Genomic DNA, 42,533 nt, shown 5'->3' on the forward strand with positions numbered 1-42,533 from the left:
CGCGGGAGGCGTTGGTGACTCAGGGGCGACGGTGGACGACCACGCCGGCCAGGCCGGGGCCCACGTGGGCGGCCACGACCGCGCCTATCTCCGTGATGTAGCAGTCCCGCAGGCGGTCGGAGAGGCGCAACGAGACGGCATCGGCCAGAGCGGCCGCTCGCTCGGGCGCCTCCAAGTGGTGGACGGCGATGTCCACCTCGCCGTCGCCGGAGGCCTCGACCGCCAGGTCGACCAGCTTGGCCAATGCCCGGCCCGCGGTGCGGACCTTGTCGCGGACCACGATCGCGCCGTCCGCCACGTGGAGGATGGGCTTCACCGCGAGAGCCGTCCCCAGCAGGGCCGAGGCGGCGCCGATGCGGCCTCCGCGACGCAGGAACTCCAGGGTGTCCACGTAGAAGAGGGTGCTCACGCGCGAAGCATGGTCGGCCGCCTCCGCGCGTACGGAATCAAGGTCTTTGCCGTCGGCTGCCGCCGCCGCAGCGGCCAGCGCGGCGAAACCCAGGCCCATCCCGGTGGTCTTGCTGTCGACCACCTGGACGCGCTCGCCCACCTCGGTGGCGGCCAGGCACGCGGCCTCGTAGGTCCCGGAGAGCTTGGCCGACAGGTGCACCGACACGATGCCGTCGGCGCCGGCCTTCAAGAGCCGGCGATAGGCGTCGGCGAACTGGGACGGTGCGGGACGGGAAGTGCTGACGGCCCAACGGCGGGCGCTCAGCGCGCGGGCCACCTCGGCGGGCTGGACCTGCAAGCCCTCCAGGCCCTCGGCGCCGTTGATCACTACCGTGAGGGGGACGACGGTCAGGTCATACGAGCCGCTCAACTCGGCGGGCAGGTACGCGGTGGAGTCGGTGACGACCGCGACGGGCATGCGAGGCACGTTAACCGATCCGCGCCCGCACGGACGCATAGGAGCCGAACGAAACGATCAGGCGGGGCGGATCGCGGAGACGACGAAGGGGATGCCCTGCTGGCAGGTGGACATCATCTTGGGCTCGGAACGGCCGGTCACCGTCACCTTCTTGCCGACGGTCGCCTCGGCGCGCAGCGACGCGTAGTCGAAGAACAGCAGGTGGGACCCGGCGCTGTCCTTGATCAGGCGGCAGTTGGGCTCGACCCCGGCCTCGACCGTACCGGTGATCGTCTCGGCGTCGCTCGCGGTCGGGTTGTTCCCGCTGGGCTCGGTGGACGGCGAAAGCGGCGCGGAGGGCGAGGGGGAGGCCGAGGGCGAAGGGGATGCCGAGGGGGAGGCCGATGGCGTTGGGGAAGCCGAGGCGGAAGGCGCTGCCGACGGCTCCGGTCCGCCATTGGCACAACCGGCCAGGCAGAGCACGAGCGTCACCAGAACAGCGGCACGACGGGTCAGCATGATGGTTGGACGCTACCGGATCACCGCGAGTTCCTCAGACCGGAGGAGGAACCGGGCGGTCGGTGAACGGCCCCACGTTGTACGCCGCGACCTGCCACCCTCTTTCCCGGTCGTGGGTGAGCTCGACCCAATGGCAGTTCTGCAATGCCCGCAGCGTGCGTAGCTGCTCGAGCGGCCACCCGAGCAGATGCCCGATGCCTTGCCGGGCCGCCGCGCCGTGGGTGGCCACCACGACCGTGCCGCCGGGTGGCGACAGCTCGGCCGCCGCGCGGAGCGCCTCGGAGACGCGTTTGCCCAGGTCGGCCAGGGTCTCAACCTCGCCGCCGACCTCGTGGCCGTGCTTCCACCGGTCGTACTCGTCGCGGTGTAGCCCGGCCACCTCGGTCATCGTGAGGCCCTGCCAGTTGCCGAAGTACCGCTCCCGCAGGCGCTTGTCGTAGTTGATCGACAGGCCGGTCAGGGCGGCCAGCGCGGCCGCGGTGTCGGCGGCCCGGTGCAGGTCGCTGGAGACGATCGCGGCGGGCCGCATCTTGACCAGCAGCTCGGCGGCGTCGACGGCCTGCTGCCGGCCGACCGCGTTCAGCGGCACGTCGGTCTGGCCCTGGACGCGATGACTCGCATTCCAGTCGGTGTTGCCGTGCCGCCAGACGATCAGCCGGCTCACGCGGCCGGCGCCCACGAAATCACGATGCTTCAGCGTCGGCCAGGTCGCGGTCGACGAACGGGATCGTCGGGCAGTCCTTCCACAGCTTGTCGAGGGCGTAGAACTCGCGCTCCTCGGCGTGCTGGACGTGCACGACGATGTCGACGTAATCGAGAAGCACCCACCGGCCCTGACGCTCGCCCTCGCGGCGCACGGGTTTCGCCTTTTCCGGAAGGTTGACCAGGGCTTCCTCGATAGCGTCGACGATCGCGACGACCTGCCGCTCGTTGGACGCGGAGGCGATCACGAAGGCGTCGGTGATGTAGAGCTGCTCAGCGACGTCGATGACGACAATGTCCTGCGCCTTCTTGTCGGCGGCGGCCTGCGCGGCCGTCATCGCGAGTTCAAGCGCGCGCTCAGTGACGGGCAAGAGCGTCCCTTCGTTCGGTGTCCTGGAGATACAAGCGTCTCACACCCGTGTGACATTTCCCGACCCCCGATAGAGGCCGCGCTTGTTGATGTACTGCACAACACCGTCGGGGACCAGGTACCAGACCGGCTCGCCGCCGGCCACCCGCGCCCGGCAGGCCGATGAGGAGATCGCCATGGCGGGAACCTCGACGAGGGTGACCGAGTCGTCGGGAAGGTGGTCGTCGGAGAGCTCGAAGCCGGGCCGGGTGACGCCCACGAAGTGCGCCATGGTCAGCATCTCGAGCGCGTCCTTCCAGCTCAGGATGCGAGCGAGCGCGTCGGCCCCGGTGATGAAGTACAGCTGGGCGTCGCCACCGAAGATCGCCCGCATGTCACGCAGGGTGTCGACGGTGTAGGTGGGGCCGTCGCGGTCGATGTCGGCGCGGCTGACGTGGAAACGCGGGTTCGAGGCCGTCGCGATGACGGTCATGAGGTAGCGGTCCTCGGCCGGGGAGACCTTGCCCTTCTCGTACGGCTGACCGGTGGGCACGAAGACGACCTCGTCCAGGTCGAAACGGGCCTGCACCTCGCTGGCGGCCACCAGGTGCCCGTGGTGGATCGGGTCGAAGGTCCCACCCATGATCCCGATCCGGCGCATCAGAAAAATATAGGCGCTTTTCCGATCAAGGGTGGAGATCAATCGTCGAGGCGGCCGCGCACGGCGGCGAGCAGGTCATCGGCCGTGAACGGCTTCTCCAGCAGCGCCACCCCGGGGTCGAGCGTGCCCTGCGAGTGCAGGACCGGCTGGGCGTATCCGGACATGTAGAGCACCCGGGTCGCGGGGCGCACCCCGGTCAGCCGCTCGGCCAGCTCCTTGCCGAGCATCCCGGGCATCACCACGTCGCTCAGCAGCAGGTCGATCGGGCCGTCGTGCCCGGCCGCGATGTCCAGCGCCGCCGGTCCGCACGGGGCGCAGAGCACTCGGTAGCCGGCGCCCGAGAGGATCCGCCCGGCCACGTCCCGCAGCGCCTCCTCGTCCTCGACGACAAGCAGCGTCTCCCCTCGCCCGCGAGCGGGCGATCTATCAGAAACTGGGGATAAATCGGATTTGTCCGATGGGGTGGCGGCGGGCAGCAGCACCGTAGCGGTCGTCCCGAGCCCCACCGACGAGGCCAGACTGACCTCCCCGCCGGCCTGAGTGACGATCCCGTACACGGTGGCAAGCCCGAGCCCGCTACCCTCCCCGCTACCTTTTGTCGTGAAAAATGGTTCGAAGGCTCGTTCCATCACGTCGGCGGACATTCCCTGCCCCGAGTCGCTGACCCGGAGCCGCACCTGATCCCCGTGCCGCGACGTATCGATCACCAGATCGCCGCCGCCGGGCATGGCATCGCGGGCATTGACCGCCAGACACACCAAGAGCTGCTCGATCTGCCCCGGATCGCACACCACGGCCGGCGAGCCGGGCGCGGCCCGCACCAGCAGACTGATGTGCTCGCCCAGCGACCGCCGCAGCAACTCCTCCACCGACGAGATCACCGCGTTGAGGTCCAGCACCTGCGGCCGCACCACTTCCCGCCGCGCGAACGCCAGCAGCTGATGGGTCAGGTCGGTTCCCCGGTCCCCCGCCCGCACCACCTGCCGGGCATCCGCCGCGATCGCCTTCAGATCGGGCGCGGGAGATTCCGCCTCTTCGATGACGAAGTTCGCATAATTCACGATCACGCCGAGCATGTTGTTGAAGTCGTGCGCGATCCCTCCCGCGAGCTGCCCCAGGCTCTCCAGCCGCTGACTCCGATGCACATGCGCCTCGGCCCGCAGCCGCGCCTTCTCCTGCTCGGCCCGCGCTCGCTCGCTCAGATCCCGGATCACGCAGACGGCGAGACGACCCTGTGGCGTGTCCACGATCGCGACCGACGACTCGACCGGTATCTCGTCGCCGTCCCGCCGCCGGATCGTCGTGGTCACCGCGCCGATCGGCCCGGGCCGTCCCTCGTCCAGCCGGCGCCGACGGGACTCCGGCATCATCCGGGCGTCGTCGGTGATCAGGGACTCGATGCGGGTGCCGAGCAGCTCGTCACGGCGCCGGCCGTACAGCTCCTCGGCCCGGTCGTTGACCAGCACGATCCGGCCGTCGCTCGCCATGACCAGGATCGCGTCGGGGGCGGCCTGCAGCAGACCGCCGGCGAGCTCCTCCGACCACTCCACGCGCACCCCCAAGGCCCTGTTTCGTAACCCGGCCAAGTGCGAGGCGAGGTCCAGGGGTCGGCTGGCGTCGCCCTGCGGGCGCCGTCAGGCGGCGCCTGGGCCACGCCGCAGCCCTGGTCGGGTTACGAAACAGGGCCTACGGGCGAGGGTAGCTGCTAGGAGCGTTTAGCAAAGTTGGGTTCGCAAAGGTCAGAAGCGCGCGGCGAGCGCCTTCCGCATGTCGTCGTCCGTGTCCTGCACGACGCGCCGCAGGATCGGATCGAGATCTTCGCGGGCCAACAGCTCAGCGGCGAGCCGCCGGGTCTCCGGGTCGACGACCACATCCGGGTACGCGAGCCCGACCGTCCGCTCCGCGCTCATCCCGCTCCGGACCCGCATCATCGACGGCATGTCGGCGAAATACCGCGCCACGTACGGGGTGAGCCGGCCAAGCTGTTCCGGCTGCCAGAACCCGGAGGCGGTCATCTCGACGAGCCGGTTGGAGAGCGAGACGTCCTCGACGATCGCCGCCCAGGCCGCGGCCTTCGCGTCGGCGTCGGGCACCGCGGCCCGGCACCGCGCGGCCCACTGCTCGCCGGTGGCGCTGCGGTCCCGCTCGAACTCGGCATCGATCTCGGCCCGGCCGGCCGCCCCGAGCACGACCAGGCGGTAGAGGATCAGCCACCGCAGGTCGGCGTCGATCGGCAGCCCCTCCGGCACGCCGGTCCCGGCCAGCCAGTCCTGCAGCCGGCCCGTCTCGACCGTGGCCCCGATCAGCCCGCGGGCCGCCGCGAGCTGCCGGGACCCACCCGGCTCCGAGACGGCGAGCAGCCGATCGGCGGCCTGCGCGACCAGTTCGAGCGCCGCGGGCCGGGTCTCGGGAGTGGAGTAGCGGTCGACCAGGCTGCGGGTGGCCCGCAGCACGTCCTCGACGATCACGACCTCGGTCTCGACCGGCAGCGCCGCCAGCACGAGGGTGACCAGCTCGGCGACCGGCTGCTCGCCGTCCACCACGGCGTCGAGGGTCGAGGCCCAGAGCACGGCCCGGGCCAGCGAGTCCCCGATCAGCGGCAGCATGCTGGGCACGGCCGCGGTCGACGCGTCATCGAGCCGGATCTTGGCGTACGTCAGATCGCCGTCGTTGAGCAGCACCAAGCCCGACTTATCGGAAAAGTCGGGTACTTCGGTGTGGCCGGACGCGGCAACCTCGACCGAGACCAGCGATCCCCGAACCACGGTCCCATCGGCAGCCCGGTCGTAGAGCCCGATCCCGAGCCGGTGAGGACGCAGCGTCGGGTAGTCCGCGGGAGCGGTCTGGAGCACCGCCATCGATCCGTTGGAATCCCGAGTCGTACGCAAGGTATTGACCTGCGCCCGCCGCAGCCATACCTCGGCCCACGCCGACAGATCCCGCCCGCTGGCCGCGGCCAGCGCCGCCAGCAGGTCCGCGAGCGTCGCGTTCCCGTACGCGTGCGCCGCGAAATGCGCGTTGAGCCCGGTCAGGAAGGCTTCGTCGCCCACCCACGCCACGAGCTGCTTGAGGGTCGCGGCTCCCTTCGCGTACGAGATGCCGTCGAAGTTGAGCAGCGCCTCGTCGGTGTTCGTGACCGACTCGGGCGCGACCGGATGCGTCGAAGGATGCTGGTCGGCCCGCAGGCCCCAGGCCTTCCGCTGCATGGCGAAGGTCGTCCACGTCCCCTTGAACCGGGTCGCCTCGGCGGTGACACGCGTGCCCAGGTACTCGGCGAACGACTCGTTCAGCCACAGGTCGTCCCACCAGGCCATGGTCACCAGGTCGCCGAACCACATGTGCGCCATCTCGTGCGCGATGACGTTGGCCCGCGCCTCGCGCTGGCTCTCGGTGACCGCCGAACGATAGATCATCTCGTCGCGGAAGACCACGAGGCCCGGGTACTCCATGGCGCCGAAGTTGAACTCGGGCGCGAATGCCTGCTGGTAGTGCCCGAAGGGGAACCGGATGTCGAACATCTCGTGGTATCGGTCGAGGCACTGCTTGGTGACCGTGAACAGCTCCTCGGCCTGCGCGTCGAGGTGCTCGGCGAGCGCCGCCCGCACGTAGAGCGCCAGCGGAATGCCGTCGTGCGAGTCGGTCACCGCATGAAAGGGCCCGGCGAACAGCGTGGCCAGATAGGTGGAAATCGGCTTGGTGGGGGCAAATTCCCACACACCGCCCTGCGATGACAAGGGCAAGCCGTTGGCCGCGACCTTCCAGGAAGGCGGCGCGGTCACCGACACCTTGAAGACCGCCTTGAGATCCGGCTGGTCGAACGCCGGCAGCACGCGCCCCGCGTTGTTGATGAACAGGTGCTGGTAGAGGTAGACGTTCCCGTCGGCCGGGTCGACGTACTTGTGCAGACCCTCACCGGTGTTCGAGTACCGCATGGTGGCGGTCACCGCGAGCTCGTTCTCGGCGGCAAGGCCGTCCAGCAAAAGCCGTCCGGAAGAAACCGCCGACGATGGCACGGAAACGCCGTTCAGCATGATCGACGAAACTGAGACCGGCTCGAACTCCAGAAACGTCGCCGCACCCGGCGTGGCGGAGAAGCGCGCCACCGTACGCGATCCGAAGGTGTCCCCGTCGGCGGTGAGGTCGAGGTGGATCTCGTACTCGTGGACGTCGACGACGGCGGCGCGGGTAGCGGCCTCGGCACGGGTGAGCGGCATGACGACCATCATGCCTGTCCGGCCGAGACGGCACACCGTCGCCTCGCGGTAGGATGTGCGACGTGCGCGCGCTGAACCTGTGCTGGTGGCTGCCCTGACGGGCGGCTACCCACACGCGCATGACCTCATCCGCGGCCGCCCCTTCCGGGCGGCCGTTTTCGCATGTGAAGGCCGGTTCGGGCGGGGCTGCCACCCGCACCGGAAGGAACCGGCCATGAAACGACTCACCGGCTTTCAGCCCACCGGCGACCTGCACCTCGGCAACCTGCTGGGCGCCATGGGGCCCCTCGTGCAAGATCAACAAAACCGGGACTCGATCGCCATGATCGCCGATCTGCACGCGATGACCATGGAGCACGATCCGCAGGTCCTCCGCCGGAAAATCCTCGAGGTCGCCACGCTGCTGCTGGCCGCCGGCGTCGACCCGAAGCGCACCGCCCTGATCGCCCACTCCCAGGTCCCCGAGCACACCGAGCTGCACTACCTGCTGGAATGCGTCTGTCACTTCGGCGAGGCGGCTCGCATGATCCAATTCAAGGAGAAGTCGGCGGCGGGGGGCGCGGTGCGACTCAGCCTGCTCAGCTATCCCGTGCTCATGGCGGCCGACATCCTGGTGCACGACGTCCATGAGGTGCCGGTGGGCGACGATCAGAACCAGCATCTCGAGCTCGCCCGAACGCTCGCGACCAGGTTCAACTCGCGCTACGGCGAGACCTTCGTGGTGCCCGAGGGCGTCCGGCCCGAGTCGGCCGCGCGGATCATGGATCTGGCCGACCCGACCGCCAAGATGAGCAAGAGCGCGCGCTCGTCGGCCGGCCGGATCGGGCTGCTCGACCCGCCCGAGGTGATCCGCCGGACGATCTCGCGGGCGGTCACCGACACCGTGGGCATAGTGCAGCACGATCCGCAGAACCAGCCCGGCGTCACCAACCTGCTGGTGATCCTGGCCGAGTGCACGGGCGAGGCGCCGGGCGCGTACACGTCCTACGGCGCCCTCAAGCGCGACGTCACCGATGCGGTGGACGCGCTGCTCGCACCCATTCGCAAGCGTTACGCGGAGCTGGCCGACGACCCCGGCCACGTACGCCAGGTCTTGGCGGAGGGCAACACCTTGGTGCGTCCTGCGGCGCTTGCCACCGTACGCCGTACGCGCGCGGCCCTCGGGCTCAACCTTTAGTCCGGCTAAGGGCGGTGGACCAACGCCACCAGCCGCTTCTCGAAGCACACCGAGAACGGGTTGCCCACATAGGGGCCGTACGCGGGGATCTGGCGGTACCCCGCGGATTGGTAGAGCGCGATCGCCGCGGGCAGGTAGTCGCCGGTCTCGAGCCGGATGACGGGCCGGCCCGCGGCGAGCGCCTCCTCCTCGATCGCGACGATCATCTGGCGGGCGATGCCGCGGCCCCGGAACGCGGGGCGCACGTACATCCGCTTGAGCTCGACGACCCGGTCGTCGACCGCCTGCCAGGCCGCGCAGGCCACCGCGCGGTGCTCGACGACCGCCACCAGATACGCAGCGTCATCGTACGGAACGAACACCGCGGTGTTCATCCCCTTGTCGATCTCCCGTATCTCACGCAGCTGAGCCGTGACCAGGGCGGCAAGTTCCGGGTCCAGGGCGGGGCGGGATTCGATCAGCACGAAGGTGACTCTAAGCGAAGTCCCTTTCCGGATGGTTGCGCAAAGCTGGACTACGCCCTATTCGCCGGTGTCGTCCTCATCGTCCTCGTCGGTAACCAGCACCGGCCGATTGGCGTTGGCGACGGTCGTGACCGTGCCGTCCGCGGCCATGTGCAGCAGCTCGTCGTCGCCGCGGACCCGGCGGGCCTTGCGGGCCGCGAGGCGCTGCGCCGCGGTCAGCCGGTTGCTGTCGTCCTCGAGACGGGCGTCGGTGCCGCGCGGGCCGGCCACGAACTCGCCGCCGTTGGGCTGCCAGTCGAACTCGCGGTCGGCGATCCGCACCGGGTCGCCCGCCTGCGCGCCCCTCTTGCCCAGCTCGGCCTCGACGCCCAGCCGCTCGAGCCGGTCGGCGAGGTAACCGATCGCCTCGTCGTTGTCGAAGTTCGTCTGCCGGATCCAGCGCTCGACCTTGGCGCCGCGCACCACGTAGACGCCGTCCTCGTCCTGCTCGACCGTGAAGCCGCTCTCGTCGACCGCGCGGGGACGCACCACGACCCGGGTCGGCTCGGCGGGCGGGTGGGCGAGACGGTGCTCGGTGACGGTGGCGGCCAGCGCGAACACCAGGTCCTTGAGGCCTTCGCGGGTCACGGCGCTGACCTCGAAGACGCGGTAACCACGCGCCCCGAGGTCGGGGCGGACCATCTCGGCGAGGTCGCGGCCGTCCGGAATGTCGATCTTGTTGAGCACCACGAGCCGGGGCCGGTCCTCGAGACCGCCGTACGCGGCCAGCTCGGCCTCGATCGCGTCGAGGTCGGCCAGGGGATCGCGGTCGATCTCGGGCGCCGCCGCGTCGAGCACGTGCACCAGGACCGAGGTGCGCTCGATGTGCCGCAGGAACTGCATGCCCAGGCCCTTGCCGGTGGCCGCGCCCGGGATCAGGCCGGGCACGTCGGCCACGGTGAACGTCTGGTCGCCGGCCTGCACCACGCCGAGGTTGGGCACGAGCGTGGTGAACGGGTAATCGGCGATCTTGGGCTTGGCCGCGGACATCACCGAGATCAGCGACGATTTGCCGGCCGAGGGAAAGCCGACCAGGCCCACGTCGGCGACGCTCTTGAGCTCGAGCACCACGTCGAGCCGGTCGCCAGGCTCGCCCAGCTCGGCGAAGCCGGGGACCTTGCGCCGGGTGTTGGCCAGCGAGGCGTTGCCCCGGCCGCCACGGCCGCCACGCGCCACCTCGAACGTGGTGCCCTCGCCGATGAGGTCGGCAAGCACCTCGCCGTCGGCGGTCTGCACGACCGTGCCGTCCGGCACCTGGACCACGAGGTCCTTGCCGTTGGCGCCGTCGCGGTTCGCGCCCGCGCCGCCACCGCCGTTGGGGGCCTTGATGTGCGGGTGGAAATGGAAGTCGAGCAGCGTGTGCTGCTGCGGGTCGACGACCAGCGTGACGCTGCCGCCGTGCCCGCCGTTGCCGCCGTCGGGGCCGCCGAGCGGCTTGAACTTCTCCCGGCGCACCGAGACGCAGCCGTGCCCGCCGTCACCCGCCTGCAGGTGCAGCACGACCCGATCGACGAACGTGGTCACTGCTCAACTCTCCTCAACAAAACAGCGGGCCAAGAACCCCGGAGGGTCCTGGCCCGCTGTTGACAGAACCAGCTGAAAATCCGAACTTACTCCGAGACCGGAACGATGCTCACGGTCTTGCGACCGCGGATCGTGCCGAACAGCACGTTGCCCGTGGCCAATGCGAACAGCGTGTCATCGCCACCACGGCCGACCAGCTCGCCCGGGTGGAACTTCGTGCCACGCTGACGGATCAGGATCTCGCCGGCGTTGACCAGCTGGCCGCCGAACCGCTTGACGCCGAGCCGCTGCGCGGAGGAGTCGCGGCCGTTGCGCGAGCTGGAAGCACCCTTTTTGTGAGCCATGAGTGATCCGCCCCTTACTTCCCGCTCGTGATGCCGGTCACCTTGACGCGGGTCAGCGGCTGACGGTGCCCCTGGCGCTTGTGGTAGCCGGTCTTGTTCTTGAACTTGTGGATCCGGATCTTCGGACCCTTGGTGTGCTCGGCGATCTCGCCGGACACCGTAACGTTGGCAAGCTTGGCCGCGTCGGTCACCAGGTTGTCACCGTCGACGAGGAGGACAGCGGCGAGCGTGAGCGCATCGCCGGGCACGCCCGCGAGCTTCTCGACCTCGATCACGTCGCCCTCGGCAACCTTGTACTGCTTGCCGCCGGTCTTGACGATCGCGTACATCGGACGCGGACTCCCTGAGACTTACGCAGCGATAACCGCTGCTTGGCGGATGGTGCTGGCCCGGACGCAAATGAGAACGCCCCGGGGCACGACGCATGGAAAAGCGCCGTCGGCAAGCGTACTTCATTCGACGCGCCGATCCCAAACCGGGGTTCACCCCCGGCCGCACGCCTTGTCCAGGGTAGCCGTGAGCGCCGACATCTTCTCAGCGTTGATCTTCGTGACGTCGCCCTTGAACGCGTTGACCTGCTTGCTCATCTGGGTCAGGGCCGACTTGAGCGCCTCGTCGTCGGCGAGCTTGGCCATCCCCGCGAGCGCGGACGAGAAGCTCGACACGTCCCGGTCGATCTTCTGCTGGGCCTGTGCCTTCGCCGCCGCGCCCTGGCTCGCGGCGTCGATCTGCATCTGGAGGTCGGCGATGAAGGTCTGGCCGAAGCCGGTGCTGGTGCGCTCGGCCTGCTCGCAGATGGCCTTGGTGTTGCCGGACAGCGCCTTGTCGGCCGAGGCCGCCACGGAAGGGTCGACCGGCGCGGGGTCGACCGGCGCGGGCGCCACGGCGGAGCCTCCGGCGTTCGGGGTCTGGCCGGCGGTGGGTGTCGCGCCGCCGCCGGAGCAGCCGGCGGCCAGCAACGGAAGAAGTAGGAGTGGCGCGAAGCGTCGCACGGGGATGTCTCCTCGGGGGAAGGATCAATCCCCGGAGGGTAGCGGACGTCGACGGCGGTGAGCGGCTTGGCAGTTAAGTTTCTTTACCAAACCGCTCCCGCGTCTGCCCTTACGGGCGCGTCCGTCGCCTGGTTCCCCCGCGCCGCGAGCGCCGGCGGCCCGCGCCCGCGCCCACCGGCTCGTCGTCATCCTCGTCGTCGTCCTCGTCGGCCGCGTCCGGGTCGTCCGCGCCGGTCAACCGCAACGGCTCGGCCGGTTCCGCCGCCTCGACCGGCTCGGCCGACGGCATCTCGTAACGGGACAGGTCGTAGCCGCTGATGTCGTAGTCGTCCTGCGGGTCGTCGGAGGTGAGCGCCGGCACGGCCCGTGACACGATCCCCGATCCGTGCGCCTGAGCCGGTGGCAGGTCCGCGGCGATCGCCATCGGGTCCTCCCGCTCGGCCGGCTCTTCGGACGGCGCGGCAGCCACGGACGCTTCCGGGGCCGGCGCGGCCTCGGCCGCGCCGCGGCGCCGGCGCGAGCGCGACGACGTGGCGGCCGGCTGCTGCTGGGCCGGCGCCTGCTCGGTACGGGTGGCCGCCGCGACCGCCTTCACCTGGTTGCCGGCGCCGCCATTGGTCCGCTTCTCCGGCACCGGCTCGGTGTGAATCAGCACGCCTCGGCCCTTGCAGTGGTCACAGGTCTCGCTGAAGGCCTCGAGCAGGCCCGCCCCGATCCGCTTGCGGGTCATCTGCACCAGGCCGAGCGAGGTGATCTCGGTGACCTGGTGCTTGGTGCGGTCCCGGCCCAGGCACTCGGTGAGCCGCCGCAGCACCAGCTCGCGGTTGCTCTCGAGCACCATGTCGATGAAGTCGATGACCACGATGCCGCCGAGGTCGCGCAGCCGCAGCTGGCGCACGATCTCCTCGGCCGCCTCGAGGTTGTTGCGGGTGACCGTCTCCTCGAGGTTGCCGCCCGCGCCGGTGTACTTACCGGTGTTCACGTCGACGACCGTCATCGCCTCGGTGCGGTCGATCACCAGGTGCCCGCCCGAGGGCAGGAACACCTTGCGGTCGAGGCCCTTGAGGATCTGCTCGTCGATCCGCTTGTCGGCGAAGAGGTCCCCGACGCCGGTGTACCGGTGCAGGCGCTCGACCAGGTCGGGCGACACCGAGTTGAGGTAGTTCTCGACCTCGGCGTACGCCTGGTCGCCCTGCACCACCAGCTCGCGGAAGTCCTCGTTGAAGAGGTCCCGGACCACCCGGATGACCAGGTCGGGCTCCTCGGAGAGCGCGGCCGGCGCGTGCCCCTCGGCCGCCCGGCGCTGGATCTCCTCCCACTGCGCCTGCAGCCGCTTGACGTCGCGGGCCAGCTCGTCCTCGCTCGCGCCCTCGGCCGCGGTCCGCACGATCACCCCGGCGCCGTCCGGCACCAGCTTCTTCAGGACGTCACGCAGGCGCTTGCGCTCGGTGTCGGGCAGCTTGCGGCTGATCCCGGACGCGTTGCCGTTGGGCACGTAGACCAGGTGCCGGCCGGAAAGCGCGATGTGGCTGGAGAGCCGGGCGCCCTTGTGCCCGATCGGGTCCTTGGTGACCTGCACGAGCACCGAGTCGCCGGACTTGAGCGCCTGCTCGATCGAGCGGGCGCGACCCTCCAGGCCGGTGGCGTCCCAGTTGACCTCGCCGGCGTAGAGCACGGCGTTGCGGCCCCGGCCGACGTCGACGAACGCCGCCTCCATGCTCGGCAGCACGTTCTGCACCTTGCCGAGGTAGACGTTGCCGACCATGGTGCCGGAGGTCGCCCGGGCCACGTAGTGCTCGACCAGGATGCCGTCCTCGAGCACGGCGATCTGGGTGCGGTCGGACTTCTGCCGGACGACCATGACCCGGTCGACCGCCTCGCGGCGGGCCAGGAACTCGGACTCGCTGAGGATCGGCGGGCGGGTACGGCGCTGCTCGCGGCCGTCCCGGCGGCGCTGGCGCTTGGCCTCGAGCCGGGTCGAGCCGGAGACGCCCTGCACCTCGTCGGTGCGGCGCGGCTCGCGCACCCGCACGACGGTGTGCACGCCGTCCTCGATGCCGCCGGTCTCGGTGTCCCCACCCGAGCCCTTACGGCGACGACGACGCCGGCGGCGGGTCACACCGTCGCCCTCGTCGGACTCCTCGTCGCTCTCGTCGGACTCATCCTCGACGGAGGCCTCGGCGCCCTCCTCGGCCTCGGCGGCCTCGTCGTCCTCGGCCGGGCCCTTGCCCCGCCCGCGGCCACGACGGCCACGACGGCGGCGGCGGCGACCCGCGGCGAACTCGTCGTCGGTCTCGTCCTCGAGGCCTTCCTCGACGTCGTCGGCCGACTCGTCCACCTCGTCGACGGGCTCGGCGGCCTCCTCGGCGGCCTCGGCCGCGGCGGCGACCAGGGGCTCGGCCGGCTCCTCAGCGGCGCCACGACGGCGACGCCGGCTGCGGCGGGAGCCTTCGGCCGGGACCTCGGCCGGGACCTCGGCGACGGCGGCCTCGATCTCGGGGACCTGGGCCTCGGCGGCGACCGGCGCGGCAGCCGTGCCGCGACGTGAGCGCCGGCTGACCGGCGCGGCCTCGGCCTCGTTGGCCTCCGGCGGCATGAAGAGCACGGCGGGGGGCAGCGCGGCGCGGCGGGCACGACGCCCGGCGGGCTTCTCCTCCTCGATGAAGTCGTCGTCCAGCGGAAGGACGCCGACGATCGGGGCGGACCCAGCCGCCACAGCCGGCGCCTCCACGACCGGCTCGTCCTCGGCCGGGGCCTCGACGACCGGCTCCTCGCCGGTGATCAGCGGCTCGACCGGAACGACCGGCTCGGGATCGGGCGCGACCGCCGCGGGCACGGCCTTCTTCCGCCGGGCGCGGGTCGCCTTGACCGGCGGCGCGGTCTCGGCCGGCTCCCCGGAAGCGGCCGTCGCGGCGGCCCCTTCCGCGGCAGCCGGAGCAGTAGCGGACGACTCGCCCGCGGCAGCCGAAGCAGCAGCAGCCGGGGCGGTCGCCTTGCGGCGGCTGCGGGTGGCCTTCACGGGCTTCGCCGGCGGCTCGGCCTCGGTGGCCGCCGCCTCTATGGTCGCCCCCGGCTCGACGGATCCCATCGACGCCGGCCCCGCCTCGGCCGGACCGGCCTCGGTGGGCGCAGCCTCGGCGGCGGGCGCCGTGGCCTTGCGGCGTGTGGTCCTCGCGCGACGCGGAGGGGTGGCAGTGGTGCTATCGGCGGTTTCGGCGGGTGGCATAGCCACCTCGCTCGTCTCACCGCCCGGTAGCTCGTTTTCGAGCATGGGCGCTCTCCAGTTTCTGGCAGTCCCGGGCGCGTTTGAGCGCTGCCACGCAGGGCTGCCGCAAGTGTTTCGGTCCCGGCCGGGTTAGCGGACGGGCGGCCGAAGTCTGCCGTTCGGGCGCAGGCCGGTTCAGCTAGCGCCCTCCGATAGCCGCATTCTCGCGATCCGCGTCCAACGGATCGACGATCTCCCCCTGCGCGGTGAGCGTGCCCTGGGCCAGCCGGGTCACCCGCGAGGGCACCGGCGGCTCCAGGCCAGCCACGACACGCAGGCCGGAAAGGACGTCATCGGGTCGCACGGCGGGCGTTACCTGTCGTACGACAAGGTCGATTATCGCACACGGTGCTGCGAACTCCCCGGAAGGTACGTCGGACTGCTCGGTCACAGCGAAGTGGGTCACCGCGACCCGGGCGTCGAACGTGCGGCGGCCCTGCTTGGTCATGCGCTCGACCGGCACCTCGTCGGCGTCGAGGAAGGCCTTGATCGCCGCGGCCGCCACCGCCGGGTCGACCTCGGGCAGCTCGATCCGCCACCGCGAGGCGTCGATCCGGTCGGCCAGGCTGCCCTCGCCGGCCACCACAGCCTCGAGAATGTCCAGGCCAGGCGACAGAGCGGCGTCGAGGGCCAGCCGCAACTGCCCCGGGTCGATCTCGGCCTGCAGACCGATCTCGAGGTATTCCGCCTCGCTCCCGACACCGGTGGGCGCCGCGCTCGCGTACGAAATCTTGGGGTGTGGGGTGAAGCCCTGAGAGAAGGCGATCGGCGCCCCGGCCCGCCGCAACGCCCGTTCGAAGGCGCGCGCGAAGTCGCGGTGTGACGTAAAACGCAGTGGGCCGCGTTTCGCATACCGGATCCGGATCCGCTGGACGACCGGGGCCTGGCCGCCCACCGGCTGATTCTTGGGGGGAATGTCCTACTCCTAAACCGGGACCCGCAGGTTGTTCACCGGGGTCAGAGGAAGCAGCTTCTTACCGGTCGGGCCGATCTGGATCTCGGTGTCCATCGAGGGGCACACGCCGCAGTCGAAGCACGGGGTCCAGCGGCAGTCGTCCTGCTCGTACTCGCTGAGCGAGTCCTGCCAGTCCTGCCAGAGCCAGTCCTTGTCGAGGCCCGAGTCGAGGTGGTCCCAGGGGAGCACCTCGGACTGCTCGCGCTCGCGGGTCGTGAACCAGTCGAGGTCCACCCCGAAGCCCGGCAGCACCTCGGCGGCCGACTCGATCCAGCGGGCGTACGAGAAATGCTCGCTCCAGCCGTCGAAACGTCCGCCTTTTTCCCAGACGCGCCGGATCACTGCCCCGACGCGGCGATCGCCCCGGGAAAGCAGGCCCTCGATCAGCGACGGCTCGCCGTCGTGGTAGCGGTACCCGATCGCGCGGCCCAGCGACCGATCGCTGTTGATCACGTCTTTGAGCATCTTGAGGCGGCCGTCGATCACCTCGGGCCGTTCCATCGGCGCCCATTGGAACGGGGTGTGCGGCTTGGGCACGAACCCGCCGATCGACACCGTGCAGCGGATGTCCTTGGTGCCGGTGGCGGCGCGACCGGCCTTGATCACCTCGTGGGCCATGCGGCCGATCTGGGCGACGTCGTCGTCGGTCTCGGTGGGCAGGCCGCACATGAAGTACAGCTTCACCTGCCGCCAGCCGTTGCTGTAGGCAGTGACGACCGTCCGGATCAGGTCTTCCTCGGTCACCATCTTGTTGATGACCTTGCGGATGCGCTCGGAGCCGCCCTCGGGGGCGAAGGTCAGGCCGGTGCGGCGCCCGTTGCGGGACAGCTCCTGCGCGAGGTCGATGTTGAACGCGTCGACCCGGGTCGACGGCAGCGACAACGAGACGTTGGTGCCCTCGTACTGCTCGGCGAGGCCGGAGCACATGTCGCCGATCTCGGAGTGGTCGGCGGACGAGAGCGAGAGCAGGCCGACCTCGGAGAAGCCGGAGAACTCGAGGCCCTCCTTCACCATCTGCCCCACCGTGGTGATCGACCGCTCGCGTACGGGGCGGGTGATCATGCCGGCCTGGCAGAACCGGCAGCCGCGCGTGCAGCCCCGGAAGATCTCGACGGCGTACCGCTCATGGACGGTCTCGGCCAGCGGGACCAGGGGCTTCTTCGGGTACGGCCAGGCGTCGAGATCCATCGTCGTGCGCTTCGCGACCCGGAACGGAACGTCCGGGCGGTTCGGCACGACCCGCTGGATGCGGCCGTCGGGCAGGTAGTCGACGTCGTAGAAGCGCGGCACGTAGATGCTCTCGGTACGGGCCAGGCGCAGCAGCAACTCGTCGCGCCCGCCGGGCCGGCCCTCCGCCTTCCACTCGCGGATGATGCCGCTGATCTCGAGGACCGCCTCTTCCCCGTCGCCGAGCACTGCGGCGTCGAGGAAGTCGGCGATCGGCTCGGGGTTGAAGCTCGCGTGGCCGCCGGCCAGCACGATCGGGTCGTCGTCGGTGCGGTCGGCGCTGTTGATCGGGATGCCGGCCAGGTCGAGCGCGGTGAACATGTTGGTGTACCCGAGCTCGGTCGCGAACGACAGGCCGAGCACGTCGAAGTCGCGGACCGGGCGGTGCGCGTCGACGGTGAACTGCGGGACGCCGCGCTCGCGCATCAGCGCCTCGAGGTCGGGCCAGACCGCGTACGTGCGCTCGGCCAGGATGTCGTCCTGCTCGTTGAGCACCTCGTACAGGATCTGGACGCCCTGGTTGGGCAGGCCCACCTCGTACGCGTCGGGGTACATCAGGGCCCACCGAACATTGGCGGCGTCCCAGTCCTTGACGACGGCGCCGAGCTCGCCACCCACGTACTGGATCGGCTTGCTGACCAGGGGCAGCAACTGCTCGAGCTGCGGGAAGACGGAACGTGCGCTCATGGGACTTCAGCGTACGCGGGCTAACCGCCCAACTCCGCTGCGGCCCTGTCCAGATCTGTTGCCAGAATGTCGTCGCGGAACGCGCACAGCTGGAGGGTCGTCCGGGCCGGGCCGCGCTCGCCGACCACCAGCCGGGTCCGCTTGCCGGCCGCGAAGAGATCGCCGACGAGCGCGTCGAGCAGCCGCACCCCGGCGCTGTCCAGGAAAGAGACGGTGGTCAGGTCGATGAGCACCGTGCCCGACTCGCGGATCCGGGACACGATCGCCTTGCCGATGTCACCGGCGTTCGCCATGTCGATCTCGCCGCTGAGGTGGACGAGCTCGGCGTTGCCGATCTTGGAGAACCGGACCCATTGATCGGTCACTCCGCCTCCCTGGCCCGGCGCATGGTCACGGTCGTGCCATCGGTGCGGTCGAAGAGCACCTGGTCCATCGACTCGCGGATCAGCTGGAGGCCGCGCCCGCGGGCCACGTCGGTGACCGCGCCCCGCCACGTGCCGCGGTCGGTGACCTTGACCTCGACCGCGTCCTCGGTCACCGTGGCCACCACGTCGATCGTGCCGAACGGGTCGTCGCGGTACCCGTGCTCGATCGAGTTGGCCACCGCCTCCGAGCAGGCCAGCAGCACCGCGTCCCGGGTCTCCGGCTCGACGTCGTGCGAGACCAGCCAGGCGCGCAGGTCGGCACGCAGCAGCGCGATCTGCATGCGGTCGGCGCCGATCGACCGCTCGATCCTCTCCTCGGTGCCCAGCGTCAGGCAGAGCAGGCAGACGTCGTCGGCGTGGTCGCGGCCGACCAGGGTGTCGGCCAGCGCGGAGCTCAGGCCCTGCAGCGGCGCGTCCCGGCGGCGGGCGAACTCGCGGGCCAGCACCTCGAAGCCCTTGTCGATCGGCCGGGTACGCCGCTCGATCAGCCCGTCGGTGTAGAGCAGGAGGCGGCTGCCGGCCGCCAGCGTGCGCGAGTGCTCGGTGCGGCGCCGGTCGCCGGCCCGGGAACCCAGCGCGGCCGAACGCGCATCCAGGAGAAACTCCGGCGAGCCGACCGGCTCCTGCAGCAGCGGCGGCAGGTGGCCGGCGCACGCGTACGTGAGCTCGCCCGTCACCAGGTCGACCTCCGCGTACGCCACCGTGGCCATCCGGGCCGACTCGACCCGGTCGACGAACCGGTCGAGCCCCTCCAGCAGCCGGGCCGGGCCGACCCCGTCGCCGGCGAGCGCCCGGATCGCGCTGCGCAGCTGGCCCATCGTGGTGGCCGCGTCGATTCCCCGCCCGACCACGTCGCCGACCGCCATGGCCAGCTTGTCCTTGGTGATCAGGAACGCGTCGAACCAGTCGCCGCCGACCTCGAGATCCTGCGCGGCCGCGTGGTAGTAGGTCTCCACCGCGAACCGGGCGTCGCCGCCGGGCAGGTTGCCGGCGAGCAGGCTGCGCTGGAGCGTCCGGGCGATCTGCCTTTCCTGCTCGTAGAGCCGCGCGTTCTCGAGGGCGAGCCCGGCCCGGTCGGCGAGCTCGGTGAGGAACGCCCGCTCGCCCTCGCCGCCGCGGCGGTCGAGCACCATCTGCAGCGACAGCGTGCCGAGCACCCGGCCGCGCGCGGTCAACGGCAGCACCACGCAGCCGGCTGCCGCCTCCTGGTCCGGGAAGATCGGCTCGCTCGATGCGGTCACCCGGGCGATCGCGTGGGCCAGCCAGTCGGCGCCGGGGGCCGCGCCGCCCGCTTCCTCCAGCACGCCGGTCGGGCCGACCGAGAGCCGCACCGAGGCCCAGTCGGCGATCTCGGGCACCATCCGATCGACGAGGCGACGGGCCCGGGGCAGCAGGCGGTGCACTTCATCGAGCGAGCGGGTCGTCTCGGACAGGAACGTGGTCCGTTCCTCGCGACGACGCAGGTCGTCGTAGAGGCGGGCGCGGTCGAGGGCCTGGCCGGCGTGCTGGCCGAGCAGCCGCACGACGCGCAGCTCGTGGTCGGTGAGCCGGTGCTCGCCGGTGAAGCTGAACGCGAGCACGCCGAGCGTCTCGGCGCCTGGCTGGTCGTCGGCCGGCCCGGTGGTGAGCGGCAGGAGAACCACCGTGTTGCGCCCGGAACGACGCATGTTGTCGACCAGGTCGGGAAAGTGCTCCTTGGCCTCGGTGAGCGAGCCGACGACGTGCAGGTCGCCGCGCTCGGCCACGCGCGCCACCGCCCGCGGTGAGGAGCGCGGCATGTCGTCCCAGTTGCCGGTGGTCGGGTCGGTCGAGGCCACCGCGACGATCGTGTCGCGTTCCGCGTCGACCAGGTAGATGCTGCTGCTCGCGGCGCCGAAGGCCGGCTCGGGCGCGCGGACCACGGCCTCGGCGACCTCGGCCTCGGTGGGCGCCGCGGCCAGGTCGGCGACGACCCGCTGGAGCACCTGGATACGGCGCTCGGAGTCTTCGGCGCGCTTGCGGGCGAACAGCAGCTCCTTCTCGTAGCCGCGTCGCTCGGTGGCATCGAAGACCGTGGTGCGGATCGCCCGTGGCTCTCGTTCCGGGCCGCGGGCCAGCAGCGAGTTGACCAGGGTGGGCAGCGTCCGGCCGTCCGCGCACACCACGTCGAAGGCGAGCTCGTGCACCTCGTCCTGCATGCGTAGCAGCGGAGCGTAGTGGGTCTCGTGGTAGATCTGCCCGCCGGAGCTGAGCAGGTCCCGGAAGCGGCGATGACCGACCAGGTCACCGCGCTTGTATCCGGTCCAGGACAGGAAGGTCTGGTTGACCTTCACGATGGTCCCGTCCGGAAGCGTCGTCAGATACCCGCACGGCGCGTGCTCGTACAGGTCGTCCGGGTCTTCATCCCACGGCAGCCGTAACTCCTGCGTCACGTCCGGCCCACCAGAGTCACTCACGATCCGCTCTACAGCCAAGCCTTCATCGCGTCGACGGTCTCCTCCGGCGCACTGAGGTTGGGGCAGTGCCCGGTCGCATTCATATATACCAACGTGCTGCCCGCGGTGTGCTTATGAACGTAGTCCCCCACGACCCTCGGCGCGATCACATCGTCGGAGCATTGCATGATCAACGACGGTGTACGCAGTTTGAGCAGGTCGTCGCGGTTGTCGGAGAAGAACGTGACACGCGCGAACTTCTTGGCGATCTCGGGGTCGGTACGGCAGAAGCTGTTGGTCAGCTCTTCGCCGAGCTCGGGCCGGTCGGGATTGCCCATGATGACCGGGGCCATCTGGCTGGACCAGCCCAGATAGTTGCTGTCCAGGGAGTCGAGCAGGGACTCGATGTCCTCGCGCCCGAAACCGCCGACGTAGTTGTCGGCCGGCTCGTCGATGTAGCGCGGGGAGGGGCCGACCAGGACCAGCTTGGCGAAGCGCTCGGGCTCCTTGACCGCGGCGAGCACGCCCATCATCGCGCTGACCGAGTGGCCGACGAAGACCACGTCCCGCAGATCGTTCTCGTGCAGGATCTCGAGGATGTCGTCGGCGTAACCGTCGAGAGTGGAGTAGCGGGCGTCTTCGTACGCGGACAAGTCGGACTTGCCGTTGCCGACGTGGTCGAACAGAACGAGCCGATACGTGTCCGCGAAAGCGGGAGCGACCAGGCGCCACATGTTCTGGTCACAGCCGTACCCATGAGCGAACATCATCGGCTGGCCGAGATCGTTCCCGGTCAACGTGACGGCGTTTCTCTGTGTCGTTCTCATGTCTCGGTAACCATACGGCTCCGATCCGTTCGGCACACCGCCCACTCTGTCCGTCATTCGGGTCCGGAGTCCGGTCCGCGTGGTTCGGCGGGTTGGCACACCCGCTCTAGCCTCGGGGAAGACGCCGGTTCCCGGTAGCGAAGGAGATCGACGGATGACCGACCAGCAGCCGGGCGAGGTCGACCCGGCAGCCGAGCGTGATCCGGCCCGCGTCGAGGGCGGCGGCGAGCAGTCGACGGTGGGCGCGCCGGCGCGCTGGAGCGGATCGGCTGCCGTGCCGCCGCCGGCGCCGAAGAAGTCCTGGTGGCCGCGGCGGCAGCAGGAGCCGGAGGACGAGCGCACCGGGATCCCGGCGGTCGATCCGTGGGCCGGCCAGGACACCCCGATCGACCCGATCCCGATCGCGCTGGACCCCACCGCGGTCGAGCCGCCGCTGCCGCCCACCCGCGTCGAGCCGCCGGCCTCACCGGCAAGAGCCCCACAACCAGCGCCGGCCAATGGGGCGAAGCCGGCGAACGCCGGCCCGCCGCCGCAGAGCCCGCAACCGCCGCCGCAGGCCCCGCAACCGCCGCCGCCGGCGACGCAAGCCCCGCAACCGGCGCCGCGACAGCCCGTGCCGCTGCCGACCGCCCCGCCGAAGCTCTCCCGCCGCGAGCGCAGGCAACGCGAGCGAGCAGCCAGGATGCGCCCGCCCGTCAACCGCCTCCCGGTGCAGACCCGCCCGCCGTCGCCGCCCGCGCCACCCCCGTGGGCCACCCCGCGACAGCCGCAGCGCCCGCTACCGCCCCCGCGCCGCAAGCGCCGCCGCGGCCGCCTGTTCCTCTTCGCCCTGCTGGGCGTCCTCTGCTGCTGCGGCCTGCCGTTCGCGTACTTCCAGTTCCCCGCGGCCCGCCAGTACCCGGTGACGGCCGATCTTCCGGCCGACTTCTCCGACCTGAGCCTGCGCGACGACAGCGCCAGCAAGCGGGCCGCCGACCGCCTCGCCGCGCAGCTCGACGCGGCGGACGCCCAGGACGGCCGGCCGTTCGCCGGCGTCTACGGCGACAGCCGCGGCAAGCGGGTCACCGTGTTCGGCGTGACCGGCTGGCGATTCACCCCGAAGAGTGATGTCCGGGCGCAACTGGACCGCCTCGCCGACGACTTCGGCCTCTCGAACGTCCAGTCGTTCAGCCTCGGCGAGAGCGGCGCCCACGAGAGCTGCGGCGTCGGCCGCGCGGACGGCAACGCGGTGGTGGTGTGCGCCTGGGCCGACCACGGCAGCATGGCCACGGTTCTGCTGACCCGCCGCTCGATCGCCGACAGCGCCGACCTCGTCGGCCGGCTGCGCTCGGCGGTGCTGACCCCGGGCTAAGCAGGACAGGCCCTACTAGGACTCGGCCTTCTTGGCGGGGGCGTACCGCGGCACGTACTCCTGCCCGGTCAGCTTCTGGATCTCACCCATGACCTCGTCGGTGAGCGCTCGCAACGACGTACGGTCGTTGGCCCGCCCCTCGACCGAGATCGGCTTGCCGAACCTGACCGTGATCTTGCCGCGGAACGGCATCGGGTACGGCTGGCCGATCGGCTGCACCTTCTCGGTGCCCAGCATGCCAACCGGAATGATCGGCACACCCGCTCCGACCGCGAGCCGGGCCACGCCCGTACGCCCTCGATAGAGACGCCCGTCGGGCGAGCGCGTGCCCTCGGGGTACACCACCACCATGTCGCCGGCCTTGAGCACCGGGATCGCGCCGTCGAACGCGGCCAGGGCATCGCGCCCGCCGGCCCGTTGAACCCGGATGGCCCCGAGTCCGTTGAGCAGATTGCGGGTGAACCAGCCGCTGAGCCCGGTGCCGTCGAAGTAGTCGGACTTCGCCCAGAAGGCGAGGTGCCGCGGGACGACGGCGCCGATGAAGAGCTCGTCGGCGACCGAGAGGTGGTTGCCCGCGAAGATCGCGCCGCCGGTCTTGGGCACGTGCTCGAGGCCCTCGACGTGCGGCCGCCAGCCGAGCATCAGCAAGTTGCCGACGGTGAGTTTGCCGATCGAATAGAGCAGCGGCAACGCAGGTTCCTCCGGGGACGGTGTCGCGCAAAAAGTGGGGAGCAGGCTGAGGTTATCGGACCTGGACCCGGAAGTCCCCGTCGAGCTTGCGACGCTGCCCGGACATTCACCGCACAGGCGGCAAATATCCGGGCCGGGTTTACTGATTCACAGATTGGCGCGACCTACCGTCACCGTGATCTCCTCGCCGTCGCCCACTTCACCGGCGAAACCGGCCTCCCCGGCCGGCGCGAAACCGACCGAGGTCGCCAGCGTCTCGCCGGCCACGAAGTCCCGGTGCGCGACCACCGCGAGCTGCACCGCCTCGGTGGCCGAGACGGTCAGCGCGATCCGATCCGAGACGTCCAGGCCGGCGTCGCGGCGGGCCTGCTGGACCACCCGGATCACGTCGCGGGCCAGGCCCTCGGCGAGCAGCACCGGCGTGACCACGGTGTCGAGCACGACGACCCCGGCCCCGCCGGGCAGCGCCGCCGAGTTCGCCACGTCGCTGGCGACCAGCTTCAGCTCGTACTCGCCCTCCTGCAGGGTGACCCCGGCGGCCACCGGCGCGCCGTCGACGAGCTGCCACTCGCCCTTCTTGACCGCCTGGATGACCTGCTGCACCTGCTTGCCGACGCGGGGGCCGAGCGCCCGCGGCACGACGGTGAGCACCTGCTCGCAGTACGCGGCCACGTCGTCGGTGAACACCACGTCCTTGACGTTGACCTCGTCGGACAGCAGGTCGCCGAAGCTCGCCAGCGCGGTCGCGTCGGCGGTCGCCACGGTGAGCCGGGCCAGCGGCAGCCGGACCCGCAGCGCGCGGGCCTTGCGCAGCGAGAGCGCGGCCGAGGCCACGTCGCGGATCGCGTCCATCGAGGCGACCAGCTCGTGATCGGCCGGGAATTCGGCCGCGGACGGCCAGTCGGTGAGGTGCACCGACCGCTCGCCGGTCAGGCCACGCCAGATCTCCTCGACGGTCAGCGGCGCGAGCGGCGCAACAACCCGGCAGACCGTCTCGAGCACGGTGGCCAGGGTGTCGAACGCGTCGTGGTCGCCGGCCCAGAAGCGGTCCCGCGACCTTCTCACGTACCAGTTGGTCAGCGCGTCCAAGTACGACCGCACCGACGCGGCCGCGCCCGAGATGTCGTACTCGTCCATCTGGCGCTGCACGTCGGTGACCAGCTCGCCAGTCTTGGCGAGGATGTACCGATCAAGGAGATGCGAGGAATTAGCCTGAAAGGAAGCAGAATAGCCAGATGCATTTGCATAAAGGCTGAAGAAGTACCAGACGTTCCAGAGCGGAAGCAGCACCTGCCGTACGGAATCCCGGATCGCCACCTCGGTGACCGGCATGTCCCCGCCCCGCAGGACCGGCGACGACATCAGCATCCAGCGCATCGCGTCGGAGCCGTACGTGTCGAAGACCCGGTACACGTCCGGATAATTCCGCAAGGACTTCGACATCTTCCGGCCGTCCTCGCCCAGCAGGATGCCGTGGCTGAGGCAGTTGCGGAACGCCGGCCGGTCGAACAGCGCCGTGGCCAGCACGTGCATGGTGTAGAACCAGCCCCGCGTCTGCCCGATGTACTCGACGATGAAATCGCCCGGGTAGTGGTGCTCGAACCACTCCTTGTTCTCGAACGGGTAGTGCACCTGCGCGAACGGCATCGACCCCGACTCGAACCAGCAGTCGAGCACCTCCGGCACCCGGCGCATGGTCGACTGCCCGGTCGGGTCGTCCGGGTTGGGCCGGGTCAGCTCGTCGACGTAGGGCCGGTGCAGGTCGGTCACGGTTACGCCGAAGTCGCGCGACAGCTCCTCGAGCGACCCGTAGACGTCCACCCGCGGATAGTTCGGGTCGTCCGACTTCCAGACCGGGATCGGCGAGCCCCAGAACCGGTTCCGCGAGATCGACCAGTCCCGCGCGTTGGCCAGCCACTTGCCGAACGAGCCGTCCTTGATGTGCGCCGGCGTCCAGGTGATCTCCTGGTTGAGCTCGACCATCCGGTCGCGGAAGCTGGTCACGGCCACGAACCAGGACGACACCGCCTTGTAGACCAGCGGGGTGTCGCAGCGCCAGCAGTGCGGGTACGAGTGCGTGTAGCCCTCGTGCCGCAGCACCGCGCCCTTCTCCTTCAACGCGGCGATGACCGGCTTGTTGGCGTCGAAGACCTGCACGCCCTGCCACGGCGGGACGATCGAGGTGAACCGGGTGTGGTCGTCCACGGTCACGATCGTCGGGATGCCGGCCGCGTTGCAGACGTTCTGGTCGTCCTCGCCGAACGCCGGCGCCTGGTGCACCACGCCGGTGCCCTCCTCGTCGCTGACGTAGTCGGCCGCCAGGACCTGGAAGGCATTCGGCCCGGCCTGCTCGACGAGGAAGTCGAACAGTGGCGTGTACTTCCGCCCGGCCAGGTCACGGCCCAGCACCGAGCCGACCTTTGCAAAACCTTCAAGCTCTTTCGCGTACGCGGTGACGCGCGCATCGCCGATGATCAGCTTCTCGCCGTCCGCGTTCTGCAGGACCGCGTACTCGATCTCGGGGCCGACCGCGAGCGCCAGGTTCGACGGCAATGTCCACGGCGTGGTCGTCCACACCGCGACCTTCTCGCCGGTCTCCAGCTGGAACGTCACGGTCAGCGCCGGGTCGGTCCGGTCCCGGTACACGTCGTCCATCCGCGTCTCGGTGTTGGACAGCGGCGTCTCGCAGCGGAAGCAGTAGGCGAGAACCCGGAAGCCCTCGTACACCAGGCCCTTGTCGAAAAGGGTCTTGAACGCCCACATGACCGACTCCATGTAGCTGGGGTCGAGGGTCTTGTAGTCGTTACCGAAGTCGACCCAGCGGGCCTGCCGGGTGACGTACCGCTCCCAGTCCTTGGTGTAAGCGAGCACCGACGCGCGGCAGGCTTCGTTGAACTTGTCGATGCCCAGCTCGACGATCTGCGCCTTCGTGGTGATGCCGAGCTGCTTCTCGGCCTCCACCTCGGCCGGCAGCCCGTGGGTGTCCCAGCCGAAGCGCCGCTCGACGTGCTTGCCGCGCATCGCCTGGTACCGCGGCACCAGGTCTTTCACGTACCCCGTGAAGAGGTGCCCGTAGTGCGGCAGCCCGTTGGCGAACGGAGGGCCGTCGTAGAAGACGTACTCGTTGGTGCCGTTCTCCCCCGCCGGCCGCTGGTCGACAGACGCCTCGAACGTCTTGTCGGCCGTCCAGTGCTCGAGCACGGCCCGCTCCACGGCGGGCAGATCCGGGCTGGCCGGCACACCAGTGGCATCGGTGTGCTTGGGATAAGCCATCGATGGTCCCCTCAAACAGTTCACGTCTCGTGGACTGCGAGGACGAGCGTGTTCCGCCCGCGGTACCACCTCGCTTGGCAGGTCTGACCCTGCCCGCTCATTCGCCGGCTGACGCGCGTGCCGATCCGCCCGGTTCTACTGGGACCTCGTCGAGGCCCGTTCTTCCGGAGGCTCCCCGGTGATGGCCGGTTCAAACGCCTGCGCTCTGCCAACGATACCGGCCGCCTCCGGATTCCCTCATCCGCATTCCCCGTCAGCGCGGTGCCGTCAGCGGATGGCCCGCCACTGGGTGATCGCGATGTTGTGATCGTCCGGGTCGCGGAACGTGGCCGACCACAGCTCCAGCCGATCCCCCCGGTTCACCGGCTGAGGCGGATGCACGAACGGCACACCCTTCTCCACGAGCTCGGCGTACACGGCCTCGACGTCACCGACCTCGAGGTTCAGGAAGATCAGCCGCCCGGCCTCGGCCGACAGCCCCGACACGGTCCGCAGCACCAGCCGGGTGTCCCCCGAGGCGAGAACCGCGCTCCCGTCCCCACTGTCGATCTCGTAGAACCCGAGCGTGTCGCGGTAGAACGCCACGGACCGCGCCAGATCGGTGACCAGCACCGTGATCCCGACGCCGTAGATCGCCGCCGCCGGCCCCGGCCGCGCGCTCGGATAGGCCGTGATCAGGTCGTCCGCGTGCTCGTCGGCCTCGACCGTGACGGGCGGCGGCGTAGCCCAGGGGTTCTCGTCGGCCTTGTCCGTCCCGCCGGCTTCGTGTTCGGCCTTGTCGGGATGCCCGAACTTCTTGACCGCCGCGACCGCGGCAGCGGCCATGGCTCCCGCGGCGGCCGCGGCCCCGGCGATGACCCCGGCCGAGCCGTGCTTGTCTTCTTCCGCCGCCTCGGGAACAGCCCCGTCTTCTTCCGGAGCGCCGGGAACCGCCCCAGCACCAGCCTCCGCACCGTACGCGGCACCCGCCTCCGCGTCGTGCGCGGCGTTCGACACGAACTTCGTGGCGCGCCGCCCCTCGGCCGCCGGCTCCTCCTCGACGGGCGGCGCGATCAGCCCCTCCGCCATCGCCTCTCGAGCCTCCGGGGAGGCCGTCTCCGGCGCCGGATCGGGATCACCATCGAGCGGCAGATCGATGTCGTCATGCGCCGCGGGCTCGGGCGCGGTGGGCCGTGGCGTGGACGGCTCGGGCGCCGTAGGACGCGGCGCGACCGGCTCCGGCGCGGTCGGGAAGCTCGACACCGGCGATGGCGCGGCCGCAGCCGCGGCCATCGTGGGCTCCGGCCGCCGATACGGCTCGCCCCGAGCGGGCTCGCCCACAGCGGGCTCGCCGTCTGAAGGCTCGCCTCCGACGAACTCACCCGCAGCGGATTCGCTGCCTGAAGGCTCGCCTCCGACGAACTCGCTTCGCCCAGGCTCGTCCAGCGGCACGTCCACCGGCATCGCGTCATCCTGCGGCGTGCGCGGAGGCGGTGGCGCCTCCGTCACCGGGTCATCCTGCGGCGCGCGGGAAGTCGGCGCCTCAGTCACCACGTCATCCTGCGGCGCGCGCGGAGGTGGCGGCGCCTCCGCCATCGGCTCGGCGGTGGCCGTGGCGGTGCCACCGCCACGTGGCCGCGGGCTGGGCCGCCTGCCCTCCGGGCGTCCAGCGGCAGCTCCCGCGGCAGCTCCGGCCGCGGCGGCCCGTCGAGGCAGCGGCTGCGGCACCTCTTCATGATCGACAAGCTCGCCCTCGACCACCGGCCCCGCGGGCGTGTCCCGCACGACCACGGTCTCCGCGCCCGGCGGTGGGGGCGGCTCGTCCCACTGGCTGTCCCGGGTCGTCCACGGCGGCGGGTCCACGTCGCCCAGCAGGTCGTCGTCGAGGTCGTCGACGACCTCGTCGGGCAGCTCCCCGTAGTCGGGCATCTGCGGGGGCGGCGGGTCGGCGCCCTCGTCGCGGGGCGACGCGTCGTCCCAGTTGATCCGCACCCGGCGCATGTCGTCCACGTCCACCGTGATCGGCAGCGTGTCCCCGATCATCGGCCACTTCACGACCGGCACCCGCGGCTCGCGGATGGTCACCTCGGAGGTCGGCAGGCCCGGCGCCACCACCACCGCCTGGATCTCGGCCCGCCCGTAGACGGCCGACGACGTCGGCGGCGGCGAGATCGCCTTGACCTCGGCGGAGCCGGAGACCCAGGCCCGGGCCCCGCGCCGCACCACATTGACCATGCCCAGGGCTATCGACAGCACCAGCACGGCCAGGCCGAAGAGGACCACCCCCCAGCTGGACATGCCGAGCCCCAACGCCACCACGAAGACGGCGATCGTGCCCATGACGGCCGCCACCAGCTTGCGCGCCGGTGCGATCGGACGGCCGGTCTGGTTTGCCAATGTGGACCTCCCGCTCTTTCACGTCAGGTTATTGCCCGGCGCGGTCCGAGCGGAAGTGCGGTAGTCCCGGCGTTGCCGCTCACCGGAAACTCGGTACCGATAGGCTGAATCCCGCGTGTCCGCCACCGGCATCGTTCTGAAGGAGTTCGTTCGTGACCAGCCCCGTCGAGCGTTCGCTCGTCCTCGTCAAGCCCGATGCGGTCCGCCGCGGCCTGCTGGGCGAGATCCTCGCCCGCTTCGAGCGTAAGGGCCTGGTCATCGAGGCGCTGGAGTTGCGCACGATGGATGCGACCCTGGCCGACCAGCACTACGCCGACCACGTCGAGAAGCCGTTCTACCCGCCGCTGAAGCAGTTCATGACCAGCGGCCCGCTGGCCGCCATGGTCCTGGCCGGCGACAACGTCATCGAGGTCGTCCGCACCATGATCGGCGCGACCGACGGCCGCAAGGCAGCCGCCGGCACCATCCGGGGCGACTACTCCCTGTCGAACCGGGAGAACCTGGTCCACGCCTCCGACTCCGCCGAGAGCGCGGCCCGCGAGCTGGCTCTCTGGTTCCCCAAGCTCTAGCTGAATGCACGACGACATCCCGCTCACCGTCGGACGGGCGACCCGCGTCCTCAACGAGCGCATCCGGCCCGCCATCTACACCGACAGCGTGCCGTTCGAGGTGGCGTTCCATGAGCTGGCCGGCGAGCCCATCCCGCCCGCCGACGCCCTGAAACGAGACTACGAGCCGTATGCGGTAGGCACCCCCTGGGGACCGGCCTGGAACACCACCTGGTTCCGGCTGCGCGGCCGGGTCCCGCAGGAGTGGCGCGGCCGCCGCGTCGAGGCCGTGGTCGACCTCGGCTTCGACGTCAACATGCCGGGCTTCCAGTGCGAGGCGCTGGTCTACCGCCCCGACGGCACTCCGGTGAAGTCGATCAACCCGCGCAACCAGTGGATCCCGGTGGACGACGAGACGGTCGAGCTCTATCTGGAGGCCGCCGCCAACCCGGTGCTGCTCGCCTACCACCCGTTCCAGCCGACCCATGAGGGCGACGTCCGCACCTCGTCCAAGAACCCGCTCTACACGACCCGGCGGATGGACCTCGCCCTGTTCGACGAGCAGGCCTACGAGTTGATGCTCGACATCGACGTGCTGCTGGAACTCCAGGCCGTCCTGCCCGCCACGGCCCCACGCCGGATGCGGATCCTGCAGGCCCTCGACGACGCCCTCGACGCGCTCGACCTGCAGGACATCGCCGGCACCGCGGCCGACGCCCGCACCCGGTTGACCGACGTGCTTGCCGCGAAGGCCGAGCACAGCGCTCACCACGTCTCGGCGATCGGTCACGCCCACATCGATTCGGCCTGGCTCTGGCCCGTACGCGAAACCATCCGCAAGGTCGCTCGCACGGCGACCAATATGACCGAGCTGATGCAGCTCGACCCCGATTTCATGTACGGCATGTCCAGCGCGCAGCAGTACGCCTGGCTCAAGCAACACCGCCCTGAGGTCTGGGAGCAGGTCGTCGAGGCGGTGCGCGACGGTCGGTTCATCCCGCTGGGCGGCATGTGGGTGGAGAGCGACACCGTCATGCCCACCGGCGAGGCGCTGGTCCGCCAGTTCACGTACGGCCAGCGGTTCTTCCGCGAGGAGTTCGGCGTCGAGAGCCAGGGCGTGTGGCTGCCGGACAGCTTCGGCTACTCCCCCGCGCTGCCGCAGCTGATTCGCCGGGCCGGATTCCGGTGGTTCTTCACCCAGAAAATTTCGTGGAACCAGGTCAACAAGTTTCCGCACCATTCCTTCCTCTGGGAGGGCATCGACGGCTCCCGGGTCTTCACCCACTTCCCGCCGATGGACACCTACAACTCGCAGCTCTCCGGGGCCGAGCTGGCCAAGGCCACGTCGCAGTTCCGGGAGAGCCGGGTCGCGTCGGGCTCACTCGCGCCGGTGGGCTGGGGCGACGGCGGAGGCGGCACCACCCGCGAGATGACCGGCCGCGCGGCCCGGCTGCGCGACCTCGAAGGCAGCGCGACGGTTCGCTGGGAGCACCCGAACGACTTCTTCGACCGGGCCCGCGCCGAGCTGCCGCACCCGCCGGTCTGGGTCGGCGAGCTCTACCTCGAACTGCACCGGGCCACGCTGACCAGCCAGCACCGCACCAAGCAGGGCAACCGGCGCAGCGAGCACCTGCTGATCGAGGCCGAGTTGTGGGCCGCGACCGCCGCGATCCGGGCCGGCCACGCGTACCCGTACGAGAAGATCGACGAACTGTGGCGCGAGGTGCTGCTGCACCAGTTCCACGACATCCTGCCGGGCACGTCGATCGCCTGGGTGCATCGCGAGGCCGTGGCGACGTACGCGAAAATCCGCGAAGCGGCCGAGAAACTCATCGCCGAAGCGCAACGCGCGCTGATCGGCGAGGGCGACCGCGAGATCGCGCTGAACCCGGCGCCGTTCGCGCGCGACGGCATCGCGGGGCTGTCCGCAGGCTTTCCGCAGAAGCCCCGAAAGCTCCAAAAGCAAAAGGGCAACGTGCTCTCGAACGACATCGTCGAAGTGACCGTTTCGGACGAGGGCCTGATCACGAGCGCGGTCGACCTCGCGACCGGGCGCGACGCCATCGCCGCCGGTCAGGAGGGAAATCTGCTGCAGCTGCACCAGGACTTCCCGAACGCCTGGGACGCCTGGGATGTCGACCGCTATTACCGCAACCGGGTGACCGATCTGCGCGATGTCGAGAAAATGGAGTTCACCGAGGATGCGAAGGGCGCGCACGTGACGATCGTGCGGGCATTCTCGAAGTCGCGGGTCACGCAGACGCTCACCCTCGAACCGGGCAGCCGGGTCTTGAGAATCGATCAGGAGACCGACTGGAACGAGACCGAGAAATTCCTGAAGGTCAAATTCCCGTTCGACGTACGAGCGGAGCACGTCGCCGCCGAAACCCAGTTCGGCTACCAGAAGCGCGTCACGCACACCAACACCAGCTGGGAAGCGGCCAAGTTCGAGGCATCCATGCACCGGTTCGTGCTCGTCGAGGAGCCCGGCTTCGGCGCGGCGCTGGTCACCGACTCGACGTACGGCTACGACCTGACCCGCGACTCGGTGGACGGGGAGATCACCACGACGGTCCGGCTTTCGCTGCTGCGGGCGCCGCGCTTCCCCGACCCCGACACCGACCAGGGCCGCCAGACCTGCTCCTACGGCCTGGTCATCGGCGCCGGCGTCGCGGAGGCCACCGCGGAGGGCATCGCGATGAACCTGCCGCTTCGCCAGGTCACCGGCGATCACGGCTTCGACCCGCTGGTGTCGGTGGAGGGCGAGGGCATCCTCATCTCCGCGGTGAAGCTGGCCGATGACCGCAGCGGCGACCTGATCGTCCGCGTCTACGAGTCGCTGGGCCGGCGGGCCGCGGGGACCCTGCGCGCCAACTTCGCCGCGGGCCGAGCCCAGACGACATCCCTGCTCGAACGGCCGGAGGGCCCGGCCGACCTGACGCTTCATCTGACTCCCTTCGAGGTGCGCACCATCCGGCTAGAGCATGTCGAGACTGGCCGTCCGGCGTGACTCGGTCTCGAACACCTTGAGCAGCACCGCCGCCAGCACGGCATAGCCGAGACCGACCAGCGCCTCCCGGCCCAGCGAGGGCGCGGCCGCCGCCAGGCCGCGCCCCGCCGCCAGTTGCCGGGCCGCCTCCGCGGCGTGCGTGATGGGCAGGAACTGCCCGACCGTCACCATCCAGTCCGGCAGCGATTCGCGTGGCACGTTCACCCCGGTCAGCAGGAGCAGCAGCGCCACCGAGACGTTCGAGATCACCCACACGTCGCGGAAACGCAGACCCAGCGCGCCCAGCGTGAGCCCGAAGAACGCGCACGCCAGCGAGCCGGCCGCCATCGCCAGCAGCAGCCCCGGCAGGGCCGGGACCGGCACCCGCAGGCCGAGCAGCCCCGCGCTCACACCCAGCGTGACCACCGCGATGAGCAGCCCGTTCCCCGCGTACGGCAGCGCCCGTCCGAGGAACACGACGGTGCGGCTCCGCGGCGAGAGCAGCACGTGCCCGAGCGTCCCGTACCGGCGCTCGTTGCCGACCGCGAGCGTTCCGCCGAAGACGCAGGCGATCGAGGCGGTCAGCACCGCGTTGCCGACGATGTAGAACCGGTCGTCGGCCACCTGCAACTGCCGGCCCAGGTACGCGAAGAACAGCAGCTGGAACAGCGGGCCGACCAGCAGGGTGCCCACGAAGATCGCGGGCCGGGTCCAGTTGAAGAGGGCGCGGTACGCGATCACGCCGCCCACGATCACCAATCGGAGGGTCTTCAGTCCGGTCAAGGGTGGCGGCGGGGTGGTTGGACTGGGCGTCATGCCAGCGCCAAGGTTGCGGCCGCGCGAGCGCGGCGTTCGACGTACGTGAGCGAGATCGAGCCGAAGGCGAGGCAGACCAGGCTGATCCCCAGGCAGACGGCGACGGACGGCCAGACCGGACCGCCGGTTGTCGCCTCGCGCAACGCGCGGGCGCCCCAGGTGGTGGGAAGCACCGCCGCGATCGGCCCGGTCCAGGCCGGCAGCACGGTGATCGGCACGAGCATGCCGCTGACCAGCCAGATCGGGTACTCGAGGGTGTTGGTCAGCGCGTTCGCGTTGCGCATCAGCACGAACGTGGAGGCGAGCAGCAGGCCGAACATGCCGAGCGCGACGATGCAGACCACCGCGGCCACCACGAACGCGAACGGATGCGCGAAGGCGAGCCGGATGCCGTACAGGACGCGACCCCACGCCAGCGTCGCGAGCAACGCGTAGGTGCCGGTCAGCCCGGTCGCGATGGTGATCGGCAGGATCACCAGCACGGGACGCCGCGGCGCCAGCATGATCATTTCTAGCGTGCCCTGCCAGCGCTGGTTCTGGATCGCGCCGCCCGAGCCGAACAGCACCGACGACCAGACGCCCATCAGCCCGGCCCCGACCGCCGCCTCGAGCAGCCGGTGCGGCTCCTGGCCGGCGCGGAACAGATACACCGCCAGCGTCGCCTGCACGATCGGCACGACCAGGGCGATCGTCACCTCGAACGGCGAGCGGCTCATCTGCTTGACGTGGGCGAGCGTGCCCAGCGCCAGCATGCGCACGATTCTCATGCGGCATCAGGTCTCATGCGGCGCTCACGATCGCCACGTACGCGTCCTCGAGGGTCGGCTCGCGGCTGTTGACCCGCCCGAGCCGGATGCCGGCGAGCTCGCGCAGGACATCGCCCTGCACATCGACGTGCGCGTCGGACTGCACGGTGAGCAGCTGCAGCGCACCGCGTTCCTCGATCGCGGTCTCCCGCACGCCCGGCAGCCCGCGCAGCGCCACGACCGCCGCGTCCGGCACGCCGTACGCCTCGACCTCGACCACCCGCCGGCCGTCGGCCCGGCGCCGCAGCTCGGCCGGGGTGCCCAGCGCCTGGATCTCGCCGTCGGCGATCACCGCGATCCGGTCGCAGAGCTCGTCGGCCTCGGCCATGTAGTGCGTGGTCAGCAGCACGGTCGTGCCGGCCGCGGCCAGGCCGGCGACGGTGCGCCGCAGCTCGCGCGCCGCCACCGGGTCGACCCCGATCGACGGCTCGTCGAGAAACAGAACCTCCGGCGAGTGCAGCAGACCGCGGGCGATGTGCAGCCGCTGGCGCATGCCGCGCGAGTACCCCTCGACCCGTTCCCGCTCCCGTCCGGCCAGCCCGACCAGCTCCAGCAGCTCGGCGATCCGGATCTTCTGCTCGCGCGGCGCCACCCCGTACAGCTCGGCGAAGTACCGCAGGTTGTCCAGCGCGGAGAGCCGATCGTAGAGCCCCCGGTCGCCGCCGAACACGTAGCCGATCCGGCGGCGTACCTCCCGGGTCTGCTTGACCACGTCGTGACCGCACACCCGCGCCGAGCCCGCGGTCGGCAGCAGCAGGGTGTTCAGCATCTTGATCGTGGTCGTCTTGCCGGCGCCGTTCGGCCCGAGCAGCCCGAACAGCTCCCCGCGCCCCACCGTGAAGGACACGCCGAGCACCGCGTCGACCTCGGTCCGTCTCGGCCGCAGCCACCCGGTGCGCCCCCGATACGTCCGGCGCAATTCGTCCGCCTCGATGGCGTACTCGCTTCCCATGCCGGGAACGCTAGGGCGCGGCCGAACTTCAGGAAACGAATTCGGTCGCGGCCGAATCGTCGCCGAGCAGCGTGACCAGCGCTGTCCCGGCCGGTTCCAGCCCGTAGAGCACCCGGCGCCCGGCCCGCCGCCGGTGCACGACCCCGGCCGCTTGAAGGCCGGTCAGGTGCTCGGAGACCGTGCTCGGCGCCAGCCCCAGCGTCGCCGCCAGCCCGGTCGTGGTCGCCGGCGTTTTCAAGGCCCGCAGCACCGAGGCCCGCCCCCGACCGACCAGGATCGAAAGTCGATCATCGGAGGAAGCCGGTGGCGCCGAAGCCAGCAGCGCCGACCCGCGCGCCTGATAGGTCACCATCACGATGTCCGGGTGGTCGCTCGAGCACATCAGCGCCCCGCGCGAGAAGATCAGCGGCACCAGCAGCAGCCGCTGGTTCACCGCCTCGAACGACTGCTCCAGCGGCTTGACCAGCGTGAGCACTGGCCTTTCCCACCTGATCCGCTCGTGCAATTGAGACAGCAATGCGTCCGGCCCGTCGGCCGCCAGCGCCCGCGCCCTCAGCAGCACCTCCTCATCGAGCGCCGCCCGCATCGCCGGCCAATGCGGCGCGATCGCCGCCTCCCAGTAGGCCTCGATCCCGTCCGCGAGCCGGGCCAAGACCTCCGCCCGACTTTTCAGGAAATACCGGAAATTACCCGACGGGTACCGGGGCAGCTGCTGTTCGACAACGCGAGCTGGCGTCTCCCTCAGCTGATCGAGCTGCTCCGCGAGGGTCGGCGTCGACGTCAGCGGGATCGGGCACAGAAAATCGGGCGACCGCGACGGCAACTCGAGGTAGAGGCGCACGGGCTCGGTCTCCGGTACGGTCCGCAGGATCTCCCGGGCCCGCTGCGCCCACTCGCCATACGGCCAGGGCGCGCCGTCGGGGTTGCGCTGCAGCAGGTAGAGGCTGCACACCGCCTCGGCCAGCGGACTGATCGCGATCCGCGTACGGGCCAGTGTCGGTTCATCGATCTCGATCCGGATCACGCCTTGAAGTTTAGGGAGCGGCCACCCCGGGGTCACATCCGATCGATAGGCATCAGGACATGACCTCGATCTCGCGACGCGGCCTTCTCAAGGCGGGAGCGCTCGGCATCGCCGGAAGCGCCCTGTTCGACGCGCACTCCGGCGACCTCACGGTCTACCTGCGCGATCGCGGCGGCGTCTCACTCTGGTCGACGCGTCTCAAGGCCCATTGAAACCACTATTTGGTACGGGTCGGCACGAGCCCCCGCGGCGCACGGCGACGTCCGTCGTGGCCGGGGTCCCGTGCCGCCCGTTCCGGGCTGGGCTGCCTGGCTGGTCTTCCGCACCGTGCCGGCTACGCCCGGGCCGGCCTCGCCCGGCCATCAGGTGGCGTTTCAGCCGAGAATCGTCTTGCGGACATAGGCGGCATAGGCCCACGCCCCCGCGAAGATGATGCCCAGCACGGCCAGCGACCAATGCAGCAGTCCGCACGCGATCAGCACCGCCTGGAGAACGGCGCCGGCCACCCACGCCCACGGACGGCTCATCACGCCGGCCAGCAGGATCGCCACCACCGCGAGCCCGATGACCGCGGCCACGCCCCACCCGCTGAGGTCGCCGCCCAGGATCCGGATCGGCTGAATCGCCAACAGCAGGACGACGGCCTCGAGGATCAGCGTCCCGGCGCCCAGGCCGCGCACCGCGGCCTGCGGATTACGCAACCCGGAACGCCGCGTCGCGCCTTCGCCCTCGGCCGGTGTCACGCCCTCGCCCGGTTCGCCGCCGGTCATCGCTTCCGCCGGTGTCACGCGTTCGCCGGGCTCGCCGCCGGTCATCGCTTCAGCAGTTTCCGGGCGTCCGCGACCGTGACGACCGAGCCGGTGATCAGCACCGCGACACCGCTCAGCTCGCCCGACGAATCCTCCTCGGCGAGCACCACGGCCTCCTCGATCGCGTCCGGCATGGTCTCGGCCACCGTCACCCGGTCTTCGCCGAAGATGTCGGTGGCCAGCTGGGCCAGCTCGTTCAGCGGCATCGACCGCGGCGAGCTGTTCTGCGTGACCACGATCCGCGCGGCCACCGGCTCGAGCAGGTCGAGCAGGCCGGACACGTCCTTGTCGCCGAGCACCGCCACCACCGCGACCAGGTGCCGGAAGTGGAACTCCTCCTCCACCGCACTCACCGCGGCGGCCATGCCGTGCGGGTTGTGCGCGCCGTCGAGCAGGATCGTCGGCGCGCTGCGCACCCGCTCGAGCCGGCCCGGCGAGTCGACCCGGGCGAATCCCTCGCGCACCAGCTCGAGCTCGAGCTGCTTGTCCTTGCCGGCACCGAGGAACGCCTCGACCGCGGCCAGCGCGACCGCCGCGTTCTGCGCCTGGTGCGCCCCGAAGAGCGGCAGGAAGATCTCGTCGTAGATGCCGCCGAGCCCCTGCAGCGTGAGCTGTTGCCCGCCGACGGCCTGGATGCGCTCGACGACGCCGAACTCGCTGCCCTCGCGCGCGACGGTCGCCCCCATCTCGGCGGAGCGCTCGAGGATCGGCCGCATGGCCTCCTCGGTCTGCAGCGCCGAGATCACCGTGGCGCCCTTGTGGATGATGCCGGCCTTGGCCCAGGCGATGTCCTCGATGGTGTCGCCGAGCCACTCGGTGTGGTCAAGCCCGATCGGGGTCATCACCGCGACCCCGGCCTCGATCACATTGGTCGCGTCGTCCTCGCCGCCGAGGCCCACCTCGACCACCGCGATGTCGACCGGGGCGTCCGCGAAGGCCGAGTACGCCATCGCGGTGGTCATGTCGAAGTAGGTGAGCGGCTCGCTGTTGCGCGCGTCGATCAGCGCGGCGAGCGGCGCGACCTCGTTGTACGTGTCGACCAGCCGCTCCTCGGAGATCGGCTCGCCGTCGAGGCTGATCCGCTCTTGGACCGTCTCGAGGTGCGGGCTTGTATACCGGCCCGTGTGCAGGCCATGCGCCCGCAGCAGCGCGTCGATCATCCGGGCCGTGCTGGTCTTGCCGTTGGTTCCGGTCAGGTGGATGGCCGGGTATGCCCGCTGCGGGCTGCCCAGCACGTCCATCAGGTCTTTGATCTTGCGGAGGTCGAAGACCATGCGGGTGAAGCCGCGCTGCTCCAGCGCGGCCACCACCTCGTCGTACTCGCTCATCCTGATTTCCTTAGTCACACTGTCGGCAACGCCGCGAGCGCCGCCGCAATTCGCGTGAGATCGGCCTCGGCCGCGATCAGGCGGTCTTTGATCTTCGCCACGACCTGCTCGGGCGCCTTGCTCAGGAACGCCTCGTTGTCGAGCTTGGCGCGGGCCTGGGCCGTCTCCTTCTCGGCGGCGGCGCGGTCCTTCTCGAGGCGGGCCCGCTCGGCCGCGACGTCGATCGTGCCGCGGGTGTCGAGGTCGACCGTGATCCCGCCGGTGACCGCGAGGGTCGCCGTGGCGGTGAAGCCGGCGGCCGGCTTGTCGAGCCGGGCCAGCGAGCGGATCAGCGTCTCGTGCGTGTCGATGCCGACGTTGCCGAGGCCGGTGAGCGCCGCGGTGACCCGCTGGGTGGGCTTGAGGCCCTGGTCGGAACGGAACCGGCGAACCTCGGTCACGACCTTCTGCAGCGCGGCGAGCTCGTCCTCGGCGGCGTCGTCGATCAGCTCCTTGTCGGCCGTCGGCCAGGCCGCCTTTGTCACCGTCTCGCCGCCGGTCAGGGCGATCCACAACTCTTCGGTGACGAACGGGATGACCGGGTGCAGCAGGCGCAGCAACTGCTCGAGGACGTGCCCCAGCACCCGCCGCGCCTTCGCGGCCTCGGCGTCGTCGCCCGCCAGCACCGGCTTGCTGAGCTCGAGGTACCAGTCGCAGACGTCGTCCCAGGCGAAGTGGTAGAGCGTGTCGCAGACCTTCGCGTACTCGTACGTCGCGAACTGCTCGTCCACCTCGGCGATCACATGCTGCAGCCGGGAGAGGATCCACTTGTCGATCGCGGAGAGCTCGTCGGTCGCCGGCAGCGGGCCGTCGATCGTCGCGCCGTTCATCAGCGCGAAGCGGGTCGCGTTCCAGAGCTTGTTGCAGAAGTTGCGCGAGCCCTGGCACCACTCCTCGCTGATCGGCACGTCGGAGCCGGGGTTGGCGCCGCGGGCCAGCGTGAAGCGGGTGGCGTCGGCGCCGTATCGGTCGATCCAGTCGAGCGGGTCGACCACGTTGCCGAACGACTTCGACATCTTCTTGCCGTGCCCGTCGCGGACCATGCCGTGCAGGTTGACCACGTCGAACGGCTGGACGTCATCCATCGCGTACAGCCCGAACATCATCATCCGGGCGACCCAGAAGAACAGGATGTCGTAGCCGGTGACCAGCACGCTGGTCGGGTAGAACGTCGCAAGCTCGGCGGTCTGCTCGGGCCACCCCATCGTCGAGAAAGGCCAAAGAGCAGAGGAGAACCAGGTGTCGAGTACGTCTTCGTCCTGCTTCCACCCGTCACCCGTGGGCGGTTGCTCGTCGGGGCCGACGCAGACGACCTCGCCGTCCGGCCCGTACCAGACCGGGATGCGGTGTCCCCACCACAGCTGACGCGAGATGCACCAGTCGTGCATGTTGTCGACCCAGGCGAAGTACCGCTTGGCGAGCTCGGCCGGCTCGATCGTGACCCGGCCGTCGCGCACCGCGTCACCGGCCGCCTTGGCCAGCGGCCCGGTGTTGACGAACCACTGGAGCGACAGCCGCGGCTCGACGGTCGTCTTGCAGCGCGAGCAGTGACCCACCGAGTGCAGGTAGGGCCGCTTCTCGGCGACTATGCGGCCCTGCTCGCGCAGCGCGTCGACGATGGCGGGGCGAGCCTCGTACCGATCGAGGCCCTCGAACGGCCCCGGGACGGTGATGACCGCGCGCTCGTCCATGATGGTCAGGCTCGGCAGACTTTGCCGCTGGCCGATCTCGAAGTCGTTGGGGTCGTGGGCCGGGGTCACCTTGACCGCGCCGGTGCCGAACGACGGGTCGACGTGCTCGTCGGCCACGATCGGGATGCGCCGCCCGGTGAGCGGCAGCTCCACCTCGGTGCCGACCATGTGCTTGTAGCGCTCGTCGTCGGGGTGAACGGCCACGGCGGTGTCGCCCAGCATCGTCTCGGCCCGGGTGGTCGCGACCACGATGGAGTTGTCGCCGTCGCCGTACCGGATCGAGACGAGCTCGCCCTCGTCGTCGGTGTGCTCGACCTCGATGTCGCTGAGCGCGGTGAGGCAGCGCGGGCACCAGTTGATGATCCGGTTGGCGCGGTAGATCAGCTTGTCGTCGTAGAGCCGCTTGAAGATGGTCTGCACGGCCCGCGACAGGCCCTCGTCCATCGTGAACCGCTCGCGGCTCCAGTCGACGGAGTCGCCGAGCCGGCGCATCTGCCCGAGGATCGCGCCGCCGGACTGCGCCTTCCACTCCCAGACCTTCTCGACGAACTTCTCGCGGCCCAGGTCGTGCCGGGACAGCCGCTGCGAGGCGAGCTGCCGCTCCACCACGTTCTGCGTGGCGATGCCGGCGTGGTCCATGCCCGGCAGCCACAGCACCTCGTAGCCCTGCATCCGCTTGAGGCGGGAAAGGGTGTCCTGAATCGTGTGGTCGAGCGCATGCCCCACATGCAGCGAGCCCGTCACGTTGGGCGGCGGAATCACGATCGAGAACGCCGGCTTGTCACTGGCCGGGTCGGCCGTGAAGTAGCCCGCGGATACCCACGTCTCGTACCGCCGCTGCTCTACCTCGCCCGGCTGGTACTGGGCGGAGAGGCCACCGGTGGGCCGGCTGTCGGGGGTGCGTGCTTGGGTCGTCTCGGTCACCCGACAAGTCTACGGAGCCGCGCCCGGAACCCCGAATTCGCACCTCCTCCTGTGGATAACCGTGAGGGTTGTTCGGCGCGGTGGAGACCACGCCGCCCAACCTGCGGCAAGGTGCAGCTCAAGGTAGGCCCCGGACAACCCTCAGTTGCTAGGCTCGCGCAATGTCCGACGCCCCGCCCGACGACTCCCCCATTGAAATCGGCGCCATCGAGCTGACCCGCGATCAGCCGGCGGAGGAGCGCGAGAAGCAGCCGGAGGGCGGCCGGCGCTCCCGTGTCCGCCTGTTGCTGCTGACCGCGCTCCTGGTCGTCGCCCTGGCGGGCGCCGGCGTCCTGGCTTACACGGGCTGGCAGATAGTCACCCAGAAGGACGCCACCCTGACCGCACCCACCCAGGTAGGCACCCTGACCCTGGACACCTCGGAAGAGGCCAGGTCCACCGCCGACTACCTGCAAACCGCGGTAGCCGCCGAGATCGACCTCGACAAGACCATCGGCGCCGTCTACAAAGACAGCCCCGGCACCGGCAAAGATGTCCTCCTCTTCGGCGGCACCACCCTTTTCTGGACCCCGGAAAACGACCTGGACACCGCCTTCACCCTCATCTCCGACAACGAGGGCGACGTAACCAACCTCCACGACGTAGACCCCGGCGCCCTGGGCGGCACCATGAAATGCGGCACCACCAAGTCAGACGCCGGCGACCTCACAGTCTGCGGCTGGTCCGACCACGGCTCCTTAGCCCTGGCCATGTTCAACAACCGCCCCGAAACCGAAGCGGCCCCCCTACTACGCCAAATCCGAGAAGCAACCGAATCCCGCTGAACCCCAAACAGCCGAAGCCCGAAGCCGCAGCCGCCAGCACTTGGTTTTCGGCTACCAGGAGACCCGTAGGACGCCGCCGGACTCCCCCCAACATGGTCAAAGCCCGCCCCGGCGGAGACCCGTAGGACGCCGCCGGACTCCCCCAACATGGTCAAAGCCCGCCCCGGCACAAGCCGGCGGCGGGCTTAGTCGTCCAGTTCCCGCGGGATTGATGATCGCCTTGCAAGGTTGTGGGCGGGGGATGGCCCACGGAGGGACCAAGCCTGACCGCCCGGAGTGGGCCATCCCCCGCCCACAACCGTCCCACCGCAAGAAAGCCCCGAAAATGCACGAAAGCCCGCCCCATTCGGGGCGGGCTTTCGTTAAGTTGAGTCCGGCGGCGTCCTACTCTCCCACACCCTCCCGAGTGCAGTACCATCGGCGCTGGAGGGCTTAGCTTCCGGGTTCGGAATGAGACCGGG

General features: G+C 70.3%; 34 protein-coding genes and 1 rRNA gene. 6 read left to right on the forward strand and 29 right to left on the reverse strand.

Going from position 1 to position 42,533, the window contains the following annotated elements; genetic code table 11:
• Window positions 1-19: 19 nt before the first annotated feature.
• From ACIA5D_RS36180 to pepN, 7 genes are all read right to left on the reverse strand, one after another.
• Entirely contained in the window at window positions 20-868 is an 849-nt protein-coding gene (locus ACIA5D_RS36180) for a DegV family protein (protein WP_396034920.1), read from the reverse strand.
• 57 nt (window positions 869-925) lie between these two features.
• Window positions 926-1,366, reverse strand: coding sequence for a hypothetical protein (locus ACIA5D_RS36185; protein ID WP_396034921.1), 441 nt, complete (start codon window positions 1,364-1,366; stop codon window positions 926-928).
• Window positions 1,367-1,400: 34 nt separating this feature from the next.
• Complete coding sequence (locus tag ACIA5D_RS36190; protein WP_396034971.1) at window positions 1,401-2,030, reverse strand: histidine phosphatase family protein; 630 nt, start codon at window positions 2,028-2,030, stop codon at window positions 1,401-1,403.
• A 19-nt stretch (window positions 2,031-2,049) separates the two neighbouring features.
• The gene (rsfS, locus tag ACIA5D_RS36195; RefSeq protein ID WP_396034922.1) at window positions 2,050-2,439 is read right to left on the reverse strand and encodes a ribosome silencing factor; all 390 of its coding nucleotides are present in this window, start codon (window positions 2,437-2,439) and stop codon (window positions 2,050-2,052) included.
• 39 nt (window positions 2,440-2,478) lie between these two features.
• Window positions 2,479-3,078, reverse strand: a complete 600-nt coding sequence (gene nadD / locus ACIA5D_RS36200) for a nicotinate-nucleotide adenylyltransferase (protein WP_396034923.1) — start codon at window positions 3,076-3,078, stop codon at window positions 2,479-2,481.
• Between the two features lie 38 nt (window positions 3,079-3,116).
• Window positions 3,117-4,628, reverse strand: a complete 1,512-nt coding sequence (locus tag ACIA5D_RS36205; protein WP_396034924.1) for an ATP-binding protein — start codon at window positions 4,626-4,628, stop codon at window positions 3,117-3,119.
• 189 nt (window positions 4,629-4,817) lie between these two features.
• A complete protein-coding gene (pepN, locus tag ACIA5D_RS36210; RefSeq protein ID WP_396034925.1) occupies window positions 4,818-7,292 on the reverse strand; it encodes an aminopeptidase N in 2,475 nt (824 codons plus the stop codon).
• 214 nt (window positions 7,293-7,506) lie between these two features.
• On the opposite strand from pepN, the gene trpS reads away from it, so the two are divergent.
• On the forward strand, window positions 7,507-8,469 hold the full coding sequence (gene trpS / locus ACIA5D_RS36215; RefSeq protein ID WP_396034926.1) for a tryptophan--tRNA ligase: 963 nt from the start codon (window positions 7,507-7,509) through the stop codon (window positions 8,467-8,469).
• A gap of 5 nt (window positions 8,470-8,474) precedes the next feature.
• On the opposite strand, the gene ACIA5D_RS36220 is transcribed toward trpS, so the two are convergent.
• The 11 genes from ACIA5D_RS36220 to ACIA5D_RS36270 form a co-directional block, all read right to left on the reverse strand.
• On the reverse strand, window positions 8,475-8,933 hold the full coding sequence (locus ACIA5D_RS36220) for a GNAT family N-acetyltransferase (RefSeq protein ID WP_396034927.1): 459 nt from the start codon (window positions 8,931-8,933) through the stop codon (window positions 8,475-8,477).
• A gap of 57 nt (window positions 8,934-8,990) precedes the next feature.
• Window positions 8,991-10,496 carry a GTPase ObgE gene (gene obgE / locus ACIA5D_RS36225; protein WP_396034928.1) on the reverse strand — a complete coding sequence of 502 codons (1,506 nt, stop codon included), beginning with the start codon at window positions 10,494-10,496 and terminating at the stop codon, window positions 8,991-8,993.
• Window positions 10,497-10,582: 86 nt separating this feature from the next.
• Window positions 10,583-10,840, reverse strand: coding sequence for a 50S ribosomal protein L27 (gene rpmA, locus ACIA5D_RS36230; RefSeq protein ID WP_396034929.1), 258 nt, complete (start codon window positions 10,838-10,840; stop codon window positions 10,583-10,585).
• A 14-nt stretch (window positions 10,841-10,854) separates the two neighbouring features.
• Window positions 10,855-11,169, reverse strand: a complete 315-nt coding sequence (gene rplU / locus ACIA5D_RS36235) for a 50S ribosomal protein L21 (RefSeq protein WP_396034930.1) — start codon at window positions 11,167-11,169, stop codon at window positions 10,855-10,857.
• Window positions 11,170-11,322: 153 nt separating this feature from the next.
• A complete protein-coding gene (locus ACIA5D_RS36240; protein WP_396034931.1) occupies window positions 11,323-11,832 on the reverse strand; it encodes a hypothetical protein in 510 nt (169 codons plus the stop codon).
• Window positions 11,833-11,941: 109 nt separating this feature from the next.
• Window positions 11,942-15,103, reverse strand: a complete 3,162-nt coding sequence (locus tag ACIA5D_RS36245) for an Rne/Rng family ribonuclease (RefSeq protein ID WP_396034932.1) — start codon at window positions 15,101-15,103, stop codon at window positions 11,942-11,944.
• A gap of 133 nt (window positions 15,104-15,236) precedes the next feature.
• On the reverse strand, window positions 15,237-15,992 hold the full coding sequence (locus ACIA5D_RS36250) for a TIGR03936 family radical SAM-associated protein (RefSeq protein ID WP_396034934.1): 756 nt from the start codon (window positions 15,990-15,992) through the stop codon (window positions 15,237-15,239).
• A 30-nt stretch (window positions 15,993-16,022) separates the two neighbouring features.
• Window positions 16,023-17,966, reverse strand: coding sequence for a TIGR03960 family B12-binding radical SAM protein (locus ACIA5D_RS36255; RefSeq protein WP_396034935.1), 1,944 nt, complete (start codon window positions 17,964-17,966; stop codon window positions 16,023-16,025).
• 20 nt (window positions 17,967-17,986) lie between these two features.
• Window positions 17,987-18,331, reverse strand: coding sequence for an STAS domain-containing protein (locus ACIA5D_RS36260; protein ID WP_396034936.1), 345 nt, complete (start codon window positions 18,329-18,331; stop codon window positions 17,987-17,989).
• The gene (locus tag ACIA5D_RS36265) at window positions 18,328-20,826 is read right to left on the reverse strand and encodes a SpoIIE family protein phosphatase (protein ID WP_396034937.1); all 2,499 of its coding nucleotides are present in this window, start codon (window positions 20,824-20,826) and stop codon (window positions 18,328-18,330) included. Before ACIA5D_RS36265 ends, ACIA5D_RS36260 begins: the two co-directional genes overlap by 4 nt.
• Window positions 20,827-20,834: 8 nt before the next feature.
• Window positions 20,835-21,632 carry an alpha/beta fold hydrolase gene (locus ACIA5D_RS36270; protein ID WP_396034938.1) on the reverse strand — a complete coding sequence of 266 codons (798 nt, stop codon included), beginning with the start codon at window positions 21,630-21,632 and terminating at the stop codon, window positions 20,835-20,837.
• A gap of 154 nt (window positions 21,633-21,786) precedes the next feature.
• On the opposite strand from ACIA5D_RS36270, the gene ACIA5D_RS36275 reads away from it, so the two are divergent.
• Window positions 21,787-22,983 carry a hypothetical protein gene (locus ACIA5D_RS36275; protein ID WP_396034939.1) on the forward strand — a complete coding sequence of 399 codons (1,197 nt, stop codon included), beginning with the start codon at window positions 21,787-21,789 and terminating at the stop codon, window positions 22,981-22,983.
• Window positions 22,984-22,998: 15 nt separating this feature from the next.
• Here the strand turns inward: ACIA5D_RS36275 and ACIA5D_RS36280 are convergent, their stop codons facing one another.
• From ACIA5D_RS36280 to ACIA5D_RS36290, 3 genes are all read right to left on the reverse strand, one after another.
• The gene (locus ACIA5D_RS36280) at window positions 22,999-23,673 is read right to left on the reverse strand and encodes a lysophospholipid acyltransferase family protein (RefSeq protein ID WP_396034940.1); all 675 of its coding nucleotides are present in this window, start codon (window positions 23,671-23,673) and stop codon (window positions 22,999-23,001) included.
• A gap of 147 nt (window positions 23,674-23,820) precedes the next feature.
• The gene (gene ileS / locus ACIA5D_RS36285; protein ID WP_396034941.1) at window positions 23,821-26,946 is read right to left on the reverse strand and encodes an isoleucine--tRNA ligase; all 3,126 of its coding nucleotides are present in this window, start codon (window positions 26,944-26,946) and stop codon (window positions 23,821-23,823) included.
• A 267-nt stretch (window positions 26,947-27,213) separates the two neighbouring features.
• Entirely contained in the window at window positions 27,214-29,322 is a 2,109-nt protein-coding gene (locus ACIA5D_RS36290; protein WP_396034942.1) for a VOC family protein, read from the reverse strand.
• Window positions 29,323-29,474: 152 nt separating this feature from the next.
• On the opposite strand from ACIA5D_RS36290, the gene ndk reads away from it, so the two are divergent.
• The gene (ndk, locus tag ACIA5D_RS36295) at window positions 29,475-29,891 is read left to right on the forward strand and encodes a nucleoside-diphosphate kinase (RefSeq protein ID WP_396034943.1); all 417 of its coding nucleotides are present in this window, start codon (window positions 29,475-29,477) and stop codon (window positions 29,889-29,891) included.
• Window positions 29,892-29,895: 4 nt separating this feature from the next.
• Window positions 29,896-32,880 (forward strand): alpha-mannosidase, encoded by a 2,985-nt coding sequence (locus ACIA5D_RS36300; protein WP_396034944.1) that lies wholly within the window; start codon window positions 29,896-29,898, stop codon window positions 32,878-32,880.
• On the opposite strand, the gene ACIA5D_RS36305 is transcribed toward ACIA5D_RS36300, so the two are convergent.
• Genes ACIA5D_RS36305 through ACIA5D_RS36320 form a run of 4 tightly spaced genes read right to left on the reverse strand, consistent with a single transcriptional unit; the run spans window position 32,848 to window position 36,457 of the window.
• Complete coding sequence (locus ACIA5D_RS36305) at window positions 32,848-33,675, reverse strand: ABC transporter permease (RefSeq protein ID WP_396034945.1); 828 nt, start codon at window positions 33,673-33,675, stop codon at window positions 32,848-32,850. The genes ACIA5D_RS36300 and ACIA5D_RS36305 overlap by 33 nt on opposite strands.
• Window positions 33,672-34,442, reverse strand: coding sequence for an ABC transporter permease (locus ACIA5D_RS36310; RefSeq protein ID WP_396034946.1), 771 nt, complete (start codon window positions 34,440-34,442; stop codon window positions 33,672-33,674). The genes ACIA5D_RS36305 and ACIA5D_RS36310 overlap by 4 nt, the downstream gene beginning before the upstream one ends.
• A gap of 13 nt (window positions 34,443-34,455) precedes the next feature.
• Window positions 34,456-35,433 carry an ATP-binding cassette domain-containing protein gene (locus ACIA5D_RS36315; RefSeq protein ID WP_396034947.1) on the reverse strand — a complete coding sequence of 326 codons (978 nt, stop codon included), beginning with the start codon at window positions 35,431-35,433 and terminating at the stop codon, window positions 34,456-34,458.
• A 28-nt stretch (window positions 35,434-35,461) separates the two neighbouring features.
• Window positions 35,462-36,457 (reverse strand): ArsR/SmtB family transcription factor, encoded by a 996-nt coding sequence (locus ACIA5D_RS36320; protein ID WP_396034948.1) that lies wholly within the window; start codon window positions 36,455-36,457, stop codon window positions 35,462-35,464.
• Window positions 36,458-36,516: 59 nt separating this feature from the next.
• Here ACIA5D_RS36320 and ACIA5D_RS36325 point away from each other — a divergent pair, with 59 nt between their 5' ends.
• A complete protein-coding gene (locus ACIA5D_RS36325; protein ID WP_396034949.1) occupies window positions 36,517-36,669 on the forward strand; it encodes a hypothetical protein in 153 nt (50 codons plus the stop codon).
• 162 nt (window positions 36,670-36,831) lie between these two features.
• Here the strand turns inward: ACIA5D_RS36325 and ACIA5D_RS36330 are convergent, their stop codons facing one another.
• The 3 genes from ACIA5D_RS36330 to ACIA5D_RS36340 are packed head-to-tail and all read right to left on the reverse strand — an operon-like array spanning window position 36,832 to window position 41,248.
• Entirely contained in the window at window positions 36,832-37,272 is a 441-nt protein-coding gene (locus ACIA5D_RS36330) for a DUF4233 domain-containing protein (RefSeq protein ID WP_396034950.1), read from the reverse strand.
• A complete protein-coding gene (locus ACIA5D_RS36335) occupies window positions 37,269-38,594 on the reverse strand; it encodes a bifunctional folylpolyglutamate synthase/dihydrofolate synthase (RefSeq protein ID WP_396034951.1) in 1,326 nt (441 codons plus the stop codon). The genes ACIA5D_RS36330 and ACIA5D_RS36335 overlap by 4 nt, the downstream gene beginning before the upstream one ends.
• Before the next feature lie 14 nt (window positions 38,595-38,608).
• A complete protein-coding gene (locus tag ACIA5D_RS36340; RefSeq protein WP_396034952.1) occupies window positions 38,609-41,248 on the reverse strand; it encodes a valine--tRNA ligase in 2,640 nt (879 codons plus the stop codon).
• Window positions 41,249-41,409: 161 nt separating this feature from the next.
• Here ACIA5D_RS36340 and ACIA5D_RS36345 point away from each other — a divergent pair, with 161 nt between their 5' ends.
• Window positions 41,410-42,072 (forward strand): hypothetical protein, encoded by a 663-nt coding sequence (locus ACIA5D_RS36345; protein WP_396034953.1) that lies wholly within the window; start codon window positions 41,410-41,412, stop codon window positions 42,070-42,072.
• A gap of 371 nt (window positions 42,073-42,443) precedes the next feature.
• On the opposite strand, the gene rrf is transcribed toward ACIA5D_RS36345, so the two are convergent.
• A 5S ribosomal RNA gene (gene rrf, locus ACIA5D_RS36350) occupies window positions 42,444-42,533 on the reverse strand; the annotation flags it as partial.

It is taken from the genome of Actinoplanes sp. NPDC051513, from assembly GCF_044454685.1.
Taxonomy (GTDB): domain Bacteria; phylum Actinomycetota; class Actinomycetes; order Mycobacteriales; family Micromonosporaceae; genus Actinoplanes.

Excerpts from the sequence above, each read along its gene's own strand:
- ACIA5D_RS36300 (WP_396034944.1), top strand. The coding sequence starts at position 29,896 with ATGCACGACGACATCCCGCTCACCGTCGGACGGGCGACCCGCGTCCTC.
- ACIA5D_RS36330 (WP_396034950.1), bottom strand. The coding sequence starts at position 37,272 with ATGACCGGCGGCGAGCCCGGCGAACGCGTGACACCGGCGGAAGCGATG.
- ACIA5D_RS36185 (WP_396034921.1), bottom strand. The coding sequence starts at position 1,366 with ATGCTGACCCGTCGTGCCGCTGTTCTGGTGACGCTCGTGCTCTGCCTG.
- ACIA5D_RS36315 (WP_396034947.1), bottom strand. The coding sequence starts at position 35,433 with ATGGGAAGCGAGTACGCCATCGAGGCGGACGAATTGCGCCGGACGTAT.
- nadD (WP_396034923.1), bottom strand. The coding sequence starts at position 3,078 with ATGCGCCGGATCGGGATCATGGGTGGGACCTTCGACCCGATCCACCAC.
- pepN (WP_396034925.1), bottom strand. The coding sequence starts at position 7,292 with ATGCCGCTCACCCGTGCCGAGGCCGCTACCCGCGCCGCCGTCGTCGAC.
- ACIA5D_RS36255 (WP_396034935.1), bottom strand. The coding sequence starts at position 17,966 with ATGAGCGCACGTTCCGTCTTCCCGCAGCTCGAGCAGTTGCTGCCCCTG.
- ACIA5D_RS36310 (WP_396034946.1), bottom strand. The coding sequence starts at position 34,442 with ATGAGAATCGTGCGCATGCTGGCGCTGGGCACGCTCGCCCACGTCAAG.
- ACIA5D_RS36270 (WP_396034938.1), bottom strand. The coding sequence starts at position 21,632 with ATGAGAACGACACAGAGAAACGCCGTCACGTTGACCGGGAACGATCTC.
- ACIA5D_RS36325 (WP_396034949.1), top strand. The coding sequence starts at position 36,517 with ATGACCTCGATCTCGCGACGCGGCCTTCTCAAGGCGGGAGCGCTCGGC.
- ACIA5D_RS36305 (WP_396034945.1), bottom strand. The coding sequence starts at position 33,675 with ATGACGCCCAGTCCAACCACCCCGCCGCCACCCTTGACCGGACTGAAG.
- ACIA5D_RS36335 (WP_396034951.1), bottom strand. The coding sequence starts at position 38,594 with ATGAGCGAGTACGACGAGGTGGTGGCCGCGCTGGAGCAGCGCGGCTTC.
- ACIA5D_RS36275 (WP_396034939.1), top strand. The coding sequence starts at position 21,787 with ATGACCGACCAGCAGCCGGGCGAGGTCGACCCGGCAGCCGAGCGTGAT.
- ileS (WP_396034941.1), bottom strand. The coding sequence starts at position 26,946 with ATGGCTTATCCCAAGCACACCGATGCCACTGGTGTGCCGGCCAGCCCG.
- ACIA5D_RS36345 (WP_396034953.1), top strand. The coding sequence starts at position 41,410 with ATGTCCGACGCCCCGCCCGACGACTCCCCCATTGAAATCGGCGCCATC.
- ACIA5D_RS36180 (WP_396034920.1), bottom strand. The coding sequence starts at position 868 with ATGCCCGTCGCGGTCGTCACCGACTCCACCGCGTACCTGCCCGCCGAG.
- trpS (WP_396034926.1), top strand. The coding sequence starts at position 7,507 with ATGAAACGACTCACCGGCTTTCAGCCCACCGGCGACCTGCACCTCGGC.
- rplU (WP_396034930.1), bottom strand. The coding sequence starts at position 11,169 with ATGTACGCGATCGTCAAGACCGGCGGCAAGCAGTACAAGGTTGCCGAG.
- rpmA (WP_396034929.1), bottom strand. The coding sequence starts at position 10,840 with ATGGCTCACAAAAAGGGTGCTTCCAGCTCGCGCAACGGCCGCGACTCC.
- ACIA5D_RS36245 (WP_396034932.1), bottom strand. The coding sequence starts at position 15,103 with ATGCTCGAAAACGAGCTACCGGGCGGTGAGACGAGCGAGGTGGCTATG.